We start from the raw sequence: 57,671 nt of genomic DNA, 5'->3' as shown, positions 1-57,671 counted from the left end.
TTTATCGGCCCTGATAATCAAGCACAGTATTTATCGACTCAGTGTGATTATGTCATTGATGCGATTGATAGCCTCAAAGCAAAAGCCTCATTACTTGCATATTGTAAAAGTAATAAAATCAAAGTGATCACAATTGGCGGTGCTGGTGGACAAACAGATCCAACTCAGATTCAAGTTGCTGATTTAACTAAAACGATTCAAGATCCATTGGCGAGAAAATTACGTGAAACCTTACGTCGCCAGCATAATTTTACTAAAAATCCAAAGCGTAAGTTTGGCATTGATTGCGTCTATTCCACGGAACATTTGAAATACCCGCAAGCCGATGGTTCAGCATGTGCGATCAAAGCCACAGCAGAAGGGCCTAAACGAATGGATTGTGCTAGTGGTTTTGGCGCAGCCACAGTGGTAACTGCCAGCTTTGGTTTTGTGGCTGTCGCTCATGTGATTAAAAAATTAATTGAAAAGTATCATCAATAAATTCATCACATTGTTCGATAAGCAATAGCAAAAAGCGGATGATTTAGCATCCGCTTTTTTGTGCGTGTTTGGCAGAGGAGTGGTGTTAGTTTGTTGCTATATTAGGCTGCAAATTGCTTTATTTGCTCAACAATCGCTTTTAAGCCATTCCCACGAGAAGGACTTAAATGCGCAATCAGCCCTAAGCTGTCAAAATAAGCATCGATATCAAAATGGTTAATTTCAGCTGCCGTTTTGCCATGATAAGCAGCAAGTACGAGGGTTATTAAGCCGCGCACAATACGTGCATCTGAATCGGCAATGAAGTAATAGCGGTCATCACTTATTTGATGATGTAGCCAAACCTGTGATTCACAGCCACTAATTTTAAGTTGATCCTGTTTGTAAGTGTCATCCAGTTGTGGCAGTTTTTTACCTAACTGAATCACGTTACGATAGCGATCTTCCCATCCTGTTGCTGCTTGCATTTGGGCGATGATATCGCTGGTGGTGATCTCAGTCCCAAAAGGGTGCAGAGGTAGCGTTATAGTGGTGGTCATCTTTTTTCCTTGGCTGCTATTACAATAAATCGCAGGCTTTATGTAACGCTGTAATAAAACGCGCGACATCTTGTTGATCATTATAAAGTGCTAATGATACCCGTAATGTTCCTGTTAATCCTAGCGCATCCAGCATCGGATGGGCGCAATGGTGGCCAGCTCGTAGTGCGATATGCTGTTGATCAAGCAAGGTCGCAATGTCTTGATGATGAACACCATCAACCACAAAAGAAAATAGGCTCGCATTTGGCTGCAGGCCGATAATACGCAATCCATCAATATCTTTAATGCCATCTAAGGCTTGTTGACGTAAATCAGCAATATGTTGTTCAGCGCCTTGACGGTCGATATTTTGTAACCATTCAATCGCTGCTGCAAGGGCTAAACTGCCCGCCACATTAGGTGTTCCAGCCTCAAATTTACTCGGTAAGCCAGCATAATCAGTGCCTGAAAAAGAGACTTTTTCTACCATCTTGCCGCCGCCGTGCCATGGTGGCATCGCTTCTAGCAGTGCTTGTTTGCCATAAAGCGCCCCAATACCTGCAGGTGCATAAATTTTATGGCCTGAAAAGACATAAAAATCAGCGTCAAGCGCTTGCACATCAACCTGTTCGTGGGCAATGCCTTGCGCGCCATCAACCACAACTACTGCGCCATAGTGGTGAGCTGCAGCTATCATTGACTCAATCGGATTGCGAGTACCTGTGACATTGGTGATATGAGCAACAGCTACGATTTTGGTTTTATTTGATAATAAACGTTGATAAGCATCGATATCCAAGCTGCAATCTTGATGCATCGGAATTTTAACGACTTTAGCGCCCGTTTGGTGTGCGACCATTTGCCAAGGCACAATATTGGCATGGTGTTCCATTTCACTGACTAAAATTTCATCACCAGCTTGTAGGTGACTACGAGCATAAGTTTGTGCGATCAAGTTTAATGCTTCAGTAGCACCACGAGTCCAAATGATTTCTTTGGGGCTCGCTGCCCCAATAAATTGTTGAACGGTTGTTCGAGCTTGTTCAAAAGCGAAGGTCGCGTTAGTCGTTAAACTATGGCTACCTCGATGCACATTGGCATTATAGCCGCTGTAATAGTGACGTAGGGTATCGATAACAATCGCAGGCTTTTGGGCTGTTGCTGCGCTGTCTAAATAAACCGCCCGTGGTGCATCATCTGAATGTTGCAGTGCAGGAAATTGGGTTTGAATTTGCTTGATATCGAATGGTATGGTCATAGCGGATCACATTACAGAAATTTGAATTATCGATGATGCTAATAAATGTCAGGAAGAGCAAGTGTTGCGATGATTTTTGAGTAATAAAAAAATAGCACTGCGTTGGGGCGCAGTGCTAACAATTACTTTGACACAGAAGTCAAAATACAGGAAGTAAAGAGGTAGATAACTACCTATCCGGCAGGATCCGGACAATATGCAAACACAACATCGCAATGCTGATTGAGCGGTTAGCCAGAGGGCAAAACACAAAATGTTAATCAACATTGCGGAACGAATAATAGGGTTTATATAGCACTTAAACAATGGACAATTTATAATGTTTGAGATGAAAAAAACTAATGCATTAGAGAGCATCGAAAAGTATGTCTAGACGTTTACCTCCGCTTAACTCATTAAAGGTGTTTGAAGCTGCTGCAAGGCATTTAAGTTTTACTCGAGCAGCTGAAGAATTGTTTGTTACTCAAGCCGCAGTTAGCCATCAAATTAAAGCCTTAGAGGAATTTTTGGGGTTAAAATTATTCCGTCGTCGTAATCGTTCGTTACTATTAACAGAGGAAGGACAAAGTTACTTTCTTGATATTAAAGATATCTTTTCATCGATTTCAGATGCGACAGATAAGGTACTAGAAAGGGGCTCAAAAGGTGCATTAACCATTAGTTTACCTCCTAGTTTCGCGATTCAGTGGTTAGTGCCAAGATTGACGGATTTTAATGAGCAACACCCTGAAATAGACGTGCGCATTAAAGCGGTTGATCTTGATGAAGGATCGCTGACAGATGATGTTGATGTTGCGATTTATTATGGTCGAGGTAATTGGTCGGGTTTACGTGCTGATAAGCTATATCAAGAATTTATGATGCCAGTGTGTTCGCCAATGTTATTAGTTGGCACTAAACCATTACGCACGATCGAAGATTTAAAACTACATACTTTATTGCATGATACTTCACGCAAAGAGTGGAAGAACTATGTTCGCCATTATGATGTAAAGGGGGTCAATGTTAATCAAGGGCCGATCTTTAGCCATTCAACCATGGTATTACAAGCCGCTGCTCACGGCCAAGGCATTGCATTAGGAAATAATGTTCTGGCGCAACCTGAATTAGAAGCGGGAAGATTAGTGTGTCCGTTTGATGAAATTCTGGTAAGTAAAAATGCGTTCTATTTTGTATGTCAGGAAAAACAAGCGGATACCGGACGCATTCAAATTTTCCGTGATTGGATTTTAAATAAAGCCCGTAAAGAGCAAGAGGATATGCCTGATGTCATTGAAGAAGTGTGAGTATTTGATTGATGGCCCTGATGCTAAAGATGCGATAGCGACGTTTTTATTTGCTCATGGTGCTGGTGCCGGAATGGATCATGCTTTTATGACCACGGTTGCTTGTGGTTTAGCGGCGCATAATATTCAGGTAGTACGGTTTAATTTCCCGTATATGATCAAACGTGCCGAAGATGGTAAAAAACGTCCGCCCGATCGCCAACCTAAATTATTACTCGATTTTCAAACCCATATCGAACAGTTTGATAATGGCAAGTTAGTCATTGGTGGTAAATCAATGGGTGGTCGAATGGCGAGTTTAATGGTGACTGATATTGCCGCCCAAACAGCGCTAGTGAATAACTGTGCGGCAAACGTTCGTGGTGTTGCTTGCCTTGGTTTTCCTTTTCATCCGCCAGCAAAGCCAGAAAATTATCGTGGCGATCATTTGGCAACTATTAGTGTACCAACGCTTATTTTGCAAGGTGAACGCGATACCTTTGGCGTGCGCAGTGAAGTTGAACAGTGGTCATTTTCAGCTCAGGTGGATTATCAGTTTTTAGCCGATGGTGATCATGGTTTTAAACCACGTAAAGCATCAGGTCATACTGAAGCTGAAAATATCGCTATCGCCATTGAGTCATTAGCGGCTTTTATTAAAAAGTGTGTTGCTAGTGAAGTAGCATAGAGGTGTATTTATAATGGTTGAATTAACCGCGAAACAACGTCAACAATCACGATTGATGCTGATGATTGCTGCATGCAGTGGCGTGGTGATGGTGGCATTAGGGGCATTTGCAGCGCATGGTTTAACGCATACGCTAGCCCCTTATTTACTCGATGTGTTTAAAGTCGGGGTTCAATATCAGGCATGGCATACATTAGCATTATTAGCTTGTGGAATATTGTCACGCTTTTTGCCATCAAAAGCGTTATCATACGCGGCGCTGTTTTTTGGCCTCGGTATAATTTGCTTTAGTGGCAGTTTATATGCGCTGGCTTTAACCGGCATTAAATGGTTTGGTCCTATCACACCGATGGGCGGAATATGTTTTATTATTGGCTGGGTAATGCTCGCAATAGCAGCCTGGCGTTCAGCTTGAGGGTTCCAACGTGAATCAAGTTTTATTGTACTGTCGTCCTGGCTTTGAAAAAGAATGTGCCGGAGAGGTTCAAGACAAAGCAAATACGCTGGAATTGTTTGGTTTCCCTCGGGTGAAAAACAATTCAGGCTATGTGTTATTTGAATTCTATCAAGCAGGTGATGCTGATAAATTCATTAAATTACAGCCATTTTCACAGTTGATTTTTGCACGCCAAATGTTTGCTACATCAGCAATGTTGAGCGGTTTACCTGCAGAAGATCGTATTTCACCTATTTTAGAAACCATTGGTGAAAAATTTCCTATTTGTGGTGATTTACGCATTGAAACACCAGATACCAATGAAGCGAAAGAGCTATTGAAGTTCTGCCGTAAATTTACAGTGCCATTACGCCAAGCAATGCGTAAACGTAATGTTTTATACGTTAAAGATAACCATAAAAAACCTGTATTACACGTGTGCTTTATTGCTCCTGGTTGTTGTTTTGTTGGTTATTCTTACCCGCAAAATAACTCCCAATTTTTTATGGGTATTCCACGTCTTAAATTCCCAGCAGATGCGCCAAGTCGTTCAACGCTGAAATTAGAAGAAGCATTTCACGTATTTATTCCTCGTGAAGAGTGGGATGAGCGTTTAGCTCCTGGTATGTGGAGTGTTGATTTAGGTGCGTGCCCTGGTGGTTGGACATATCAACTGGTGAAGCGTTCGATGTTCGTTCACGCGATTGATAATGGCACCATGGCACAAAGCTTAATGGATACCGGCCAAGTTAAATATCATGCAGTTGATGGTTTTAAATATGAACCAGCACGTAAAAATATTACTTGGATTGTATGTGACATGATTGAAAAGCCAGCACGTGTAGCGCACCTAATGGGTGAGTGGCTAATAAAAGCATGGGCAAAAGAGGCTATTTTCAACCTTAAGCTACCAATGAAAGGCCGTTATGATGAAGTACTGCAAGATATTGAAAATCTAAAAGTATTGCTGATTAAAAATGGGGTTAAGTTTAAGCTACAAGCAAAACACTTGTACCATGACCGTGAAGAAATTACGGTGCATATTCAACGCTTAGATAATCGTTCAGCGTATTAATTCGCTAGCCATTTAGTGAATTTCTCAACGCCACCTTTTGAGGGTGGCGTTTTTTTTGGGTGTAAATTGAGGCTAGATCAATCCTGATTTGACTCATGATAACGAATATCTTGCAAATTAAAGCCCAGTGTTAAATCGGTTTTTAAACTTGCGACAGCTTTGGATGCGCGAGCTGTTTCTTCATTGCCCGTGATTTTTTTTTGCCATTTAGGGGCAAGATCGGTAGCTGTAAGAATCGCTTCAAGGTTAGGGTAAAGACTTAATAACTCAACCGCAGCTTTAGGACCTATACCTGCAATACCGGGAATTTTACTGGAGCTGATGCCTGCTAATCCCCAGTAGTCGGTTAATAATTGCGGCTTTACGCCATATTCCTTTTCAATAAATGGGCTATCAAGCCAGCGCTGTTGAAAGTAATCCCGAATACGTAAGGTGGGTTGTAACAACTGACAATAGCCTTTATCGGTCGAAACAATAGTCACTTGTTCATTACGCGAGGCGACTTTTAAGGCTAAGGTTGCCACTAGATCATCGGCTTCATCACCCTCTGATAATAGTGAATCAATACCGATTGCCATAAATGCATCTTGAATCGTGTCCATGCCTGCTAATAACTCTGGCGGCATTGGTTTTCGGCCTTCTTTATAATGCGGCAGTAACTCTGCTCGCCAGCCGCGATCATCACTATTATGGTCAAATACCGCCACAATATGGCTGGGCTGGGTGCTACTAATGATTTTCTGTAATGCCTGACAACATACTCTGGCAGTGTTGTCGACATCGGGTTGCCCCGGTTGCGCCGCATGCACGCGACGAATAAGATTTAATGCATCAATAACAACGAGGTGAATAGCCATAAATAAATTCTGTTTAGATGAATAAAAGGAGCGCTTAGGCTCCTTATTGTACGCAAAACTGTTACCAAATAACGAACTTATTTCGGTTGCTGGTGCGAGTTGACGATTTCATAACAAGGCTCGTATTTACTTCCGGGTAATTTCATTCGTTGTTGGTCGACAAAGTTCTTCAACAGTTTATCCATGCGCTGCATCAGTATTTTATCACCATCGATTTTAAACCGACCATATTGCTCAATTTCATGAATACCTTCTTCTTTGACATTTCCTGCGACAATACCTGAAAATGCACGGCGTAGATTAGCTGCCAGTTTTTCTTTCGGCTGATCCATATGTAAATCTAAGCTCGCCATTGCTTTATGGGTCGGTGAGAAGGGCATTTGAAAATCTTCAGGGATCGTCAGTGACCAGTTAAAACAATAAGCATCACCTGTCGCTAAACGATGTTCTTTCACACGCGCCATCGATGCTTTCATCACTTGGGCAACTTCAGCAGGATCACCGATAATAATTTGATAATGCTGAGTTGCTGCTTCACCTAAAGTATCACGAATAAAATCATCTAAAGTGCGAAAGTAAGCTTCACTTTCTTTAGGGCCGGTGAGGATTAAGGGCAGCGGTTGTTCAGCGTTATCAGGATGCATTAAGATCCCTAAAATATACAGCAGCTCTTCCGCAGTACCTGCGCCACCAGGGAAAATAATGATCCCATGACCAACTCGAACAAAGGCTTCTAGGCGTTTTTCGATATCAGGTAAAATAACTAATTCATTGACGATAGGATTAGGTGGCTCTGCAGCAATAATTGATGGTTCAGTTAACCCAATAAAGCGGCTGCCAGAATAACGTTGTTTGGCATGACCAATGGCTGCTCCCTTCATTGGGCCTTCCATTGCGCCTGGGCCGCAGCCAGTACAAATATTAAGTTCACGCAAACCTAATTCATTGCCGACTTCGCGAGTATATTGATACTCAATCGGGTTAATGGAGTGGCCGCCCCAGCACACAATAATATTAGGATCTTCGCCAGCATGTAGCGTGCGGGCGTTACGTAATAGGCTAAACACAAAATCAGTAATATGGGGCGCGCTGGCAAGATCGATATCGTTACGACGGGCAATATGCATATCTACATAAATAATGTCGCGTAATACGGAAAACATGTGTTCTTGAATGCCGCGAATAATACGACCATCAACGAAAGCATGCTCAGGTGGGTTGACCAGCTCGATTTTAATCCCACGTTCACGACGCAATAAGTTAATTGCAAAATCGAGATGTTTTTCAAGTAACTCTTTGGAATTATCAGTGTGGCTACCTGAATTTAAAACCGCCAGTGAGCAGTTGCGATAAAGGCGATATAAATCACTGGATGCGGTTGCTTTTAAGCTGTCGGCTTCTATTTGTGATAATAGGTTCATAGCGCCGATAGGGCTGATATGCGTTATCATAATAACCTCCCTGGTAATGATGAAACAGCATGTTCATTTATTGATATAGGCAGTGGCGCAAGGCGTAGACACCAACGGACTGGTGTTAAAATCAAATAAAGAACAAGAAGTTGACGATAAGATAATTTGTTGCTCTGTAGTTACCATACACAGGGATTATATTTTTGACCAGTAAATGATAATAATAATATAACGCAGTCGATAAAGGAGGGTGTGGCTGTTGTTGACGTTTAAATTTGGTCAATAATAACATTACTGCATGGATGTTGAGCATGAAGTAATGTTGTTTCAAGCCGTTCGATAACTTGTTTGGGAGTGTCATTGGTAGCAAAAAAACTGCTGCAGATAGAGACCGACATTGCCACACTCTGACCTTTGAAGTGCAACGGTAATTGACTCACCGCCGCGCGAATATTTTGTAGCGTTTGATGACGTTGTTGGTCATTACAATCGGTAATGATTAACATAAAGGCATCATCACTAAATCGCGCAATAAAATCAGTAGGATTCAGTTGTTGGCTAATCGTTTTGGCAATGATTTTAAGTGCTTTATCGCCTGCATGATGACCATAATCTTTATTAAGCAGACTAAGATCATCGATATCAATTAGCATTAATAACAATGGGGTTTGGTAACGTAGCCAGCGCTGATATTCATGTTCAAGCCGATCATCAAACGCACTTCGGTTATAGGTTAAGGTTAACTTATCTCGAAAGATATTTTGTTCTTGTTGGCTTAAACGTTGATGGTAATTGTAGGTCTGTTGTTGTACTTGATTGACTTTATTATCATTGTGGTTTAATTGTTCTATTAATGCTTGTTCGCGCTGCTCTAGCTGGCTATTACGTTGGGCTAATTGTTGTAATTCATTGGCAATATTCACTAACAACGGCGTTGTATCTGGTGTTTTTTTAAGACTCAGTTGCTGATTAATTGTGGTTGCTATCGTTGCAATACTGGTATTGAAGTCACAACGATGTTGGTGCAAAACAGCAAAAGAACTGGCTGCTTTAGCGGTATTTTTTTGTAGTGAGGCTAAATCACTATTGAGTGTATTTAAAAACTGTTGTGAAGCATGGCGTTCAGCATGAGTGCCAGTAACAATAAGACGTAACACTTGCAATAATAGTGTTTGTAATCTTGTTTGATTTACCCCTTGAGTTAATTGCTCTCGAATCTCAAACAGTTGTTCACCTTGCTCATTAGTGAAATCTATCTCAGAGATAACAACGAGCAATTCTGCTGCTAACTCGACCTCAAAATTTGGCTGCTGGTCAGTGAGAGTGGTACTGTTATTGCTGGCTGAAATTAACTTTATACTGCGCTCATACAGTTCAAGTAAGCGTAATATACGTTGGTGATTGTCCAACAAGGTTACAGATGGCTGGTTGAAAATGCCGCGAAGATCACGTTGTAGTGATAGTGGTAAACCTTGATAATGTGAAAGGGTACGGCCGCGTTGACTAATATGGTGTTGTAAGCGTTTATTTTGGTGTTGAATCACATCGGCTTGTTGAATGACCAGACGTTCAACAATCGCCAGCCGTGGAATGAGACGACTGATCTCGAGTGGTTGTTCAAGATCAACGCTGATGGCTTGTAGCCTTGTATCGAGTTCATTATCAATGCCTCGACAAGCAACGACTAATCGAGTGATTAGCCGTTTTAAGATCACAATTTCACGCCGTGATTTCAGATTGGAATCACGGTAAGAAAGTTGAGCGAGGTCTAAGCGTTGTTTTAGAACGCCGACTTCGTTAACAATCGCGCTAATATCGGTCATTGGTTATGCATCTGCATTAGTACAGTTAAAATCCATTTAATTCATAATGTTACTGATATTAAAAGGTATGCTACCAAAAATAAAACTTGATAGTTAGTGCTATTTATCAGACTGTTGTAATCGTTGTATATTTAATTGATATCGTTGTTAATATTGTGATCATAGTTCCAGATTATTTCATTATTAGTTGAACTACGCACTTTAACTAATCCCTTATCAATCCCTTCAACACAAGCGCGACGAATATTATCACCGACAAAACTAGCGGCAGGTGCGGCATCAATAGCACAAATGTGAACCCAATGACTGCCAGGTTGCTTATCGTTGAGGCTAATACCTGCATCGACAGTCATGAGCAATATATCGATCAACTCTTGATCGTTAATCGCGGTATAGGCACGAGGTAAAAATGGGTACTCTGCCATACCTATTTGTAATGAATTATTGATATTGAGTGGCAAAGTATAATTATCAATTAAGAGTTGCATAGATTCTGCTAATTGTTTTGGATCACAACTTAAACGTGCATTAGGCTCAATATATAAGAACATCGCATCAGAAAAGTGATAAATACGCGCCGGTTCTAATACTTGCTGCTGCAAATAATTACCAAACTCTTTTTCTGCGGCCAGGCCTTGTTGGTAGCCTTTTTCGAGATAAATTCGCTTTAAGAATGACACTTCAAATAACGCAAATCGTAACCGATCGCTTAAAGGTTCATTTATTATTTCACCAAGATGCCATTGCTCAAAGTTAGCACTGCTCTGTTGGAGAGAGTTTGCCAGACGTGCATTTAGCATCCGTAGGTTACGTAACCCGCTACGAGGGTGAGTATAGTAATCGGTAGTGAGTTTCGTTAGTTGTTGTTTTAATTGTTTATTAATATGTTGGCGACGCCATAATAATAATAACAAAATCACTAACCCGCCAATGAGGGTTAAAGAAATTTTCTGTTGCTTATACAATGCATTTTGATTGATGAATTGCTCACGTTCCATATCTTCAAGTTTCAGTGAACGTTCCATCATTTTTTGCTGCTGTTTAAATACTTCAGTGTTGCTTTTGGTCGCATTTTTTTGTTTGCCAGCATACAGTTGTTCATAGCGGCGTTGACTCAATAATGCATTGTAATAGTCATTCTGTTTTTCAAATGCTTCAGATAAAATCGATTCGCCCATTAATTGTAAATTGGTGGCGCCAATACGACTTGCCGAAATTAAACCCGCTTGCAACGATGTTATCGCATCATCCAGTTCCCCTTTTTCGAGCTCTAATTGCCCTTGTAGGATTTGGCTTTCAGCGACAATATTTTCATTCCCACTTTGCAGAGCAAGATTACGCGCCTGAACAATGTATTGTTCTGTTTTAGAGTAATTACAAAGGTGTAAGTAAATTCGCGCAATATTAAGCCGTAGACTTGCAGAGCGAAGATCATGTTTGAGCTGATTCTCTTGATCAAGCGCATTAAAATAATGCACCAGAGCAAGGTTATAGCGCCCTTGTTGCTCATAAATAGAAGCAATGAGAGCTAAGGTTTTTGCTAATTCTTGAGTACGTTTATAACGCTCAAAAAACTCGCCAGCTTGTGTGGCATGTTCCAGCGCTTTATCAAGTACGTGTCGCTCTTCAAATAACTGCGCTAATTCATAGTTAGCGCGTGCAATTTGTGGTTGGTCATCATTTTCAACCGCTAACCAGTAACCACTTAATAAGCGATCAAGTGCCATATCATAATGATTGTGACGTAAATAATGTTGGCCGAGTGTGAGCTGATAATTAATGGTTTCGTCTTTATCGTCAAATGTGACTAAATAACCTTTCGCTTTAATAAACAATTTTTCGGCCGCGGCGTCTTTACCAATACTTGATTCAATCAGCGCGCGTAGCATTAATGCTTTATATTTTAATTCTTGCAGTTGGCGGCTTAAATTTATTGGTTGCGCCTGCTTCATGTCAATATCGAGGGTGTTGAGCATTTTTAGCGCAGTTGCACTATTACTTAAATTAACCCAGTAAAATTGAGCCAATAAAATACGACTTTCAAAGACACTGAACATTAAATTATTGTCAATTGCTGTTTTTTCCGCTTTTTTGATGACGGCAATGGCTTTCTCGGGCTGTTGTAGTAGCGATAAAGCTTGGGCTTGGATTTGCAACGCATTGACAGTATTGAGTGGGGTGCGGGTTGAATGATCAGCTTCACCATTAAGATGCACTCGTGATGGATCTTGTGGCTGGCTTAAGCGGCGCTGTTCGAGGTAGCTTTTAGTGATTGTGAGTGTTCTTTCTGGTTGGTTAACCAGTAAACTCTGTGCTTCGGTGAGGATCGGCGAGCTATAAATTTTTGCTTGAAGATCAAATGAGGTTGTTAGTAATACTAACCCAGAAATTAATAGGCCACGAAAAATCATATAGTCTCAAAACAGCACAATAACACACAAGATGGTGTTGATTTTACGGGGTTAATGCATCAAGTCCAGCAAAGTAAAGATTTTTACCGGACTTAATGTTGAATTCGTCGTTAGGATCTACTTACTGACGCGCAAGGCGGAAGTTATCACTTGGTGTTTTACCCATGTTGGTACGATATGGATTTATATCTAAACCACCACGACGGGTATAACGAGCATAAACAGTCAGTAATTCTGGCTGACAAAAACGCATAATATCATTAAATATGCGCTCAACACATTGCTCGTGGAATTCATTGTGATTACGGAATGACACGATATAACGCAGTAATTGTTCACGGTCGATACGATTACCTTTATAAGCAATACGTACGCTACCCCAATCAGGCTGGTTGGTAATTAAGCAATTTGATTTTAATAGGTGGCTATGAACAATTTCTTCAACGATATCGTTATTATCTGCAGCGCCTTCAAGGTATTCAGGCTTGAAACTGTAGTCATTAATTTCAATATCTTGATCGTCAATGCACTCGCCAAAGAAATTAACAATCGGTTGTTCATTAAAATCAGTCAGTGGCTGAATGGTAACGTCAACATCTTCACCTGCACAACGTGATAAATCAATTTGCAAAGTGTCAGCAATTGCTTGCCAGCCATCAAAGCGGGTTTGATTGAAGCTATTTAGGTACAGTTTAAAAGATTTTGATTCAATAAGATTAGGGCTTGATGCCGGTAAGCGCACTTCACCAATAGCGACTTGAGGTAAGCCTTTTTTATTGAGCCAAGATAATTCGTATAATGTCCAAATATCATAGCCAGTGAATGGCAGTGCATCATCGCTGATATTAATATCGGTACGGTTTAGGCTTCTTGGTACAGGTTGCAGTAGCGATGGATCGTACTGATCTTTATACTCTGTCTTTTGGCCAAGGGTTAAACCGGCTAATTCTTTAGCGTCTTTATATTTACTCATACTGTCTATGACACTCTTGGATTAGAATAAATGTCCGTCGAAACGGTTTAAACCTAAAGTTTACTGAATCTTTTATGAGGTTGCGAATGAATCATCCTGTTACCTGCGCTTTATCTGATTTTTCTGCGCGTTATTTACAAGCGTGGTGTGATGCAGATCGCGGTTTTCCTGTAAGTGAGCATTTAGTTGGGCTTATTTCACCGTGTGTAGTCAATGACAATGGCAGAAATGTGACTTGGAAACCGATTGAGCGTCAGCCAATGATTGCTTTAGAGGGGGTCGAGAAAGGCATGGATTTAGCCCTCCATAGTGATATCAATGCTTTTTATGGATCGCAATTTAGCGGTGATATGAGTGCGATGTTTGGTGAGTTATCACTTGATTTATTGCAAGCTTTTAATGATGACGATATCGAGCGTTTACAACAAAATATTTTAGGTCACCTAGTAACACAACGACGCATGAAGCTTAAACCAACGGTATTTATTGCTGTGGTTGATGATGAATCACAAGTTATTGCTATTTGTAATTTAACCGGTCAAGTGGTGTTAGAAACCTTAGGTAAAGATACTCGCCAAGTATTAGCCAATGATATTGTGACTTTTTTAGAGCAATTACAGCCAGTAGTGGCAGAGGACTAAGGCGTGTTTGTTGTTGAGCTACAATTTGAATGTTTTGATAATACGACTTTATCGCAGGTCGATAGTGCGATAAATGGCTTAATGGATGCATTACGTTATAACGGTCAAGTGCTGGGACGGGAGTTTCCGGTAGTGATTGACGAGGGGATCTTCCGCGTTCGAGTTGTATGCCCAGAGAAAGAGAGCCTTCATCCGCGTTATAATAGCCCTCAAGTGAACGTATGTTATGAGCAATTAACATTATCGTGCTTATTAACCCCTAAAATAAAATTATTAGGCGTTGATCTTAACTCTGATTCTGTCGCTGAAAGTTTTTCACCATCATGGCAAGTGCTTTATACCACCTATGTTCATAGCTGTTCACCATTGCGCAGTGGTGATACGTTACTGCCGATTCCATTGTATCAAACAGGGGCTGTCACTGACGGTGATTATAAAGCGATCATTAAATGGCAGACTGAGTGGCAAGCCTTTGATGAAATTCAAATGGCGATTAAAAGTCCAACTGCTGTGAGCATGGCACTGACTGAGATTGGTGATGTAGACAGTGAACTGTTTATACGTGGACGCAATTTATGTCGCCATATTGAAACCACTACCGAAGTTCCGACTTATTACTATCAATACCGTGTTGGTGGTGAAAATGAAGTAACTGAATTAGCACGAAAGTGCCCAAGTTGTGGTGGGGAATGGCATCAACCCGAAGCAATACATGGTTTATTCCACTTTAAGTGCGATCGTTGCCGTATCGTATCAAATATGTCGTGGAACTTTCAGTAAACATAAAAAAGCACCTATAAAACAGGTGCTTTTTTATCATTAGCGTTCAGCTTCTAAGCGCGCCAAACGAGTTGATAACGCTAGCACCTGTTGCTCTAGCTGCTCTATACGTTGCTCGGCGGTTAACACCCGTTGTTGTTGTTCTATATGTGGTATTTTGGCATTTTTTTGCCATGCTTGCAGTGCTTTAATGATCACCGGAATAGGCAATGATGTTGTTAACCGAGCTTTAATTAATGCTACTGATGGTTGTTTTTTCTCAATAATTAGTTGATTAATAACATTTTCTATTTCTTTGGTGATAGTTGACATTGTTATTCCTAATCTAGCGTAGTCACTATTTTCGAAGTAAGGTATCTAATTGATCGATGACCTCACACCAATCCGCGTCTTGCTGTTGTGATTCAATAATAAATTGTTGTTGGGCCGGAATGAAAAAAGCCGCTTCTGATAATTTTTGCTGCTGCTCTAGTTGATGAGTTTGTAAAAAATGTTCAATAGATTCTGCTGAATTATCTAATCCTAATTGGCTGAATAAATTAGCTAAGTCGTGATTGAAGGCTTCCATATTGACCCCTTACTTTGCACTATTTTCCTTTGACTGAGTATAGTGGATATCGACTTAAAGGGTTATTTTGGCCAAATAGCTAATCCCTTTGTAAGAGATCTCTTACAAGAGTGTAAGATATTAAGCTATTTATTAGTGAATATGACGATTTGTTTTTGTTTAATCTTTTGATTATTAATGTTTTTTGTTTTTTGTGTGGATGTGAAATGAAAAAAAATGTCAGAAAGTGTTTAAATCTATATTGTGGATAATAATCAAAAGCGTAATCTTAATGGTGTCGAAAGGATACGGCATAACGGAACAGGAAAGTGCCACGGATACAGGCAGTCTCAGGATGAGATACTGGTAAACTAGGATGGTTTATCGGATATGGAATGTGAAGGGAATATCGTAGGATGCGATAATAAGTAAACAGGATGTTTACTGGTCGGGAAGACACTAGGACAAACTTCAGGATGAAGTAAGGAACACCTCTAGGATTGAGGCATAAAGGAACACTTCAGGACGAAGTAAAGGACACCTCCAGGAAGGAGATGAGAGTCAGAACAGGATGTGATGACGGGTTAGGATGGCCACAGGAACAACTTCAGGATGAAGTACAAAGGATAATGCTGGCGGAACACAGCAGTCAAAGGATGGATGCAGGGAGCAACATAGTAGCGGGATAGCTGCAAGTAAGACCTCAGGGCGCGACGAAAGTCGCGCCCGCTCTTTTTTGTGGGAAAGAAAAATAATCTCATCAGTTATCGTAATAGATTTGTTTTGATTTTTTAAGGGCGACTTGTTTTTATCCGCACCTCGCACCTCGCACCTCGCACCTCGCACCTCGCACCTCGCACCTCGCACCTCGCACCTCGCACCTCGCACCTCGCACCTCACACCTCGTATCTATCTGTCTAATAACGATATTTTGCTGCGTGTGAATAAATGTGATAACTCGTGAATGGTCTTTGACTACTTGCTGTGTGCGAGATCTCTTACAAATCTGTGGGAGATAAGCATTACAATTGTGACTATATATCTATGATTTTTGCGTAACTATATGTTTAATAATGTTTTAGTTATATATCGACATAAATTTTCATAAAAACAAAAAAAACACATTTTGTAAGATATAGGATTTTGGCGATAATTCGCATAATATTAACAGTGTCGAAAGGATACGGCATAACGGAACAGGAAAGTGCCACGGATATAGGCAGTCTCAGGATGAGATACTGGTAAACTAGGATGGTTTATCGGATATGGAATGTGAAGGGAATATCGTAGGATGCGATAATAAGTAAACAGGATGTTTACTGGTCAGGAAGACACTAGGACACACTTCAGGATGAAGTTAAGGAACACCTCTAGGATTGAGGCATAAAGGAACACTTCAGGACGAAGTAAAGGATACCTCCAGGAAGGAGATGAGAGTCAGAACAGGATGTGATGACGGGTTAGGATGGCCATAGGAACAACTTCAGGATGAAGTAAAAAGGACAATGCTGACGGAACACAGCAGTCAAAGGATGGATGCAGGGAGCAACATAGTAGCGGGATAGCTGCAAGTAAGACCTCAGGGCGCGACGAAAGTCGCGCCCGCTCTTTTTTGTGTGAAAGAAAATAATCTCATCAGTTGTCGTGATAGATTTGTTTTGACTCTTTAAGGGCGACTTGTTTTTATCCGCATCTCGCATCTCGCATCTCGCATCTCGCATCTCGCATCTCGCATCTCGCATCTCGCATCTCGCATCTCGCACCTCGAATATTGTTACAACCAGTGGCGTTATTCTACTTACCGTGTAAGAGATCTCTTACAAAAATGTGGGATTATTTCTCTATTAATAACTATTTATCGTGATGTGGAAATGGTTATTTTATATTTATCATATAGTTATTGGTGGATCTCTCAATGTTAATACTTGTTAAAAGTATTTAATGGGATATTTCACATTGCGTCATTTTTGCCGTGGGGTAATATATTGTCATCAGCTGGAGCTGACAAGGATTAAGGAATAGCCATGGAACTGGCCGCTTAGGAAGAGCACATTGATGATGAGGACTATCATCTCGCAGGATGCAAGGATCTTCTGGGATAGAAGGCCATAGATGGGATATCTATTAGTCAGGATGACAGTATTCTAGGATGGAATAGCAATACTTCAAAACGAAGTCAGGAACAACTTCTAATGAAGTAAAGGACACCTCCTTCGTGGAGAGAGAGTCAGTGTTGGATATGCTGATGGGTCAGGGATTACCGAAGAATGACTTCTAGGATGAAGTTAAGATTTACCAGGGGATTTACGTATATCAAGGATTGATGGCAAGGAGCACAATAGTAGCGGGATAGCTGCAAGTAATATCTAAGGGCGTGGCAATAATTATTGTCACGCCCATTCTTTTTTAAGAGCGCGACTAATCAGTACTCACTGCTTTCCGGAATCCGGTGTGGCGGTAAATAAAAATAGCTTGCTCGAAGACGCTTCATTTCAAGATAGCCTTGATACACATCGACACCATCAGCAGAAAACTCAAAGACGAATACCGTTCGCCAGCCCCATTCATCATGATGATCTTTAAGTTTTTGCTCACCACGAGCAAAGCTGATCATTTGCAGGCCCATATTTTTACAGCGTTGTTCAATATAATATTGTGCCAGTTCAGTTTGACGCCGTTGCTGCCAAAATAAAAAGCCGATAGTCGCAATAATTAAAATGCCGAACAGATTATCCATATAAAAAAGCCCTTATAGACTATAAATGCAATCAGTGATTTTTAGCATGTTGCTGTAATTTTTGAATTGCAGTGATCAGGGCGGGATCTGCTTGTCCATGCAATATTTGTAACATGATTCCACGTAATAATGGCTGCATAACAAGATCAGTAAATAATTGGTTAAACAATGTTTGATCTTCAGTTTCAGCTAAACGTAATAAAAACAGTGAAGCAATATTTGCATCGCTAAAACCGCTCCAACAACGGCCTGCAATCGCAATTAATACCTCGCGATGGCACAGTGCTGGCTGATTTAATAATGTGACTAATGTTTGTTGTAATTGTTGTGGGGCACTGCCAGCCAGCGCGCGGACTAAGGCGGCAATTAAAAATAAATCGGGTTGAGATTGCTGGCACTCAAGGGCTAAACGTTCGCTAATACGTTGCGTGAGAGGCTCTGGTATCGTGCAATGCTCAAGGCAACCTAATAACGCATACAAGGGTGTCATTGGCAGATGATTGAGAGCCTTGCGTAATAATGTCGCATTATTGTGTTGTGAAATGCGGGCACAGATATCAGCTAACCCTTGCAGTCCAATATGTTGCCATTGCTGCCAATCTTGTTGACCTGATAAATACGCTTGTGCATCAGTATAATATTGACTGGGTGGTAACGACAGTAATACTCGAAGTTGCGCATTAAAAATCGCCATCTTGTCGTCATTAGGCTTAAATGTGTAAGGATTATTAGCCAGTTTCTGTTGCTCATCTTCTGTCGGCGTACTATTGAGACTTGCTCCCATTGCCTCAATCACATATTTAATAAAGTCACCGACAGCGGCTTGTTTTAATAGCCCACGTTCATCAAGGGGTAAGCGTAAAAACCACACCCAAGGCGGTTGCTGGTGTTGCCAAAATGAAATTGCAATGTGTGCATGTTGCTGTAGTGGCCATGGATAAGGCTGGCGATTTTCTTCAACCGCTTTAAATTGGCTGATTTCAATTTCATTAACACGCCGACCTAAATCGAAAATATTATAACGACAACCCGCGTTATCAAGTAGTTGGGTTAAAGTATGAAACGTTTCCATGGACATGATAAATAAAGCTCCTTTAATCAGCTTGTCAGTATAATTACTAGCGTTGACTCAGCATACCTGCGAATAGGCTGCTAATCACCATAATATAGTTGGGGCGTGACTACTGAAATGCTATCCTGCGCCGTTTTTATTATCAATCAAGAGGGGTTGGGGTGGATAAATATCATCAAAGTCAGCAATTACTTGCTCAGTTAGAAAATAGATTACAACACCATCAATACTGGGAAACGATCGCCCCTGAACCTCAATCTTTAGCGAGTATTGAGCCATTTGCGATTGATACTTTGGCTTGTCATCAATGGTTGCAATGGATTTTTATTCCTAAACTACGTTATTTAATCGCGCATAATTTACCATTACCAACCCAGTTTGCGATTGCTCCTTATGTTGAAGAAGCAATGAAAAATCAACCAGGAATGGGCGATATTGTGGTGACTGTGCGTGAAATTGATCAATTGTTTAAAGACTAAGTGAGCATAATGGAACTGGAAATTTTATACCGCGATGATGCATTAATTGCGGTCAATAAACCTGCTGGTATGTTAGTACATCGTTCTTGGCTAGATAGCCATGAAACGGTATTTGTGATGCAAACTTTACGAGATCAAATTGGTCAGCATGTGTTTCCATTACACCGTTTAGATAGACCGACATCTGGAGTACTGCTATTTGCACTTTCAAGTGAAATTGCAGCCATGATGATGCCGTTATTTGCGGGGCGAGATATACATAAAACGTACCACGCCATTGTCAGAGGCTGGGTTAAAGAAGCAGCGGTGCTAGATTATCCATTGAAAGTGATGTTAGATAAAATTGCCGATAAAAAAGCCTCTGAAGACAAAGAGCCTCAAGAAGCAATTACTGCTTATGCTCCATTAGCAACGGTTGAAACAAATATTGCAGTAGGCCCTTACACGACTAGTCGTTATAGTTTAGTTGAGATGAAACCTGAGACCGGTCGTAAACATCAACTGCGCCGTCATATGCACCATTTAAATCATCATATGATTGGTGATGTTAATTATGGCGACGGTAAACATAATCGTATGTTCCGCGAACATCTTGATTGTCATCGATTGATGTTACATGCGTCACGATTACAGTTTACGCATCCATTAACTGGGGCAGCGGTGGATATTCGAGCCAATGTAGATGACGTCTGGCAACAGGTAATGACAACATTTAGCTGGTCGCCAACATTGTTGTTAGGTACACCAGATACAATAACAGCAACAATAATGAATGCGTTGTAGTGCAAACTTCTTAGGTTAAATTTACATCAATACTTGCTTTTCTTTGGTGTTGTAGCCAGATTGGTAAGAGTCCCTTATTGAGGACATCTTACAGCAAAGGAGAGCGAATGAATAAGTTAGGCATATTTGTAGGCTCTGTATATGGTGGAGCAGAAGAGTTAGCAGAAACATTAGCGGCTAAATTAACATCAGTACCGGTTGAGATTTTCTTTGATTCAACCTTAGATGATTTTATGGCCTATGATGCTGATACCGTGTTAGTGATAACATCGACCACAGGTCAAGGTGAGATTCCAGAAAATCTTCTACCGCTATATGTGGCGCTAAAAGATCAATTTCCACTATTGCCTAAGCAACGTTATGGTGTGATTGCTTTAGGTGATTCTAGCTATGGTGAAGATCGTTTTTGTGGGGCTGGGCGTCAATTTGATGCGTTATTAAGTGAGCTTAATTCACAATCAGTTCAACCACGATTAGATATTGACGCTGGCGTTCATTTTGAACCGTTAGAGGTTGCTGAGGGGTGGTTTTCTCAATTTATAACGACTGCCGAGCAAGCAGCTGCATAATTAAATAGCCGTCGCACGATGAAATGAATGGTTACCCTGTCGTTATTCATGGGGTAACCATTATTGGATATAAATTATTTGTTGATTAAACAAGGGGATGATTAAACAGCAGCTCCTAATGAGACTAGTAACCCTGCAATTGTTCCGCTCATTAAATTGGCCAGAATAGCAGCAATCAGTGTTCGACCACCAATTTGTGATAATTCTTTTCCTCTTGTAGGTGCCATAGCACGTAGGCCACCAATGACCAACGCTAACGAACCAATATTGGCAAACCCACATAGTGCAAATACTACAATTGCTTGCGTTTTTTCAGACAGTTGATCGGCAACTTCAATAAAACTCACGTAAGCAATAAATTCATTAACAATGATTTTCTGACCAATGAAAGAAGCAGCAAGTGGTGCTTCAGACCACGGTACACCGAGTAAGAAAGCCAGTGGCGCTAATAGGTAACCAAGCAGCAATTGAATCGTTACACCATCAAAACCTAGCATGGCAGCGATACCACCAATAATGCCATTAACCATCGCCATTAAAGCCACGATTGCAATTAATAGTGCGGTTACACAACCGACTTGATGTAAGCCAACCATCGCACCTTGCGTGATGGCGTCTAATAGTGTTTCTGGTTTGTCTTCAGTTTGTTCAATAATTTGATCAAGATCTTGACGCGGAGTTTCTGTTTCCGGGCACATAAGTTTGGCAAACAAAAGTCCTGCAGGAGCGGTCATGAAACAAGCGGTCAGAATGTACTTTACGTCGATGCCAAGATTGATGTAACCAATCATAGTACCGCCCGCCACAGAGGCTAAACCACCGGTCATAATGGCAAATAATTCAGAGCGAGTCATGGTGGCAATAAAAGGGCGTAAGGTTGTTGGTGCTTCGATTGGACCGACAAAGATATTTGCCGTCGCTGACATCGATTCAGAATAACTGATCCCTAAAGGGCGTTTAAGCCCCTTACCTAATAAACCGACAATTTTTTGCATGATTTTAAGGTAATACAGTACTGAAATAAGGGCTGAAATAAAGATCACGACACACAGCACATTAATTAAAAAGATAAATCCGAGTTTATATTGAGCTAAATCACCAAAAGCAAAGCTCAAGCCATCATTGGCATAGCTGATGACATTATTAACACCAGTCGCAATCCCTTGCAGTAACATTTGTCCAGCAGGGACATACATTACAAATGCACCAAAACCGATTTGAATCATAAGCGCACCAAACACGGTTCTAAAACGAATTTTTTTACGGTTTTCTGATAATAATACTGCAATAGCGATCAAAACAATCATGCCAATAATACTGGTGATAATGCTCATAACGGTAATGTCTCAATAGATTCAAAGGGGCTGTTTAGCGTCAGTGTTAACAGCGACCGATGCGTTTTATCTATTGTGGAATCAAAAAAAAAGGACATAAGTCCCTTTTTACGAAAACGTTTGCGTAATGAGTCAATAAAGCAGCATTTTGCTACTTTTGAATAAGATTGAGCTCTTGAACTAAGCTGTCAGCGGCTAATAGACGATAATGCTTATGCTGTTTTTCTAATGTGGCAGCTGTTAACAAATCTTTAATTACTCGTCGTAAAGCCCGTGGGGTTGCACCGAGCTCACCAGCATGTTGTTCAATATTAAATTCAAACCAACCTTGAGCGCTTAAGTGTGATTTTTTAATTAATAATCGAATGGTATTAAAGCGTAAACTATGCAAAATATTATCGAGCGTATGACCAATTGACTCTTCATAACGATGAGAAATTAATTGCAAAAAAGCTAACCCTAACTCGGCGTTATTAAGTACCGCTTCTATGAGTTTATGACGTGGAATTTGATGACCAATACCATCGCTTAATGCTGCGACACTGAACACACTTGTACCTTGCTCTCGAAATATTTCCATTTCACCTAAAATGCCAGAAAACCCTTGTTGAGCATTAACAATATAACGTTTGCCGACAGGGCTTAGGTAAGACACTAAAAAAGCACAATCTTGCACTAAATAGAGGCTATCACTTGGTTCACCTTGAGCTATAAATATTTGGTTGGCTGTTAATTTAACCGGACGGCAGCAGGGTAATTGTAATAAACGTTGATACAGCGATAAATGCAGTTGCTGAGGCATAAGTAAATTTCATTATAATCGAGTAAGTGACTAAAATTGATACTGAAGATGGACAAGTGTCCTTTTCAAGCGCGGAGCTTAGCTTTACAGTGCGGGTATCTCAACCTCTTTTTTATTTGGAATTGATACTTCGATGGCGACTCCACACATTAATGCTCAAGCGGGTGACTTTGCTGATACTATTTTAATGCCAGGCGATCCGCTACGGGCTAAATATATTGCAGAAAATTTCTTAGAAAACGCACAAGAAGTAACCAATGTTCGCGGTATGCTTGGCTTTACTGGATTCTATAAAGGTCAGCGATTATCTGTGATGGGGCATGGTATGGGCGCACCTTCTGCGTCGATTTATGTTCAAGAGTTAATTACTCACTATAACGTCAAAAACTTTATTCGCATTGGTAGCTGTGGTGCGATCCATGATGATGTCCAACTGATGGATTTGATCGTTGCGATGGGAGCAAGTACGGATTCTAAAATGAACCGTACTCGACTGCGTGATCATGATTTCGCAGCGTTAGCTAACTACGATATGCTACGAACTGCGGTTGATCTTGCAAAAGAAAAACAGTTATCAGTAAAAGTCGGTAATGTATTTTCATCTGATCTATTCTACCGCCCAGACGAAGACTTTTATCAGCAACTGGCACAATACGGTATTTATGGTGTTGAAATGGAAGTGTCAGCATTTTATACCCTTGCTGCTCAGTTTGGCGTCAAAGCATTAGCTATTTGTACCGTAACCGATCATATTTTACGCCATGAAGGCTTAAATGCAGAAGATCGTGTGACGACATTAAATGACATGATTAATTTAGCGCTAGAGACTGCAATTACATTGTAATCTCAAGATAGATAACAACACCGTAGTTAAATACGGTGTTGTTATGGTTGTTATTTAGGCATGTTTATTAATCGTTAGGATCAGCGTTTGGCGTAATAATTGTTGCTGCTCGGTGGTTAAACGGCCACCAGATTCATTAACAATAATAAAAAAGTCTTCTGCACGCTCACCTATAGTGGTGATCTTTGCCGCTTGTAAACTAATATTCAGTTCTGCAAATACTGATCCTATCTTTGCCAATAACCCTGGCATATCAAGCGCAACCAATTCCATCATGGTTTTACGTCCGGTTTTGGTTGATAAAAACTCAACCTTAGTCGGTACATTGAAATGAAGTAATTTGCGTGGTGCGCGACGAATTTTACGCTCAGATTTCATTGCTGTTAGTGCTTTGGTTAAATTTCGAATAATCCCCACATGACGATTTTCATTAATGGCTTTACCGTTAGGGTCGAGCACCATAAAAGTATCGAGCGTATAACCATCTTTACTGTTCATGATCTGAGCATCATGAATACTAAGATTTTTCTTATCCAGCTCCGAGACCACAATAGCAAATAGCTTGGCTTTATCTTTGCTGTAGATAAACACTTCAGTGCCGCCACGGGTCGCTTTCTTACTCATTAATATAATCGGTTTATCGCCGCTGTGTTTTAGCAATGCTTGTGCGTGCCATGCCAATTGTTTATGAGTATGGCGTAGGAAATAATCGGCTTTAAAGCGACGCCATAACACTTCAATATCACGTGGTATAAAGCCTTTACTGCGTAAGATCGCTGATGCTAGCTGTTGATTGTGACGAATACGACCACGCATATCTGGGGTTTTTTCCAGTCCGCGGCGTAATGTCTTTTGGGTTGAGTAGTAAAGCTCAGCCAGTAATGTACGCTTCCAGCTATTCCATAAGTCTTGGTTAGTGGCACAAATATCGGCAACGGTTAAACAGACTAAATAATCTAAATGTTCTTCATCACCCACTTGTTTGGCAAATTCAGCCACCACTTCAGGATCGTAAATATCACGTCGCTGTGCAGTAACCGACATTAATAAATGTTTTTGCACTAACCATGCGACTGTTTCTGCATCAGGGTGGGACAGTCCGTGTTCGATACAAAAATCATAAGCATCCACCGCACCTAATTCGGAGTGATCACCACCGCGTCCTTTAGCAATATCATGAAATATCGCCGCAAGAATCAAGATTTCTTTTTTGATTAACCGTGGGTAAACTTCACAACAAATAGGGTGCTGTGAGTGATGTTCAGGATCGTTGAATTTATGGAGATTTTTAATCACTCGAATACTGTGTTCATCGACGGTATAAACATGAAATAAATCAAATTGCATTTGACCGACAATATGACTCCATTGCGGCAGGTAAGCAGCTATAACGCCATGACGATGCATCAGCCGAAATGCTTTTTGAAGTGCATTAGGTTGGCGAACCAATTCCATGAATTTTTCACGCGCGGCTGGAATTTCAATTAAAAAACGGTTTAAGCGACGACGAGCGGTACGTAATTGGCGCAGAGTAGGCGCTGCAATGCCTTCGATATCAGAATTTTGAGCAATATGAAGAAACATATCGAGGATGGTTTCAGGTCGCGCTTGAAATAACGCGGGTTTAGTCGCTTCAATCAAATTGCCACGTAATTGAAAATCATCATTGAGTATAATCGGAGCTAAACGTGCATCAGGCTTAATGATGGCTTCATCAAACAGCTGTAACAGCATTTTATTAAGCTCAGCCACACGACGCAGAATACGGTAAAACGCCTTCATCATCATTTCAACGGCTTGGTTGCCTTCACCATGATAATCAAGGAGTGCTGCGACTGAGGGTTGATGATCAAAGGTAAGACGATTGTCATAGCGACGCAGCTCAATGTGGAGCGCAAATCGAATTCGCCATAACGCGTTTTGGCATTCAACCAATTCACGGTATTCAGCATCAGTTAAAAAGCCATGATGACTCATTTCTAATAAGCTGGTGGCACCAAAATGACGCCGTGCAACCCAGCTAAGGGTGTGAATATCACGTAAGCCACCAGGGCTAGATTTAATATCTGGCTCAAGATTATAGGTGGTATCGTGGTAGCGAGCATGGCGGACTCGCTGCTCTTCAAGTTTTGCTTGAAAAAATGTCTCGCTGGGCCAAAATTGTGGCGAATTAATGGCAACAGTTAATTGGTGAAAAGTTTGTTGATTACCACATAAAAAACGTGACTCAGTTAAATTGGTCGCGACTGTCAGATCATCTTTGCCAACCGCAATACATTCATCGACGGTACGCACACTTTGGCCAACCTCTAATCGTAAATCCCATAAAAGAGTAATAAGCGCGCTAACATTATTCGCCACATCTTCTGCTAATGGATGTTGGCTTAATATTAATAAATCGACATCTGATAATGGGTGTAATTCTCCGCGGCCATAGCCACCAACGGCAATTAATGCCAGATCCGGTTGTTGTTCAAAGCCATAAAAACGCCATAGTCGAATCAAAAGCTGATCGATAAATTGGCTGCGCTCAGTGACTAAATCAATAATGGATTTTTGCTGCTTAAATTGATGCTTTTGCTCTTCAGAAAAATGGTTAAGGGCACTGCGTAGGCTGTCGAGCGTAATGGCATCATCGAGGTAATCAGAAAGTTGCGTCGCTGAAATGTCAGTCATTGCTATCCGTGCGGTAAAGGTATCTTAAGATTACTATAACCATTTCAAGCGTTGAACTGTATCGCTAGATATAAAAAAACCGACACAGCAGGTCGGTTTTTTTGATTTCAGTATGTACTGCAATAGCAGACGCCGAATTATGCGTTATGCATTAGGCGTGGCAATGTTTCTTCTTTACGCAAGGTTAAGATTTCACAGCCATCTTTAGTGACGAGTAAGGTATGTTCCCACTGTGCCGACTTTTTCCCATCGACAGTGTATACAGTCCAACCATCTTGCTCATCAGATTCACAGCTGAATTTACCAGCATTAATCATTGGCTCAATAGTAAAACACATGCCTTCTTTCATGACAGTACGGTCGCTATTTTTATAGTGAACAACTTGTGGTTCTTCATGGAATTCATTACCAATACCATGACCACAGTAATCTTTCACGATAGAAAAACGGCTGCTGCCTGCTTTAATGAACTTCTGAATAGCGGTACCCAGATCGCCAATTTTAGCGCCAGGTTTTACTTTTTTGATTGCCAGATAAAGGCTTTCTTGAGCAACGCGGCAAAGGCGTTTGTCTTCAAGAGATACTTCACCTACTTCAAACATCTTTGAAGTATCACCATGGTAACCGTCTTTAATCACTGTCACGTCAATATTAATGATGTCGCCATCTTTTAATACTGCTGGCTTGTTATATTTACCATCGGCTTCTACAACAATTTCATCTTGAGCTGCAGGAATGCCGTGGCAAACAACGTGGTTAATTGAGGTACACACAGATTTAGGAAAGCCGTGGTAGTTCAACGGTGCTGGAATCGCTTGTTGAACTTGTGTGATGTAGTCATGACAAATTTTGTCTAACTCTTCAGTGGTCACACCCGCCTTTACATGCGGTTCGATCATTTCTAATACGTCTGCTGCCAAACGGCCAGCAACACGCATTTTTTCAATTTCTTCAGCCGTTTTGATCTTAATGCTCATAAAATCGTCTCAATCTGTATGTTTCTGTGTGATTGTTATATTACCAGTCGCAAGGGGTTAAAGGGAAGATAAGATTAGTTCTCATATCCAATTTTGACTGGATTTTATTGGCTGTTCTATGGTATAAAGCGCGCCGTAAACAGTGATTTTGTTTCTGTTATAAGCGAAAATTTAACCCTTAGCTGGCTAAGTTGACGTCTAGTAATGGTACAACTTGATTGGATTACACATACTTTTATTTATTATTCACACATATCGACACATCTGCCGGGGTGCTCAGTTACTTATTTTAAGTAACAATGGCGATTACGCTGTTATCGGGTCGGTTTTAAGATGGGATATGTGGACGCCTAACCCCATAGAGGATTATTCAATGGCAACTGTATCAATGCGCGACATGCTTCAGGCTGGTGTACACTTTGGTCACCAAACTCGTTACTGGAACCCAAAAATGAAGCCATTCATTTTCGGCGCTCGTAACCGTGTACACATCATCAACCTAGAAAAAACTGTACCAATGTTCAATGCAGCTCTAGCTGAAATTGAAAAAATTGCTGCTCGTAAGGGTAAAGTTCTTTTTGTTGGTACTAAGCGCGCAGCTAGCGAATCAATCAAAGAAGCAGCAATCAGCTGTGACCAGTACTACGTAAACAACCGTTGGTTGGGTGGTATGTTGACTAACTGGAAAACTGTTCGTCAATCAATCAAGCGTCTTAAAGAACTTGAAGCTCAATCTATTGATGGTACTTTCGAAAAGCTAACCAAGAAAGAAGCGCTTATGCGTACTCGTGAAATGGAAAAGCTTGAGAAATCACTAGGTGGTATTAAGAACATGGGCGGCCTACCAGACGCAATGTTCGTAATCGGCGCTGACTGTGAGCACATCGCAATCAAAGAAGCTAACAACCTAGGTATCCCAGTATTTGCTGTTGTTGATACTAACTCTGATCCAGACGGCGTTGATTTCGTTATCCCAGGTAACGATGACGCAATCCGCGCGATTCAGCTTTACACTGGTTCTGTAGCTCAAACTGTTAAAGAAGCTCGTAACCAAGATATCGCTGTTCAAGCAGAAGAAGACGGTTTCGTAGCTGAAGCTTAATAGCCTGCTGCTTTACATAAGCATCTTAAGTTACCTTGCGTAAACTAAGAATGGTTACCAGGGGCCGATAATGGCCCCTGATTTTTACTCAACGAATTCAAATCTGAGGATTATCACATGGCAACAGTTACAGCTGCCCTAGTTAAAGAACTGCGTGAACGTACTGGCGCAGGTATGATGGATTGTAAGAAAGCACTAGTAGAAGCTAACGCTGATATCGAGCTAGCAATCGAAAACATGCGTAAGAGCGGTGCTGCTAAGGCTGCTAAAAAAGCAGGTAACGTAGCAGCTGAAGGTACTATCATCATCAAAGATGCTGACGGTAAAGCAGCACTTGTTGAAGTAAACTGCCAGACTGACTTCGTTGCTAAAGACGGTAGCTTCCTTGCATTCGCTAACGCTGTTGCTGATGCAGCACTTGCTAGCCACGCTACAGTTGAAGAACTTCAAGCACAATTTGAAGAAGCACGTATCGAGCTAGTAGCTAAGATCGGTGAGAACATCTCTATCCGTCGCGTAGCTTACATTGCTGGTGACAAAGTTTCTGCTTACACTCACGGTGCTCGCATCGCAGTAGTTGTTGCTGGTAACGGCGACGAAGAAACTCTTAAGCACGTTGCAATGCACGTTGCAGCATCTAAGCCTGAATACGTTAACCCATCTGACGTACCTGCTGAAGTTGTTGCTAAAGAGCGTGAAGTTCAAGTTGAAATCGCTATGAACGAAGGCAAGCCACAAGCTATCGCTGAGAAGATGGTTGAAGGCCGCATGAAGAAGTTCACTGGCGAAGTTTCTCTAACTGGTCAAGCTTTCATCATGGAACCAAAGAAAACTGTTGGTGACGTACTGAAAGAAACAGGCGCTACAGTAACTAACTTCGTACGTCTAGAAGTTGGCGAAGGTATCGAGAAAGCTCAAGAAATGAGCTTTGCTGAAGAAGTAGCAGCTGTTCAAAAAGGTTAATCCTTTTTAATCAGAATACCAAAGACCGCAACCGACGTTGCGGTCTTTTTACAACTCCATATCTCAAAATCAGCTTGGAAGGTAAAAAAACATGACCACAAACCCTAAACCAACTTATCAACGTATTCTTCTAAAACTAAGTGGTGAAGCACTACAAGGTAAAGAAGGATTTGGTATTGACGCTCAAGTTCTTGACCGTATGGCACAAGAAGTAAAAGAACTCGTTGAATTAGGTGTTCAAGTCGGCCTTGTTATCGGTGGCGGTAACTTATTCCGTGGTGCTGGTCTGGCTGAAGCGGGTATGAACCGAGTTGTGGGCGACCACATGGGTATGCTAGCAACGGTAATGAACGGCTTAGCAATGCGTGATGCGCTGCACCGTGCCTATGTGAACGCGCGTGTAATGTCTGCTATTCCTTTAAATGGTGTATGTGATAACTATAACTGGGCTGATGCGATCAGTCAGTTACGCCAAGGCCGCGTTGTTATTTTCTCTGCAGGTACAGGCAATCCGTTCTTCACAACAGATTCTGCTGCATGTCTTCGTGGTATCGAAATCGAAGCTGATGTAGTATTAAAAGCAACAAAAGTTGAAGGCGTGTTCACGGATGATCCAGTTAAAAATCCAGATGCTACGCTTTGTGAAAAGCTGAGCTACCAAGATGTACTTGAAAAAGAACTTAAGGTAATGGATTTGGCTGCATTTACTCTTGCTCGTGACCACAATATGCCAATTCGTGTATTTAACATGAATAAGCCAGGTGCATTGCGCCGTGTTGTGATGGGTGAGCAAGAAGGTACGCTGATCACTAACGCTTAAGCCTTGTGAATTTAATGTAGTGCTGAAATCAGCGCTATGATGACAGCATAATTTAAGGTATTTATCGTGATTAACGAAATTAAACAAGATGCGCAAACGCGCATGGAAAAAAGCGTAGAAGCGCTTCGTAACCAACTAGTAAAGATCCGTACAGGTCGTGCACATCCAAGCCTACTTGATACGATTCATGTTGAGTACTACGGTGCAAATACACCGCTAAACCAAGTTGCTAACGTAGTTGCCGAAGACTCTCGTACTCTTGCGATTACTGTTTTTGACCGTGAGCTTGCGCCTAAAGTTGAAAAAGCGATTATGATGTCTGATTTGGGTCTGAACCCAATGTCTGCGGGTACGGTAATTCGTGTACCATTACCACCGCTAACAGAAGAGCGTCGTCGTGATCTGGTTAAGATTGTACGTGCTGAAGCAGAGCAAAGCCGTGTAGCAGTGCGCAATATTCGTCGTGATGCGAATGCAACAGTTAAATCTTTACTAAAAGATAAAGATATTTCTGAAGATGATGATCGCCGCGCACAAGATGAAGTTCAGAAACTAACAGATGAAGCTATCAAGAATATTGAAGCTGTTCTTGAAGTAAAAGAAAAAGAGCTAATGGAAGTTTAAGACATTATTGTCTTAGTTTAGCTGACAAAGTTAAGGCGCTGTGCGGCAGCACGGCGCTTTTTTTTTGAGGGATAAATATGGCACAACCTTCAATAGACGCTGTTCCTTCAGCCGACTATCTTCCACAACACATCGCAGTGATTATGGATGGTAATGGCCGTTGGGCTAAAGCCAAAGGTAAAGCGCGAGTATTTGGCCATAAAGCAGGTGTAGAAGCAGTACGTAAGACCGTTTCTACTGCAAATCGACTTGGTATTAAAGTTGTTACACTGTTTGCTTTCAGTAGTGAAAATTGGCGTCGTCCTGAGGATGAAGTCTCATTACTAATGGAATTATTCATGACCGTTTTAGGTCGTGAAGTTAAAAGACTACATAAAAATAATATTCGATTATGTATTATCGGAGACAAAAGTCGCTTCAGTGCTCGGTTGCAGAAAAAAATCGCTGCAGCAGAGTTACTAACTGAAGGTAACACTGGGCTAGTGTTAAATGTGGCTGCTAACTACGGCGGTCAATGGGATATTCTTCAAGCCACGAAGCAAATGATGCAGCGTGTTATTGATCAACAACTTGATATTGAATCTCTGACTGAACAAGATTTAGCGCAGGGATTAGTGACTCAAGGCTTACCTGATGTTGATCTGTTAATTCGTACCAGTGGTGAATGTCGCATTAGTAATTTTATGCTGTGGCAAACCGCCTACGCTGAATTATATTTTACGGAACAACATTGGCCTGACTTTGATGAAAAAAGTTTAGTGGATGCTGTGGCATGGTTTGTTAATCGTGAACGTCGTTTTGGTTGTACTGGCGAGCAGATACAAGCTTTGTTAAAATAAAAGACATTATTTTCGCCAATGCGCAGGGTTGTGTGTTGGCGTTATTGTTTAAGTAACGGTTTTTTCCGATACTAAATATCATATCTCCTATATAAAAGAGGACGCAGTTTGCTCAAGCAACGAATTATTACCGCGCTAATCCTCGCGCCACTCGTCATTGCAGGAATATTTTTTCTGCCGTTGCCTGCTTTTATTATTGCGATGGCTGCAATAACCTTAGTTGGTTTCTGGGAGTGGACGCAGTTCGTTAACGCATCATCACGTATTAATGCGATGATTTTACCTACCATCATGCTGGGAGCAAGCATCGCGCTATTACCCACTGATCCTGCTTCTCTTTCTCACCCTGATGGTATCTATCGCGCTATATTACTTATTGGTGGTTTATGGTGGTTAGTCGCATCAGCATTAGCGATTAGTTATCCTAAAAGTGCTGATTTCTGGTCAAAAAAACCGTTTTTAAAGCAAATTTTTGGCTTGCTCACATTATTGCCTTTTTTTTGGAGTATTTTAATGCTCCGTGCCGTGAATTATGACAATAATCCGTATCATGGTGCTTGCTTAGTTTTACTAGTGTGCTTATTAGTGTGGGCTGCCGATACTGGCGCTTATTTCTCTGGCAAGCGTTTTGGTAAGCATAAGATGGCGCCTGCGGTAAGCCCAAATAAAACCATTGAAGGGCTAATTGGTGGAGCCTGTCTAGCTATTTTAGTGACTTGGTTAGGCTCACATTTATTATCGATCGAGTTTTCATCATTAGGCCAATTATTCTTTATTGCGATTGTCACGGTGATTATATCTGTCTTAGGCGACTTAGTTGAAAGTATGTTTAAGCGCGTGTCTGGCATTAAAGATAGCGGTAATATATTGCCTGGACATGGTGGTATTCTAGACCGAATTGATAGTTTAACTGCAGCGATCCCTGTATTTGCGTTGCTCTATCTGTGGCTAATATAATTAATTAATAGCCATCTTTTCTAAAGGCAGCTATTTCGCTGCCTTTTTTGTAACTGTAAGTGATTTTATGCGTAAGTTAACGATTCTTGGTGCGACGGGCTCAATTGGTAGTAGTACGTTAGCAGTAATTGCTCAAAACCCTGATTCATTTGACGTTACCGCTTTAGCTGCGGGTTCTAATGTTGAAAAGATGTTTGCACTGTGCCAGCAATGGCAACCAAAATATGCTGCAATGGCATCTGCAACCGCAGCAGCTCAGCTTAAGACATTGATTGAGCAAGCTAGTTTGAATATCACAGTGTTAAGTGGTGACGAAGGTATTTGTCGCGTTGCCGCATTAGATGATGTTGATACTGTGATGGCGGCAATTGTTGGTGCGGCAGGCTTATTACCGACCATGGCTGCGGTTAAAAAAGGTAAGCGAATCTTATTAGCTAATAAGGAAGCGCTGGTAATGACGGGCCAAATGTTCATTGATGCATGTGAACAATATGGTGCGGAATTATTACCCGTTGATAGTGAGCATAATGCAATTTTTCAGGCATTACCGGCTGATATACAGCGCCGCATGGGACGTTGTGATTTAGCAGCTTCTGGGGTGAGTAAAGTATTATTAACCGGCTCAGGTGGACCATTCCGCTATACTGATATCAGTGCCTTAGATGCCGTTACTCCAGCGATGGCGATTGCACATCCTAACTGGTCGATGGGGCCTAAAATCTCGGTTGACTCTGCAACCATGATGAATAAAGGCTTGGAATATATTGAAGCGCGCTGGCTATTTAACGCCAGTCGTGAGCAAATGGAAGTGATTATTCATCCGCAGTCAGTGATTCATTCAATGGTGCAATATAAAGATGGCTCGGTCATCGCACAAATGGGCTTGCCTGATATGTGTACCCCGATTGCGTGTGCAATGGCTTATCCTGAGCGTGTTGATGCGGGAGTGGCACCACTTGATTTTAGTAAGATCGGTGAGTTTACCTTTATGGAGCCTGACTTTGAGCGTTACCCATGCTTAAAATTAGCCATTGATGCTTGTTATCAAGGACAAGCAGCGACCACAACCTTAAATGCTGCTAATGAAATAGCAGTGGCTGCATTTTTAGCCACCGAGATCCGTTTCACTGATATTGCGAAAGTGAACCAGTTGGTGTTAGAAAGAGCAGTATTAACTGAACCTAATGATATTGATGCCGTAATGATGCTAGATAAACAAGCACGTGAGCTTGCGTTAGACATTATTGCGAAGGAATTTGCATGATTGAATTTATCCGTAATTTAAGCGCTTTTTTAGTTGCTCTTGGTATTCTTATCGCAGTGCATGAGTTTGGCCACTTTTGGGTTGCTCGTCGCTGTGGTGTCTATGTTGAACGTTTTTCTATTGGTTTTGGTAAAGCCTTGTTTAAGCGTGTGGGCAAAGATGGCACTGAATATACATTAGCCATGATACCACTTGGTGGTTACGTCAAAATGCTTGATGAGCGGGTAGCTGAAGTTCCGCCAGAGAAGCGTCATATGGCGTTTAATAATAAGAAAATTTGGCAGCGAAGTGCTATTGTTGCTGCAGGGCCGATGGCAAACTTTGTGTTTGCTATCTTTGCTTATTGGGTGGTTTATCTGATTGGGGTACCAGCATTAAAGCCTGTAATTGGCGAAGTTGCTCCTCAATCAATTGCAGCAAAAGCGGGAATTATTCCCGGAATGGAACTAAAATCAGTTTCTGGACTCGAAACATCTGATTGGGAATCAGCCAATATGGCATTAATTTCCCAAATCGGTGATAAACAAGTGGTCATAACAGCACAAGAGCCTGACAGTTCGATTGTTGTTTCACGTACACTTGATTTAACTCATTGGTCATTTGATCCTGAATCACAGCGAGTATTGACGACATTGGGGATCACTCCATTTACGCCGCCAATTACGCTAACTGTTTCACAACTTGTTGATAATAGTGCAGCAATTGATGCAGGATTTAAATTAAATGATAAGATTGTCGCAGTAGATAATAAATCAGTAACGCAGTGGCAGCAATTTGTTGATGCTGTGCGTACGCATCCTGGAACAACGCTACAAGTTGAAGTTTTACGTGATGAAGAACCGATGATGCTATCATTGACGCCTCGTGTAAAAGTAGAAGCTGATGGCAAAGAAGTTGGCTATGTAGGATTGGCACCAAGTATTGAACCTTGGCCAGCATCATACAAAGTTAATTTGCAGTTTGGTCCGATTGATGCGGCGATAAAAGCGACCGAAAAGACCGGTCAATTAGTGTCATTAACGTTTGATATGGTCACTAAGCTTGTTACTGGTGATGTTGCAATGAAAAACCTCAGTGGGCCGATTTCTATCGCCAAAGGGGCTGGAATGACTGCCGAGTTTGGCTTAGTGTATTTCCTTGGTTTCTTAGCGTTGATCAGTGTTAACTTAGGCATTGTAAACTTATTACCTTTACCTGTGCTTGATGGCGGACATTTAATGTTTTTTGCTGTTGAGGCGGTAACTCGTCGTCCTGTATCTGAACGAATTCAGGATATTGGCTATAGAGTGGGATCAGCCATCTTGGTTGCGTTAATGGCGGTTGCGCTATTCAATGATTTTACCCGACTTTAATAAATGCGTATTTAGCAAGGAATAATCAGTACAGTAATGGCGATTAAAAAACTGTTAGTCGCATCGCTGCTTTTGACAAGTAGCGTTGCGCATAGCGCGGAAAATAAATTTGTAGTTGATAACATTCGTTTTGAAGGTCTTCAACGAGTCACCATGGGCGCAGCATTGTTAAAAATGCCTGTTCGCGTTGGTGATACTGTTGATCCACAGGATATTTCAGCACTGATCAAATCTCTTTATTCTTCCGGCAATTTTGAAGATATTAAGGTATATCGAGACGGTAATACGTTACTGGTCGATGTAAAAGAGCGTCCAACTATTGCAGATATTACCTTTGCGGGTAATAAAGCCATCAAAGATGAGCAGCTAAAAGAGAACCTTGAAGCATCAGGTCTGCGTGTTGGTGAAGCGTTAGATAGAACAACCTTATCTAAGATCGATAAAGGTCTAGAAGATTTCTACTACAGTGTCGGTAAGTATAATGCCACTGTAGAAGCGGTTGTGACGCCTTTACCGCGTAATCGTGTTGATGTGAAATTTGTCTTTACTGAAGGCGTATCAGCTAAAATTAAGCAGATCAATATCCTCGGTAATCATGTTTTCAGTGATGCTGATTTGGTAGGTAAGTTCAAACTTAAGGACAGTGTGCCTTGGTGGGACTTTATGGCCAATGAAAAGTATCAAAAACAAGTATTGCAAGGCGATTTAGAAACATTACGCTCGCAATATTTAAATAATGGTTATTTAAAGTACCGTCTAGAATCAACGCATGTTGCTATTTCTCCTGATAAAAAAGGCGTGTACATTACCCTAAAAGTTCATGAAGGTGAGCAATACAAGGTTAAAAACGTTAAGTTCCAAGGTGACGTTGCTGGCCGTGTTGCTGCATTTGATAAACTGGTGACCTTTAAACCTGACACTGTTTACAATGGTGCAGAAGTTACTGCGTTAGAAGAAGCGGTTAAACGTGAATTGGGTAAAGCAGGTTATGCTTATCCAAAAGTTACCATCATGCCTGAATTTGACGATGCAGCACATCAAGTGACGTTGATCGTTAATGTTGAGCAAGGTAAGCGTGTGTATGTACGCAATATTGAATTTAGTGGTAATAACACCACCAAAGATGAAGTATTACGTCGTGAAATGCGTCAGATGGAAGGCTCATGGTTAAACGGTAAAGCGATTGAAACGGGTAAGCAACGTTTAAACCGCACCGGTTTCTTTGAAAATGTTGATGTACAAACTGTACGAGTACCAGGTTCTGACGATCAAGTTGATGTGAAGTACAAGGTTAAAGAAGCGAACTCAGGCAGTGTTAACTTTGGTGTCGGTTACGGTACTGAATCTGGTATTAGTTTTCAGGCAGGTCTAACCCAACAAAACTTCTTGGGTACAGGTAATCTGTTTGGCATTAATGCCATGACCAATGATTACTCTAAAAACATTAGTCTTGAATATAAAGATCCGTACTTTACGATCAATAACGTTAGCTTGGGTGGTAAAATTTACTACAACGAGTTTGAAGCATCTGATGCTAATATCTCGGATTATACTAACCAAAGTTATGGCGCAAGTTTAACTTGGGGCTTCCCATATAATGAATTGAACTACTTCGATTTTAGTCTTGGCTATGATCACAATAAGATCTCTAATATTCAAGATTACTATCAGATCCAGCAGTTCAAAAAGATTCATGGTTTTGATCAAGATAGTGATAACGCAATTTCACTTGATGACTACAGCTGGACTGTGGCATGGACGCGTAACCACTTAAACCGCGGTTATTTCCCGACTTCAGGTAATTACCAGAGTGCGTCATTTAAGATGACTATTCCAGGTTCTGATTCTCAGTACTTCAAAACCCAATATGATGTGCGTCAATATATTCCATTAACGGAAAAACAAGACTACACCTTATTGTTACGTGGTAAGTTAGGTTACGGTAACGGCTACGGTAAAACTGATAATGGTAGCGATCAATTGATGCCATTTTATGAGAACTACTATGCCGGTGGTTTTACCACTATTCGTGGTTTCCGCTCAAACACTGTTGGTCCAAAAGCTGTTTATGGTCAAGGCCAAGGCAATAACCAAAAAGGTGTGGTGAGCGACGAATCTACCGGTGGTAATGCTATTGCACTCGCAAGTATGGAACTAATTGTTCCAACCCCGTTTGCTTCACAAGAAATTAAAAATCAAGTACGTACTAGTTTCTTTGTTGATGCGGGTTCTGTGTGGGATACTGAATTCCACCCTGATTATACTAACGCAAGTTCATTACCTGATTACTCAGATCCAGGTATGATTCGAGCGTCTTACGGTGCTGCATTACAGTGGATGTCTCCAATGGGTCCACTTGTATTCTCGGTTGCTAAACCAATCAAGAAATATGAAGGGGATGATGAAGAGTTCTTCACATTCACCATTGGCCAGTCATTCTAATTTTTAAGGAGAGTCTTTTGAAACAGTGGATTAAAGCAGCAAGTTTAGGTTTAGTAATTTTATCTTCATCTATGTATGCCAATGCAGCTGAAGCTGCACAAAAAATTGGTTATGTGTCGACAGGTCAGGCAATGTCTGAATTAGCGGCGCGTTACAATGTACAAGAAAAATTACAAAAAGAATTCAGTGGCCGTGTGGCGGCATTGCGTGCGATTGAAGGTAAAATGAAAACCAAAATCGACAAGATGAAGCGTGACGGTGAATTAATGACACCTAAACAGCGTACTGATATTCAACGTGAACTTGCAGCTCTTGATTCTGATTACAAGCTAAAAGCAAAAGCACTAGCTGAAGATCAACGTCGTCGTGGTATGGAAGAAGAGCAAAAGTTAGTTAAGAAGATCCGTACAGCTATCGACACTGTAGCGAAGAAAAATGGCTACAATGTTGTACTAGACGCACAAGCGGTATTGTTTGCAAGCAAAAGCGATGACTTATCATCTAAAGTTATTGCAGCTGTAAAATAAAACAGTCGCCCTGTGGTAAACGTTGTAGCTGGCAGAGCCAGCTACAACTTTTGATCTAACAGCCACCTTATGTGGCTGTTGTTACAAGAGAGATAAAATAATATGGCTGCAATAACGCTTGCTGAATTAGCAAATAAATTAGGTGCCGAGCTACGTGGCGATGGTAGTGTTGAAATTCACTCGATTGCATCGATGGGTAAAGCTGCTAGCGGGCAAATAACGTTCCTTTCTGATAGCAAGTACCGCCAACAGCTTATTGAGTGTCAAGCGGATGCAGTAATGCTACGAGAAGCGGATGTCGAGTTTTTCAACGGCAACATGTTAGTCGTAAAAGATCCTTACCTTAGTTATGCATTAGTGGCTCAACTACTTGATACAACCCCTGTTGCTGCAACGGATATTGCATCATCAGCGTATGTTGATTCAACGGCGACCTTGGGTAGTAATGTCGCTATTGGTCACAATGCAGTGATTGAAGCTGGCGTACAATTAGGCGATAACGTGCAGATTGGTGCTGGCTGTTTTATTGGTAAAAATGCGATTATTGGTGACAACACCAAGCTGTGGGCAAATGTCACTATTTACCATGATGTGGTATTGGGTTCACAGTGTTTAGTACAATCAAGTACCGTTATTGGTGCTGATGGTTTTGGCTATGCCAATGATAAAGGCGAATGGGTTAAGATCCCACAACTTGGTTCAGTTCGTATTGGTGACCGAGTAGAAATTGGTGCGTGTACAACCATTGACCGTGGTGCGCTAGAAGATACCATTATTGCTGATAACGTCATTATTGATAATCAGATGCAAATCGCGCATAACGTGCAGATCGGATATGGTACAGCCATGGCGGGTGGTACTATTGTTGCTGGTAGTACAACAATTGGTAAATATTGTATTATTGGTGGCGCATCTGTGCTTAATGGTCACATTAAGATTGCTGATGGCGTAACAATTACCGGTATGGGAATGGTGATGCGTAGTATTGAAGATAAAGGTATGTATTCTTCAGGTATTCCACTACAACCCAACAAAGAATGGCGTCGAACAGCAACTCGGGTTCATCGAATTGATGAAATGAATAAACGCCTAAAAGCAGTTGAAAAACAACTAGCAGCAAAAGGCGAATAATTTTCATCAACATTGATTGGCCTACCTTTGTGTAGGCCATTTTGCATTTTCATAGCATTTTTTACATGTTTTTAGAACAGGAATTTAGTTTTGACGACCGAAAATAAGACGTTAAACATCACCGAAATTCAGGAACTTCTTCCTCATCGTTACCCATTTCTTATGATTGATCGTGTTACCAATTATGATGAAGGTAAAACCCTAACTGCGATTAAAAATGTTTCAGTTAACGAACCACAGTTTACGGGTCACTTCCCTAAAATGCCGGTATTTCCTGGCGTGTTAATTTTAGAAGCGATGGCACAAGCGACCGGTTTATTAGCTTTTAAAACCTTTGGTGCTCCTGCTGAAAATGAGCTGTACTACTTTGCAAGTATTGATAAAGCAAAGTTTCGTAAGCCAGTAGTACCTGGTGATCAAATGATTCTAGAAGTTGAATTTATTAAAGAGCGTCGTGGTATTGCGCTATTTAATGGTATCGCTAAAGTTGACGGCGAGACGGTATGTTCAGCAGAACTTAAGTGTGCAAGACGAGTATTCTCATGATCCATGAAAGTGCAAAAATTCATCCATCTGCAGTGATTGAAGATGGGGTAATCATTGGCGCTAACGTCACTGTTGGCCCATTTACTTATATTGCAACAGGGGTTGAAATTGGTGAAGGCACTGAGGTGATGTCTCATGTTGTCATCAAAGGACCTACTGTTATCGGCAAAGATAATCGTATATTCCCGTTTGCGATTGTTGGTGAAGAGTGCCAAGACAAGAAGTTTAGTGGTGAAGCGACACGCTTAGAAATCGGCGATCGTAACGTGATCCGTGAAAGCGTGCAGATCCACCGTGGTACTACCCAAGATAAAGGCGTGACGATTGTGGGTAATGACAACCTGTTATGTGTGAATGCTCACATTGCGCATGATGTTGTTGTTGGTAATCACACTCATATTGGTAATAACTCTATTTTAGGTGGTCATGTTACCGTTGGTGATTACGCTGGCGTAATGGCATTATCAGCTATTCACCCATTCTGTACTGTCGGTGCTTATAGTTATATTGGTGGTTGTTCAGCGGTAGTGCAAGATGTGCCACCTTATGTATTAGCACAAGGTAATCATGCTAAACCGTTTGGGCTTAATATCGTCGGTTTGCAGCGTAATGGTTTTGAAAAACCAGAATTACACGCTATTCGTCGTGCCTACAAAGAGATTTATCGTTCAGGGAAAACATTGGCTGAAGTGAAGCCAGTACTTGCTGAAATGGCGAAAGATTGGCCAGCAGTGGCACGTTTCTCTGAAGTGCTTGATAACTCAGAACGCGGTATTATTCGCTAATGACGAAGCCTCTTCGAATAGCAATTGTCGCCGGAGAAATCTCCGGCGATATTTTAGGTGCCGGTTTTATTCAAGCGGTAAAAGCGCGTTACCCTGATGCAGAGTTTGTCGGCGTCGCTGGGCCTCGCATGCAAGCACAAGGCTGTGAAGCACTGTTTGATATGGAAGAGCTTGCCGTTATGGGGATCGTTGAGGTCCTTGGACGTTTGCCGCGGTTATTTAAAGTTAAAGCCGAATTAGTACAGCATTTTAGCGATAACCCGCCGGATGTGTTTGTCGGTATTGATGCGCCAGATTTTAACTTACGCTTAGAAAAAGATTTAAAAGATCGCGGTATTAAAACTGTGCATTATGTCAGTCCGTCAGTATGGGCATGGCGTCAAAAGCGGATCTTTAAAATTGAAGCGGCAACTAACCTAGTGCTGGCTTTTCTGCCATTTGAAAAAGCCTTTTACGATAAGTTTAATGTGCCTTGTCAGTTTGTCGGCCATACCATGGCTGATGCTATTCCACTTCAAACCGATCAAGTTGCAGCGCGTGAATTGCTTGGGTTAGATCCCACTAAGCGCTGGTTGGCGGTACTGCCTGGCAGCCGTGGTAGTGAAATGGCAATGCTTGCTGAGCCGTTTATTCAAACCTGTCAGCAACTTAAAGCAAAACACCCGGAATTAGGATTTGTGGTGGCGTTAGTGAATGAAAAACGTCGCGCTCAATTTGAACAAGCATGGCAACAAACAGCCCCGGAATTAGATTTTGTGTTAGTCGATGACACGGCCCGGAATGTGATGATAGCTGCTGATGCGGTGCTATTAGCCTCAGGTACGGTGGCATTAGAGTGCATGTTAGTGAAGCGTCCAATGGTGGTAGGCTATAAAGTGAAACCACTAACCGCTTGGATTGCTAAGCGAATGCTAAAAACTAAGTATGTATCATTGCCCAATATTATGGCTGATCGTCAATTAGTTACTGAGTTGCTGCAGGAAGATTGTACCCCTGAAAAGTTATTCCATGAAGTGGATAAAATTCTTTATGGTGACACCACAGCCTTGATGACTCAGTTTGAACAAATGCATAAAACTATTCGTTGTAATGCAGACGAGCAAGCGGCACAAGCAGTATTAGCATTAATCAATAAGGCATAGTTGTGATGGCTGAAAAGAAAGAATATCCTCCTTTTGAATATCCGCAAGCTGAGTGTATTGCGGGTGTTGATGAAGTGGGGCGTGGTCCATTAGTGGGTGCGGTGGTGACAGCTGCGGTAATTTTAGATCCCAATAACCCAATAGAAGGGTTAACGGATTCTAAAAAACTGACGGAGAAAAAACGTAATCTGCTGTTTGATGAAATTAAACAAAAAGCACTTTCGTGGTCTCTTGGTCGTTGTGAAGCCGATGAAATTGATCAGCTAAATATTTTACAAGCGACGATGGTTGCGATGCAGCGTGCTGTCGCGGGACTTGATATTCAGCCTGATTTTGTATTGATTGATGGCAACAAAACTCCTGTATTACCGATGGCTGCACAAGCCGTGGTAAAAGGCGATTTACGAGTGGCTGAAATCAGTGCAGCATCCATTATTGCTAAAGTGACTCGCGATCGTGAGATGGAAATCCTTGATGCTGAATTTCCACAGTATGGTTTTGCCAAGCATAAAGGTTATCCAACCAAAGCCCATTTTGCTGCTTTAGAACAATACGGTGCGATTGACCAGCATCGAAAAAGTTTTAAACCCGTTAAACGCGTACTGGGTCTTGATTAAGCCGCGGTGATTGAGTGATAAAAAGGCGAACCATTTGGTATCGCCTTTTTTTATACGACGAATTACGTCCCGATCGGGTATAATTTTTGTTAATTAAGTAATGTAATGAATTAGGTTGTCATGGCAGAACCACGTTTTATCCACCTTCGAGTTCATAGTGATTATTCAATGATCGATGGCTTGGCGAAAGTGAAACCTATCGTTAAGCGCGCAGCTGAACTTGGCATGCCAGCATTGGCTCTCACCGATTTCACTAACCTATGTGGTTTGGTGAAGTTTTATTTTGCTGCTCATGATGAGGGCATCAAGCCGATTATTGGTGCTGATTTTAAAGTACAAAGCCAAGAAATGGGCGATGAATTATTTGAACTCACCATTCTTGCTGCCAATAATGAGGGTTATAAAAACCTGACATTATTAATTTCAGAAGCGTATCAGCGTGGTCATGTTCAGCATCAACCTGTGATAGATAAAGAGTGGCTGATCAAACACCGTGAAGGATTAATTGTTTTATCCGGCGGTAGAGCAGGTGATGTTGGCCGTGCATTGCTTAAAGGTAATCAGCAGCTAACAGAGGCTTGTGTCGCTTTTTATCAAACCTATTTTCCTGACAGTTATTATTTAGAGTTGGTGCGTACTGGTCGTGCTGATGAAGATGCTTACCTTCATTTTGCGATTGAACTTGCCGAAAAATATGATTTGCCCGTGGTTGCTACCAATGATGTGCGCTTGCTTCGTGCTGACCAATTTGATGCCCATGAGATTCGAGTCGCCATTCATGATGGCTATACTATGGTCGATCCTAATCGACCTAAGCTTTATAGTGATCAGCAGTATTTACGCAGTGAAGATGAAATGTGTGAGCTGTTTGCTGATATTCCTGAAGCTTTGCAAAACTCAGTAGAAATCGCTAAACGGTGTAATGTCACAGTGCGTTTAGGGGAATACTTCCTACCGAACTTCCCAACGGGTGACATGAGCATTGAAGACTTCTTGATTGTTAAATCTAAACAAGGACTAGAAGAGCGTTTAGAATTTTTATTCCCAGATCCAGCAGTGCGTGCTCAGCGACGCCCTGAATATGATGAACGTCTTGATATCGAATTAAAAGTAGTTAACCAAATGGGTTTCCCTGGTTACTTCTTGATCGTAATGGAATTTATTCAATGGTCAAAAGATAACGATGTGCCAGTAGGGCCCGGTCGAGGTTCAGGTGCTGGTTCATTAGTGGCCTACGCGCTTAAAATCACCGATCTTGATCCGTTAGAATTTGACTTACTTTTCGAACGATTCTTGAACCCTGAACGTGTATCAATGCCCGATTTTGATATCGACTTTTGTATGGATAAACGCGATTTAGTTATCGATCACGTGGCAGAAATGTATGGTCGTGATGCGGTATCGCAGATCATTACCTTTGGTACTATGGCCGCTAAAGCGGTTATTCGTGATGTCGGTCGTGTGCTTGGACATCCGTATGGTTTTGTTGATCGCATTTCTAAATTAATTCCAGCAGAACCTGGAATGACATTGGAGAAAGCTTTTGAAGTTGAGCCTCAATTGGGCCAATCGTATGAAGCAGACGAAGAAATTCGTGATCTGATTGATATGTGTCGCATTCTTGAAGGTGTAACGCGTAACGCAGGTAAACATGCTGGTGGTGTGGTAATTTCACCAACGACGATCACTGATTTTGCGCCATTATATTGTGATGCGGAAGGTAATAACCCCGTCACTCAATTTGATAAAAATGATGTAGAAACCGCAGGCTTAGTGAAGTTCGACTTCTTAGGTTTACGGACACTCACCATTATTGATTGGGCGTTAGCAATGATCAACCCTCGCCGTATTGAGCAAGGGTTAGAGCCGGTTAATATTGCTGCAATTCCAATGGCGGATAAAAAGTCATTTGATATGTTGCAACGTTCTGAATCAACCGCGGTATTCCAGCTCGAATCCCGTGGTATGAAGGATTTGATCAAACGTCTACAACCCGATTGCTTTGAAGATATGATTGCCTTGGTGGCATTGTTCCGCCCAGGTCCATTGCAATCAGGCATGGTAGATAACTTTATCGACCGTAAGCATGGCCGTGAAGCGGTATCTTACCCCGATGAAAAATGGCAACATGAATCGTTAAAAGAAATTCTTGATCCCACTTACGGTATTATTCTGTATCAAGAACAGGTAATGCAGATCGCACAGGTACTAGCTGGCTACACCCTAGGTGGGGCCGATATGTTACGTCGTGCGATGGGTAAGAAAAAGCCATCAGAAATGGCGAAACAGCGCGCCGTATTTGAGCAAGGTGCTATCGATAACGGCGTCGATGGCGAATTGTCGATGAAGATCTTTGACTTGGTAGAGAAATTTGCCGGTTATGGTTTTAACAAATCGCACTCGGCTGCTTATGCGTTAGTGTCGTACCAAACATTGTGGTTAAAAGCCCATTATCCGGCTGAGTTTATGGCGGCGGTAATGACGGCTGATATGGATAATACCGATAAGATCATTAGCTTGGTTGATGAATGTCACCGCATGAAGCTAAAGCTGTTACCGCCAGATGTAAACAAAGGTCTATATCGATTTAATGTCGATGAAGATGGCGCAGTTGTTTATGGTATTGGTGCGGTAAAAGGTGTCGGTGAAGGCCCGATTGAAAATATCATTAGTGCCCGTGAAAAGGACGGCCACTTTAAAGATTTATTTGATTTCTGTGCCCGTATTGATACTAAAAAAGTCAATAAGCGTGTACTTGAAAAGTTAATTAAATCTGGCGCATTAGATCGTTTAGGTCCTAATCGCGCCGCAATGTTAGCGACATTAGATGATGCGATTAAAGCGGCCAGTCAATATCATCAGGCTGAAGCATTTGGTCAGGCTGATATGTTTGGTGTATTAACCGCAGCCCCTGAAGAAGTTGAGCATGCTTATGCTAATATTCCAGAAGCACCTGAAAGCGTTTGGCTTGAAGGTGAACGTGAAACATTAGGGTTATACTTAACCGGTCATCCGATTAATGCTTATATTTCTGAATTAAAGCATTACACCACCTGGCGTTTAAAAGATGCGCAGCAAACTGGGCGCGATAAAGTTGCCTCTGTGGCAGGATTGGTGATTGCTGCTCGCGTGATGACCACCAAGCGTGGTAGTCGCATTGGTTTAATGACATTAGATGATCGTTCGGGTCGTATGGAAGTGATGTTATTCACCGATGCTCTCGATCGTTACATTGATTTGCTTGAAAAAGACAAAATAGTGGTCGTATCTGGACAGGTCAGCTTTGATGATTTCAATGGTGGCCTTAGAATGTCAGCACGTGAAGTGCTCGATATTTCAGAAGCACGAGAAAAACATCTTCGTGGTGTTGCTATTTCAGTTACTGAAGAGCAAATTGACGAACAATTTTTTTCCCGTTTCAGCCAAGTGTTGGAACCGCATAGAGCAGGAACGGTTCCTGTTCATATGTATTATCAGCGCTCGAATGCTCGGGCCAAGTTTACCCTAGGAACAGAGTGGCGCGTAACGCCTGCCGATAAATTATTGTCGGACTTGAAAATGCTCTTAGGTGATAAACAGGTCGAGCTTGAGTTTAATTAAGTTAGCTTGTTATTTGTGGTAGGGTATAACCAAACCCTATCATAAAAATAAGCAAAAGGATTTTAAGTGGTATGAGCCTGAACTTCCTCGAGTTTGAACAACCGATTGCAGAATTAGAAGCAAAGATTGAAGCACTACGTGATGTATCTCGTCGTGATGAGTCTAACTCGGTTGATCTTGAAAAAGAAATTGAGCAACTAGAAAAGAAAAGCCTCGAATTAACTAAGAAAATCTTTGGTGATCTTGGTGCCTGGCAGGTTGCGCAACTCGCACGCCACCCTCAGCGCCCATATACTTTTGATTATGTCGAGCACATGTTCGAAGAGTTTGATGAATTAGCCGGTGATCGTGCTTTTGCTGACGATAAAGCGCTAGTTGGTGGTATTGCACGTATTGATGGTCGTCCAATTATGGTTATTGGTCATCAAAAAGGTCGTGGTACTACTGAAAAAGTGAAACGTAACTTTGGTATGCCAAAACCTGAAGGTTATCGTAAAGCGCTGCGCCTAATGAAAATGGCAGAGCGTTTTAAAATGCCGATTGTGACTTTTATTGATACCGCGGGTGCATACCCTGGTGTTGGTGCAGAAGAGCGCGGTCAATCAGAAGCGATTGCAGCTAACTTAAAAGCAATGGCAGGTCTTACAGTACCGGTTATTTGTAATGTGGTTGGTGAAGGCGGTTCTGGTGGTGCATTAGCGATTGGTGTCGGTGATTGCGTTAACATGTTGCAATACTCAACTTATTCCGTCATTTCACCGGAAGGTTGTGCATCAATTTTATGGCGTGATGCTGATAAAGCCCCACAAGCTGCTGAAGCGATGGGACTGACGGCTCCGCGTTTAAAAGAGCTTGAGCTAATCGATAATATTATCGAAGAACCATTGGGTGGCGCACACCGTAATGTGCCGCTAATGGCTAATACGCTAAAAGCGCAAATTAAAGCGACCCTAGAAGAATTAGATCAGCTTGATACTGAAGCATTACTTGAGCGTCGTTACCAACGTTTAATGAGTTACGGTTACTGTTAATCGCGATTTATTCTACGTCTAACAAAGGTCAGCATAAGTGCTGGCCTTTTTTTATATGTTTATGTTAGTCAATGCCGTTTGTTGGTATTGGTTAATTCGACTCTGATATAGACTAGATAGTCTGTTTGTTAAAGATATAAGCCAATGTTGTATTCTCATTTTTGTCATCAAATACTTGCCAATCCACCTGCAACTAAACGATTAGTGTTGGCATTAAGTGGCGGGTTAGATTCACGGGTCATGCTAGATTTATTGGCGCGTTTTATTGATCAACACCGTGATTATCGAGCTCATGCGGTATATGTCCATCATGGATTGAGTACTAATGCTGATACATGGGCGCAGCAATGTGTTACTTGGTCAATAGCAAGTGGTATTGGTTGTGATATTGAGCGAGTACAGTGTGACTTAGGCGCTGGGGCGAGTGTCGAACAAGCCGCTCGTGATGCCCGTTATCACGCGCTATCGCAGCATATTCAATGTGGTGATACATTGCTGACTGCGCAACATGCTGATGATCAAATTGAAACCGTATTATTAGCCTTAAAACGCGGTAGTGGCCCGGCAGGGTTAGCGGCAATGCCGGTGTTAACAACCTTTGCCTGTGGGCAGCATTTACGGCCATTACTCTCTGTTAGCCGCGCCGACATAGAAGCTTATGGTGCTCAACACCAGTTACAGTGGGTTGAAGATGAAAGTAATCAAGATCAACGTTATGATCGTAATTTTATTCGTCATCAAATAACTCCGTTGCTTAACGAACGCTGGCCAGGTATACGTAAAGCCGTTACTCGTAGTGCGCATTTATGTGGTGAGCAAGAGGGCTTATTAGAAGAGTTGCTAAGCTGTCAGTTACAACAAGCACGACAAGCTGATGGTAGTTTGCGAATTGCTGAAAATATCAGTGCTCGTTTGGGGATGGCATTGATTCGACAGTGGTTAAAACAACAAGCTGTGATTATGCCTTCACTGGCTCAGCTTGAACAAATTTGGTTTAACCTTGTGCAAGCAAAGGCGGATGCTAATCCACAAGTGTGTTGGCAGCAATATCAAGTACGTCGTTATCAACAGCAGTTGTATTTATTACAGCAATGGCCTGACATCAGTGATTGGCAGCAACCATTATACCTTAATCAAGACTGTCATTTGCCTCAAGAGCTTGGCGTGGTAACGCTAAAACAGACCGCCTCTGCAACCTTAAGACCTCCTTACACTAACGAAACAGTATCAGTGCGATTTGATTACTTAGGGCCGGAAATCAAGCCTCAAGGACGTAGTGGTAAGCGTAAGTTTAAAAAATTGCTGCAAGAATATAAGGTACCGAGTTGGTTACGTCGTCGTACACCAATGCTATTTTATGGTGAGCAATTAGTCGCAGTAGCAGGGGTGTTTGTGGTGGCAGAGTTTGTTGCTACGACTTCGACAACAACCACAAAAGTCGAGTTTGAATGGTTACGGGCATAAACGTTGAGTTATTTGTCCTAAAACAATTATTAATTCGCATATGTTAAACTTATTAACATATGCGATTGTTTAATAAATATTTATTCAGATAGATATTCTTTTGTTGCTTAAATGGCCGATGCATATTATCGTACTAGTTCACTGATACGATGTAATGGCGAGAAAGGATAGATTATGAGTAAACCATCGACACTTGGAGGTGCATGCATTATTGCTAGTGTGTGCGTAGGCGCAGGAATGCTTGGGTTACCAAGTGCTGGTGCTGGCGCATGGACATTATGGACGGTACTTGCGATCTCAGTAACGATGGTGATGATGACGTTATCTGGATGGTTATTACTTGAAGCATTAAAGCATTATGAGTTTAAGGTATCGTTTAACACCATTACAAAAGATGTGCTTAAAGGCAAAGTCAATGCGATCAATAATTTATCGCTGTATTTTGTCGGTGGTATTTTACTTTATGCCTATATTTCGTCATCAGGTATGATTTTTGGCGGTTTACTTGATATTAACCCCAAACTCGCTTCGGTATTATTTGTCATTGCTTCTTCTGTGTTTGTGCTTCACTCAACCCGTGCTGTTGATCGGATCTCGATTTTACTGATTTTATTTATGATTATCAGTTTTGTGATTGGTATTTCAGGGCTTGCAGCTAATATCCAATTGCCGACTTTACTTGATAGTATTGATTCACAAGCAGATCTTTCTCCTTATGCACTTGCGATCCTGCCTGTGGCATTAACTTCTTTTGGTTATCATCATTCCGTAAGTACCATGCGTGATTATTACCGCGATGAAAACCGTGCTAAAAATGCTATTTTAGGTGGAACACTTATTGCTTTAACATTTTATGTGATTTGGGTGATATGTATTTTTGGTAATTTACCCCGCACGCAATTTGGACCGATTGTTGCAGCTGGTGGTAGTGTCGATGCGTTAATGACAGCATTGGGTGGAGTGGTGAACTCTAACAGCGTTAAACAGGCACTTAATATTTTCTCAATTGCCGCGGTAGTATCATCGTTTATCGGAGTAGGGCTCGGTGTATTTGATTACTTGGCTGATTTATTTGGCTTTGAAGATACCAACCAAGGCCGTTTTAAAGCTTGGGGAGTAACTTTTATTCCGCCATTAGTCTTTTCATTATTTGCCCCATTTGGTTTTGTGGCTGCAATTGGCTTAGCTGGTGCTGCCGCAACTATCTGGACCTGTATTATTCCCGCATTATTGGCTAAAAAATTACGCCAACGTCAGCCTGAACGACAAGGTTTTGTCGTACCCGGAGGCAATGTCACGGTGTATGCAGTAATAATCTTTGGAGTATTAACTGCGTGTTTCCATTTATTAGCGATGGCTGATGTATTGCCGATATTCAAAGGCTAATTGAGGCGTTACACCAAATAGATGTTATTTAATAAGTATAAAAAACGGCACTGATGAGTGCCGTTTTTTTTATTTGATGCTTATAAGTCAGTGTTAACGAAATTGCTGCACTTCTGGTAAGAAATCAAATCCGCCAGTGGCTAATTTTGCAATCAGTTGCTCACGGTTGATATCAAAAAATTTTACCAGATTATCAAGGCTATTAAATTCATCACGAATCTTCATATTGACAATACTCATCAACATTACAGTGTCCATGGTTTCAAATTTTGATAAATCCATCTATTAATCCTCGTGATCACTGATCAGTAAGTTGGCTGCCGCAAAAGCCGCTTGCTCTCGCACTGTGAGTGGTAACTCAGTATTAGCAGCAATATCATCCAAGGTTTTAATTGCGCACTTGATAGCGGTTGGAATATAGCCTTGATCACCACTGCCAATTTGAGAGTAAGTAACGCGAATTAACTCGCAACATTGATAAACTTGCATGGTCTTTCCTTTGCTAAAAATATTCACCTAACATCACAATAAAATGATCTTAGGTGAAGATATTTATGTTGTTACTGAGTTGAATATTATCATAGCAGCACAACAGATAAAAAATGTTTGTGATAATTTAGCCATAAAAAAAGCTGCCTAAAATTGGCAGCTTTTTAAAATCATATGGTTGTTAATTAAGCCATTTTTTGCTTAAGAAAGTCCATAACATCAGCAGCCATAACTGCTTCTTTAGTGCCAGTACGACGGTTCTTATATTCCATCTCACCGTTTTCAAGGCTTCGATCACCAATCACGATAGTGTGTGGAATACCGATCAGTTCCATATCAGAGAACATGACGCCTGGACGCTCTTTACGATCATCAAATAAGACTTCAACGCCCATTGCAGTAAGATCAGCATATAGCTTCTCAGCTGCTTCTTGAACGCGCTCTGATTTGTGCATGTTCATTGGTACGATAGCCACTTGGAAAGGCGCTAGTGCGTCAGGCCAGATGATGCCGTATTTGTCGTTGTTTTGCTCGATAGCTGATGCCACAACGCGTGATACACCGATACCGTAACAACCCATTTCTAGAATTGAATTCTTACCGTTTGAATCAAGGACGCTACAGTTCATCTTATCAGAGTAAGTGGTACCTAACTGGAAGATGTGACCGACTTCAATACCACGTTTTAGCATCAAGACACCTTGACCACATGGGCTTGGATCGCCTTCTACTACATTACGTAGATCATCAACACGGCCAAGTTCAACGTCACGACCCCAGTTGATACCGATGTTGTGTTTACCGTCGATGTTAGCACCGGCAGCAAAGTCACTCATAACCGCAACACTGTGATCAACGATAAATGGTAATGCAAGGCCAACAGGGCCTAGAGAACCCGCACCCGCGCCAACAAGTTCACGCATTTGTTCTTCAGTTGCCATTTCTAATGGAGACGCAACTTCAGCAAGGTTTTCTGCTTTGATTTCGTTAAGCTCGTGATCACCACGAATGATCAATGCCACGATAGGAGCATCGATGTCATCAGACGCTTTAACAAATAGTGTCTTAACTGTTTTCTCGATAGCAATACCGTGTTGTTCAACCAGTTCTGCAATAGTTTTCGCATTTGGTGTATCAATCACTGTCATTGCTTGTGTTGGCTGTGCGCGCTCAACAGCAGGTGCAATAGCTTCTGCTTTTTCGATGTTAGCAGCGTAATCAGATTCAGTAGAGAATGCGATTAAGTCTTCACCACTTTCTGCAAGTACGTGGAACTCTTGTGAGCCATTACCACCGATTGCGCCTGAGTCTGCCAATACTGGACGGTACTCAAGACCCATACGGTCAAAGGCTTTACAGTAAGCGGCATGCATTGTATCAAAAGACTTTTGTAAACCGTCTTTATCGATATCAAAGCTGTAAGCATCCATCATGCAGAATTCACGTGCACGCATTACGCCAAAGCGAGGGCGACGCTCATCACGGAATTTTGTTTGAATTTGGTAAAGGTTCAGCGGCAGTTGCTTATAAGAGCTTACTTCGTTACGTACAAGGCTAGTGATAACCTCTTCTGCCGTAGGGCTAAGTACAAACGGACGCATATGACGGTCAGTAAAGCGAAGTAGTTCAGGACCCATTTTTTCAGAGCGGCCTGTCTCTTCCCATAGTTCAAACGGCTGAACAACGGGCATCAAAGTTTCGATTGCGCCTGCATTATCGATTTCTTGGCGAACGATGTTTTCGACTTTACGCAGCACACGTAGACCGGTAGGTAGCCAGGTATATAAACCTGAAGCCAACTTACGGATCATACCTGCACGTAGCATTAGTTGATGACTAATGACTTCTGCGTCGTTTGGCGTCTCCTTCAGGGTAGAAAGAAGATATTTACTGGTACGCATTGATGGTATCCGTTATTGATAAAAGGAAAGAGAAGGAACTGATGTTCCACCCGTCAGTTTGATGACGATAGCCTGCTATATTACCAGCCTCGGCGCTATTCGCCAAAGATAACTGTGTTGAATCGATTATTGAACAAGGGTATCGATACTCACGACAGTAATGATCGGTTCTGCAACTGTAAACTGAACATTAAAATCAAATAAGTTTACCGCATAGAGCTTGCTGTCTGGTTTGCCTTTTTTATACGCAGGACGTGGATCTTGCGCGAGTACTTCAGTAATAACTGCTCGATGATAGTCAGCATGTTTACCAACTAATTGTTGCAATGCTGGTGGTGAAAAGTGCACTTCCAGTGTCGCAGGTTGGCTAGTCGCAAAGCCACCTAATGCTTTAGGTAAACTGTCGGAATAGGGAATATAAGGTTTAATATCAATAATTGGCGTGCCATCAACCAAATCGGCACCTGCAATATCAATAATGACTTGGCCATTACAATGACGAACGCCTTGTAATTTAACCGCCGACATACCAATGCCATTAGGACGAAAAGTCGCACGGCTAGCAAATACACCAATGCGCTCATTGCCTCCAAGTCGAGGAGGACGAACTGTCGGTCGCCAACCAGCCTCTAAGTTTTGGTCAAACAAAAATAATAGCCACACATGACTAAATTGTTCAATACCGCGTACTGCATCTAATGAGTTAGCCTGATCGTGTAAAATCACTTCACAGCGAGCACTAGGCACTAATCCTGGCTGGCGAGGAACGGCGAATTTTTCTTTATAAGGAGAGTGAACAATACCGATAGGTTCAATGCTATAAGCCATCAAATTAAGCCAATTATAAGCTGAAAGTAATTTGATAATATAACATAAAAAAAGAGCAGGCGATGAAGCCTGCTCTTGATGGAGATTGTATTAATTGGCGAGATTACCAGCCTTTAACCGCTCCGCCATTGAAGATGGTTTGGGCTGAATTATAGACATCGTCTGATTGGTAAGCTTGAATGAACTTTTGAACATTTTCAGCTTTGACGTTATCTTCACGCGCTACAATGATATTGACATAAGGTGATTGCTTATCTTCAACAAACACGCCATCTTTTTCTGGCGTAAGGTTTAGACTACTCGCATATGTGGTATTAATAATCGCTAAAGCAACATCATCTAATGAACGCGGTAGTTGCGCAGCTTCTAATTCAACGATTTTGAGGTTTTTAGGATTGCTAACAATATCCAATACCGTTGCAGTCAAACCCGTATCAGGTTTGAGAGTAATTAAACCTTGTTGCTGTAATAATAATAATGAACGGCCAAGGTTAGTCGGATCATTAGGAACCGAAATCTGATCGCCATCTTTTAATTCATCAACCGATGTAATCTTATTTGAGTAGCCAGCAATAGGGTAAACGAAAGTATTACCCGCGATCGCAAATTTATAACCACGATCTTTAATTTGCTGTTCTAGATAAGGTTTGTGCTGAAAGGCGTTAGCATCAATTGAACCTTCAGCTAAGGCTGCATTGGGTGATACGTAATCAGTAAAGGTGACTAATTCAACATCAAGTCCATATTTATCTTTGGCTTGTTTCGCTGCAACTTCTGCAACTTGCTCTTCTGCGCCAGCCATCACGCCAATTTTTACTTTATTGTTATCGACAACAGCTGTTTCTTGGTCACTACAACCTGCGAGTGTGACAGCAGCAGCAACGCCTGCAATGGCAAAAAGATGTTTAAGATTGAACGCCATAGTATTTCTCCTTAAATGGGCTTTCCCTAATTGTATAAATGATAAATAACAGCTTGAGTTATTAGCGGTGATCAACACGTTTTACTAAGTGATCACCAATAGATTGAATCAGTTGTACTAAAATAACTAACATAATAACGGTGATGGCCATAACCGTACCGTCAAAACGTTGGTAGCCATAACGAATACCGACATCGCCTAAACCGCCACCGCCAACAGTCCCCGCCATTGCCGAATAACTAATTAAAGTAACTAAGGTAATAGTGACAGCATTAATAATGCCCGGCAGCGCTTCAGGCAACAGCACTTTGATAATGATTTGAATTGGGGTTGCGCCCATTGCCTGTGCAGCCTCAATGAGTCCAGCCGGAATTTCCAGTAATGCACTTTCCACTAAACGAGCAATAAAAGGAATTGCGCCGACAGTAAGTGGCACAATCGCTGCAGCAGTACCAATTGAACTGCCAACCACAAATCGAGTAAAAGGAATAATCGCAACTAATAAAATAATAAAAGGGATTGAACGGCCGATATTAACCACAATACCAAGTATTTTATTTAAGACAGGGTTTTGCCATAAACCGTTTTTCTTGGTGAGGTGAAGGGCAACACCGAGTGGAATTCCAATAATAAAACCAATCAGACCCGCAACAAACACCATCGTCAATGTTTGTCCTAGTGCATCAATAAGTAATTCAGTTAGGCGCTGATTGCTCTGCCACCATGTTGTTATTGAATCAAGCGACATAACCTAGCACCTCAACCTGTAATTTATGATCACGTAAAAAAGAAATAGCATCATCAATAGCAGTTTGAGTGCCAAAGAACTCAGCCAGCATCAGACCAAATTTGACACCACCGGCATAATCCATATTTGAACTGAGAATGCTGATGTCGAGATTAAACTCACGTGCTACCTGACTAATTAAAGGTGCGTCAACAGAGTCTCCGGTAAATTCAAGTCGAATTAAGGGATAACTGCCTTTTACAGGGGTTGAAGTCATGCGTGATTGGTAATCTTCTGGGATCGACAAATCTAAGGTTGAGCGAATAAACGCTTTTGCTAGCGCGGTTTTAGGATGAGCAAAAATATCACCCACTAAACCTTGTTCAACTAGCTCACCATCACCGATGATCGCAACTTGATGACAAATACCTTTAACGACATCCATTTCATGAGTGATCAATAAAATGGTTAGATTAAGTTGCTGATTAATTTTACGTAACAAAGCTAATATTGATTGAGTTGTTGCAGGATCAAGCGCGCTGGTGGCTTCATCACACAATAAAACTTTAGGATCAGAGGCTAAAGCACGAGCAATGGCTACTCGCTGCTTTTGACCACCACTTAAATTTGAAGGGTAACTATTACGTTTATCTTCTAAACCTACTAGCGATAGTAATTCTGTTACTTTGGTATTAATTGCGTGAGCTGACACGCCCGCAAGTTCTAATGGCAAAGCAATATTGGCAAATACAGTCCGTGATGACAGTAAATTAAAATGCTGGAAAATCATGCCAATTTTGCGGCGAGCCAAAGTCAATTCATTTGATGATAGCTGTGTTAAATCAATACCATCGACAACGACATTACCTGAGGTCGGTTTTTCTAATAAATTCACACAGCGGATCAGGGTACTTTTTCCTGCGCCAGATGAACCAATCACCCCGAAAATCGTTCCTTGTTCAATCGTAAGGTTAATATCTTTTAGCGCATTAATCGCTTTCTCACCTTGATAGAACACCTTATTTACTTGTTTTATTTCTATCATTGAACTTCCTGATTCTTAGATGAAATGATTATATGACAGTGATGCTATATTGCATTAGTTGTTAATTATTGGTTATTGTAGTTAAATCATCTTAACTGCTGTTAACCTGATGCTATGGCTAATCGGTTTTTAAGTCAATAGCTATTTTTACGTCTAGACGTCTAAATGGTTGTTGGCATTTATAATAGTATTGGTAATATCGTGATCATCTCTGTGAATGTGATAACTAATACTTTTCGCTGCCAACTCGTGACATAATCACCACAATATCTACTTGTTGAGGGCTTTCTTGTGGCCAAACCTGCTGTCTTTATTGATCGTGATGGCGTAATAAATGTCGATCATGGCTATGTACATACTGTTGATGATTTTGAATACATTGATGGTGTTTTTGGTGCATGTAAAAAATTCAAAGAAATGGGTTATTTACTTGTTTTAGTTACCAATCAATCAGGTATTGCTCGTGGCATGTTCACCGAAGATGAGTTTATTAGCCTAACTGAGTGGATGGATTGGAATTTCGAAGATCAAGGTGTTGAATTGGATGGTATTTACTATTGCCCACACCATGCAACAGAGGGTAAAGGTGAATATCTACAAGATTGTGATTGTCGTAAACCAAATCCAGGTATGTTGATATCAGCGCAAAGCTATTTAGATATTGATATGTCAAAATCAGTGATGATTGGTGATAAAGCGGACGACATGAAAGCGGCAATCGCGGCTGATGTTGCTTTCAAAGTATTAGTACGTACAGGTAAAGCTATTACTGAAGAAGGTGAAGCTTTAGCAGATGTTGTTTTAGACAGTGTTAAAAATGTACCTACATGGTTAGCTGAAAACGCATAATCATAATCAGAAAGAGCAATCGTTTAGCGACTGCTCTTTCTGAGTATTGATTTATTATTGTTGTGATAGTTTTTATTTGTGATCGCATAATACCTTCTATACCTTCTATACCTTCTATACCTTCTATACCTTCTATACCTTCTATACCTTCTATACCTTCTATACCTTCTATTTATATATCTAAAACACAGATTTTAAATTGTGTAGCGACTAATAATGGCAATGTATAGACAGAACCCATATAGCAATAGCTTTATTGTGCTTAAAAAATAGATGAAAAATTGTAGGTAGATTAAAAAAAAAGCAGTTGATTGCTTGGGGGTAAAAAAACTATTGTCAGCCAATAAAATCTCCCTATAATGCGACCTCACTGACACGGACAACGGCGCAAGCGGTTACCGAAAGTCAGGATGTTCTTTAACAATTTGACCATGCAATCTGTGTGGGCACTCGTTGAATAGTTAAGTCGAAAGATTTATCAATGAACTGAGTGACCAATACAAATAACTACGGTTATTTGGCACAGTCAATTCATTATCGTTCTCTTCTCTATATGAAAAGAACAACGATAATAGCTTTAAAATTACTAAGGTAGTTTTGAAGTCAGTATTCATTGAGCCGTTTCGAAAGAAACAACAAAACTTTAATTGAAGAGTTTGATCATGGCTCAGATTGAACGCTGGCGGCAGGCCTAACACATGCAAGTCGAGCGGTAACAGATTGATAGCTTGCTATCAATGCTGACGAGCGGCGGACGGGTGAGTAATGCCTGGGAATATACCCTGATGTGGGGGATAACTATTGGAAACGATAGCTAATACCGCCTAATCTCCGATCTTTTACGAGATGGGAGCAAAGAGGGGGACCGTGCGGCCTCC

Annotated in this window: 53 protein-coding genes and 1 rRNA gene (1 of these 54 running past the window's edge); 32 read left to right on the top strand and 22 right to left on the bottom strand. The window is 41.3% G+C overall.

Going from position 1 to position 57,671, the window contains the following annotated elements; genetic code table 11:
* A protein-coding gene (tcdA, locus tag G6R09_RS18895) for a tRNA cyclic N6-threonylcarbamoyladenosine(37) synthase TcdA (protein ID WP_065167319.1) crosses the window boundary here: on the top strand, positions 1 to 480 show its 3' portion. It extends 330 nt beyond the left edge of the window; the window shows 480 of its 810 coding nt (coding positions 331–810); the start codon falls outside the window, past its left edge; its stop codon occupies positions 478 to 480.
* A 101-nt stretch (positions 481 to 581) separates the two neighbouring features.
* Here the strand turns inward: tcdA and csdE are convergent, their stop codons facing one another.
* Positions 582 to 1,019, bottom strand: coding sequence for a cysteine desulfurase sulfur acceptor subunit CsdE (csdE, locus tag G6R09_RS18890; RefSeq protein WP_163924021.1), 438 nt, complete (start codon positions 1,017 to 1,019; stop codon positions 582 to 584).
* 19 nt (positions 1,020 to 1,038) lie between these two features.
* Positions 1,039 to 2,259 (bottom strand): cysteine desulfurase CsdA, encoded by a 1,221-nt coding sequence (csdA, locus tag G6R09_RS18885; RefSeq protein ID WP_065167321.1) that lies wholly within the window; start codon positions 2,257 to 2,259, stop codon positions 1,039 to 1,041.
* Positions 2,260 to 2,624: 365 nt separating this feature from the next.
* On the opposite strand from csdA, the gene G6R09_RS18880 reads away from it, so the two are divergent.
* From G6R09_RS18880 to rlmM, 4 genes are read left to right on the top strand one after another with little or no spacing between them, the layout of a single operon-like run.
* The gene (locus tag G6R09_RS18880) at positions 2,625 to 3,545 is read left to right on the top strand and encodes a transcriptional regulator GcvA (RefSeq protein WP_087821801.1); all 921 of its coding nucleotides are present in this window, start codon (positions 2,625 to 2,627) and stop codon (positions 3,543 to 3,545) included.
* Positions 3,526 to 4,212, top strand: a complete 687-nt coding sequence (locus G6R09_RS18875; RefSeq protein ID WP_163924019.1) for an alpha/beta family hydrolase — start codon at positions 3,526 to 3,528, stop codon at positions 4,210 to 4,212. Before G6R09_RS18880 ends, G6R09_RS18875 begins: the two co-directional genes overlap by 20 nt.
* Positions 4,213 to 4,225: 13 nt before the next feature.
* Positions 4,226 to 4,627 (top strand): DUF423 domain-containing protein, encoded by a 402-nt coding sequence (locus G6R09_RS18870; protein WP_065167324.1) that lies wholly within the window; start codon positions 4,226 to 4,228, stop codon positions 4,625 to 4,627.
* Positions 4,628 to 4,637: 10 nt separating this feature from the next.
* The gene (gene rlmM, locus G6R09_RS18865; protein ID WP_065167325.1) at positions 4,638 to 5,723 is read left to right on the top strand and encodes a 23S rRNA (cytidine(2498)-2'-O)-methyltransferase RlmM; all 1,086 of its coding nucleotides are present in this window, start codon (positions 4,638 to 4,640) and stop codon (positions 5,721 to 5,723) included.
* Between the two features lie 77 nt (positions 5,724 to 5,800).
* Here rlmM and xni read toward each other — a convergent pair whose 3' ends face one another.
* From xni to queF, 5 genes are all read right to left on the bottom strand, one after another.
* Positions 5,801 to 6,580, bottom strand: coding sequence for a flap endonuclease Xni (gene xni / locus G6R09_RS18860; protein ID WP_065167326.1), 780 nt, complete (start codon positions 6,578 to 6,580; stop codon positions 5,801 to 5,803).
* 77 nt (positions 6,581 to 6,657) lie between these two features.
* Positions 6,658 to 8,031 carry a nucleotide 5'-monophosphate nucleosidase PpnN gene (ppnN, locus tag G6R09_RS18855; protein ID WP_065167327.1) on the bottom strand — a complete coding sequence of 458 codons (1,374 nt, stop codon included), beginning with the start codon at positions 8,029 to 8,031 and terminating at the stop codon, positions 6,658 to 6,660.
* A 230-nt stretch (positions 8,032 to 8,261) separates the two neighbouring features.
* Positions 8,262 to 9,815: a GGDEF domain-containing protein gene (locus G6R09_RS18850; RefSeq protein WP_163924017.1), complete on the bottom strand. Its 1,554-nt coding sequence runs from the start codon at positions 9,813 to 9,815 to the stop codon at positions 8,262 to 8,264.
* A 131-nt stretch (positions 9,816 to 9,946) separates the two neighbouring features.
* A complete protein-coding gene (locus tag G6R09_RS18845) occupies positions 9,947 to 12,226 on the bottom strand; it encodes a GGDEF domain-containing protein (protein ID WP_065167329.1) in 2,280 nt (759 codons plus the stop codon).
* 121 nt (positions 12,227 to 12,347) lie between these two features.
* Positions 12,348 to 13,199, bottom strand: a complete 852-nt coding sequence (queF, locus tag G6R09_RS18840) for an NADPH-dependent 7-cyano-7-deazaguanine reductase QueF (RefSeq protein ID WP_163924015.1) — start codon at positions 13,197 to 13,199, stop codon at positions 12,348 to 12,350.
* 86 nt (positions 13,200 to 13,285) lie between these two features.
* Here queF and syd point away from each other — a divergent pair, with 86 nt between their 5' ends.
* Together syd and G6R09_RS18830 are read left to right on the top strand one after the other, a co-directional pair.
* Positions 13,286 to 13,840 carry a SecY-interacting protein gene (gene syd / locus G6R09_RS18835; protein ID WP_065167331.1) on the top strand — a complete coding sequence of 185 codons (555 nt, stop codon included), beginning with the start codon at positions 13,286 to 13,288 and terminating at the stop codon, positions 13,838 to 13,840.
* A 3-nt stretch (positions 13,841 to 13,843) separates the two neighbouring features.
* Positions 13,844 to 14,620, top strand: coding sequence for a Zn-ribbon-containing protein (locus G6R09_RS18830; protein ID WP_163924013.1), 777 nt, complete (start codon positions 13,844 to 13,846; stop codon positions 14,618 to 14,620).
* Positions 14,621 to 14,659: 39 nt separating this feature from the next.
* On the opposite strand, the gene G6R09_RS18825 is transcribed toward G6R09_RS18830, so the two are convergent.
* The 4 genes from G6R09_RS18825 to G6R09_RS18810 all read right to left on the bottom strand — a co-directional run bounded on the left by G6R09_RS18825 (position 14,660) and on the right by G6R09_RS18810 (position 18,982).
* Positions 14,660 to 14,932, bottom strand: coding sequence for a hypothetical protein (locus G6R09_RS18825; RefSeq protein WP_163924012.1), 273 nt, complete (start codon positions 14,930 to 14,932; stop codon positions 14,660 to 14,662).
* Positions 14,933 to 14,957: 25 nt separating this feature from the next.
* Positions 14,958 to 15,188, bottom strand: a complete 231-nt coding sequence (locus tag G6R09_RS18820) for a DUF2789 family protein (protein ID WP_065167334.1) — start codon at positions 15,186 to 15,188, stop codon at positions 14,958 to 14,960.
* Positions 15,189 to 17,589: 2,401 nt separating this feature from the next.
* Complete coding sequence (locus G6R09_RS18815) at positions 17,590 to 17,904, bottom strand: DUF3301 domain-containing protein (RefSeq protein WP_065167335.1); 315 nt, start codon at positions 17,902 to 17,904, stop codon at positions 17,590 to 17,592.
* A 31-nt stretch (positions 17,905 to 17,935) separates the two neighbouring features.
* Complete coding sequence (locus G6R09_RS18810) at positions 17,936 to 18,982, bottom strand: DUF3549 family protein (protein ID WP_082967960.1); 1,047 nt, start codon at positions 18,980 to 18,982, stop codon at positions 17,936 to 17,938.
* A gap of 155 nt (positions 18,983 to 19,137) precedes the next feature.
* On the opposite strand from G6R09_RS18810, the gene G6R09_RS18805 reads away from it, so the two are divergent.
* The 3 genes from G6R09_RS18805 to G6R09_RS18795 all read left to right on the top strand — a co-directional run bounded on the left by G6R09_RS18805 (position 19,138) and on the right by G6R09_RS18795 (position 20,807).
* Positions 19,138 to 19,455, top strand: a complete 318-nt coding sequence (locus tag G6R09_RS18805) for a YqcC family protein (RefSeq protein WP_065176918.1) — start codon at positions 19,138 to 19,140, stop codon at positions 19,453 to 19,455.
* 9 nt (positions 19,456 to 19,464) lie between these two features.
* The gene (truC, locus tag G6R09_RS18800; protein ID WP_163924010.1) at positions 19,465 to 20,238 is read left to right on the top strand and encodes a tRNA pseudouridine(65) synthase TruC; all 774 of its coding nucleotides are present in this window, start codon (positions 19,465 to 19,467) and stop codon (positions 20,236 to 20,238) included.
* A gap of 107 nt (positions 20,239 to 20,345) precedes the next feature.
* Positions 20,346 to 20,807: a flavodoxin gene (locus tag G6R09_RS18795; RefSeq protein ID WP_163924008.1), complete on the top strand. Its 462-nt coding sequence runs from the start codon at positions 20,346 to 20,348 to the stop codon at positions 20,805 to 20,807.
* Positions 20,808 to 20,908: 101 nt separating this feature from the next.
* On the opposite strand, the gene G6R09_RS18790 is transcribed toward G6R09_RS18795, so the two are convergent.
* Together G6R09_RS18790 and G6R09_RS18785 are read right to left on the bottom strand one after the other, a co-directional pair.
* Positions 20,909 to 22,141, bottom strand: coding sequence for a NupC/NupG family nucleoside CNT transporter (locus tag G6R09_RS18790; protein ID WP_065167338.1), 1,233 nt, complete (start codon positions 22,139 to 22,141; stop codon positions 20,909 to 20,911).
* A 151-nt stretch (positions 22,142 to 22,292) separates the two neighbouring features.
* Entirely contained in the window at positions 22,293 to 22,943 is a 651-nt protein-coding gene (locus G6R09_RS18785; protein ID WP_065167339.1) for a Crp/Fnr family transcriptional regulator, read from the bottom strand.
* A gap of 133 nt (positions 22,944 to 23,076) precedes the next feature.
* On the opposite strand from G6R09_RS18785, the gene deoD reads away from it, so the two are divergent.
* Positions 23,077 to 23,787, top strand: a complete 711-nt coding sequence (gene deoD, locus G6R09_RS18780) for a purine-nucleoside phosphorylase (RefSeq protein WP_163924007.1) — start codon at positions 23,077 to 23,079, stop codon at positions 23,785 to 23,787.
* Between the two features lie 54 nt (positions 23,788 to 23,841).
* Here deoD and glnD read toward each other — a convergent pair whose 3' ends face one another.
* Together glnD and map are read right to left on the bottom strand one after the other, a co-directional pair.
* Positions 23,842 to 26,463, bottom strand: a complete 2,622-nt coding sequence (gene glnD, locus G6R09_RS18775; protein ID WP_163924005.1) for a bifunctional uridylyltransferase/uridylyl-removing protein GlnD — start codon at positions 26,461 to 26,463, stop codon at positions 23,842 to 23,844.
* Between the two features lie 137 nt (positions 26,464 to 26,600).
* Complete coding sequence (gene map / locus G6R09_RS18770) at positions 26,601 to 27,440, bottom strand: type I methionyl aminopeptidase (RefSeq protein ID WP_163924003.1); 840 nt, start codon at positions 27,438 to 27,440, stop codon at positions 26,601 to 26,603.
* Between the two features lie 373 nt (positions 27,441 to 27,813).
* Between map and rpsB the strand changes: the two genes are divergently transcribed.
* The 19 genes from rpsB (at position 27,814) to G6R09_RS18675 (ending at position 50,032) form a co-directional block, all read left to right on the top strand.
* Entirely contained in the window at positions 27,814 to 28,542 is a 729-nt protein-coding gene (gene rpsB, locus G6R09_RS18765) for a 30S ribosomal protein S2 (RefSeq protein ID WP_060998759.1), read from the top strand.
* Between the two features lie 117 nt (positions 28,543 to 28,659).
* Positions 28,660 to 29,505: a translation elongation factor Ts gene (gene tsf / locus G6R09_RS18760; protein ID WP_065167343.1), complete on the top strand. Its 846-nt coding sequence runs from the start codon at positions 28,660 to 28,662 to the stop codon at positions 29,503 to 29,505.
* Positions 29,506 to 29,596: 91 nt separating this feature from the next.
* Entirely contained in the window at positions 29,597 to 30,325 is a 729-nt protein-coding gene (pyrH, locus tag G6R09_RS18755) for a UMP kinase (RefSeq protein WP_060998757.1), read from the top strand.
* A gap of 66 nt (positions 30,326 to 30,391) precedes the next feature.
* Complete coding sequence (gene frr, locus G6R09_RS18750) at positions 30,392 to 30,949, top strand: ribosome recycling factor (protein WP_060998756.1); 558 nt, start codon at positions 30,392 to 30,394, stop codon at positions 30,947 to 30,949.
* A gap of 77 nt (positions 30,950 to 31,026) precedes the next feature.
* The gene (locus G6R09_RS18745; RefSeq protein ID WP_065167344.1) at positions 31,027 to 31,788 is read left to right on the top strand and encodes an isoprenyl transferase; all 762 of its coding nucleotides are present in this window, start codon (positions 31,027 to 31,029) and stop codon (positions 31,786 to 31,788) included.
* 108 nt (positions 31,789 to 31,896) lie between these two features.
* Complete coding sequence (locus tag G6R09_RS18740; protein WP_065167345.1) at positions 31,897 to 32,745, top strand: phosphatidate cytidylyltransferase; 849 nt, start codon at positions 31,897 to 31,899, stop codon at positions 32,743 to 32,745.
* Positions 32,746 to 32,812: 67 nt separating this feature from the next.
* The gene (gene ispC, locus G6R09_RS18735; protein WP_065167346.1) at positions 32,813 to 34,009 is read left to right on the top strand and encodes a 1-deoxy-D-xylulose-5-phosphate reductoisomerase; all 1,197 of its coding nucleotides are present in this window, start codon (positions 32,813 to 32,815) and stop codon (positions 34,007 to 34,009) included.
* Positions 34,006 to 35,361 carry a sigma E protease regulator RseP gene (gene rseP, locus G6R09_RS18730; protein ID WP_065167347.1) on the top strand — a complete coding sequence of 452 codons (1,356 nt, stop codon included), beginning with the start codon at positions 34,006 to 34,008 and terminating at the stop codon, positions 35,359 to 35,361. The genes ispC and rseP overlap by 4 nt, the downstream gene beginning before the upstream one ends.
* A 36-nt stretch (positions 35,362 to 35,397) precedes the next feature.
* Positions 35,398 to 37,803, top strand: coding sequence for an outer membrane protein assembly factor BamA (bamA, locus tag G6R09_RS18725; RefSeq protein WP_065167348.1), 2,406 nt, complete (start codon positions 35,398 to 35,400; stop codon positions 37,801 to 37,803).
* A 17-nt stretch (positions 37,804 to 37,820) separates the two neighbouring features.
* Entirely contained in the window at positions 37,821 to 38,330 is a 510-nt protein-coding gene (locus tag G6R09_RS18720; RefSeq protein ID WP_060998750.1) for an OmpH family outer membrane protein, read from the top strand.
* A gap of 102 nt (positions 38,331 to 38,432) precedes the next feature.
* A complete protein-coding gene (gene lpxD / locus G6R09_RS18715) occupies positions 38,433 to 39,461 on the top strand; it encodes a UDP-3-O-(3-hydroxymyristoyl)glucosamine N-acyltransferase (RefSeq protein ID WP_163924001.1) in 1,029 nt (342 codons plus the stop codon).
* Positions 39,462 to 39,551: 90 nt separating this feature from the next.
* Complete coding sequence (gene fabZ, locus G6R09_RS18710) at positions 39,552 to 40,007, top strand: 3-hydroxyacyl-ACP dehydratase FabZ (RefSeq protein WP_060998748.1); 456 nt, start codon at positions 39,552 to 39,554, stop codon at positions 40,005 to 40,007.
* The gene (lpxA, locus tag G6R09_RS18705) at positions 40,004 to 40,792 is read left to right on the top strand and encodes an acyl-ACP--UDP-N-acetylglucosamine O-acyltransferase (RefSeq protein ID WP_163923999.1); all 789 of its coding nucleotides are present in this window, start codon (positions 40,004 to 40,006) and stop codon (positions 40,790 to 40,792) included. The genes fabZ and lpxA overlap by 4 nt, the downstream gene beginning before the upstream one ends.
* Positions 40,792 to 41,934, top strand: coding sequence for a lipid-A-disaccharide synthase (gene lpxB, locus G6R09_RS18700; protein ID WP_163923997.1), 1,143 nt, complete (start codon positions 40,792 to 40,794; stop codon positions 41,932 to 41,934). Before lpxA ends, lpxB begins: the two co-directional genes overlap by 1 nt.
* A 5-nt stretch (positions 41,935 to 41,939) precedes the next feature.
* Positions 41,940 to 42,551 carry a ribonuclease HII gene (rnhB, locus tag G6R09_RS18695; protein ID WP_163923995.1) on the top strand — a complete coding sequence of 204 codons (612 nt, stop codon included), beginning with the start codon at positions 41,940 to 41,942 and terminating at the stop codon, positions 42,549 to 42,551.
* Positions 42,552 to 42,671: 120 nt separating this feature from the next.
* Positions 42,672 to 46,151: a DNA polymerase III subunit alpha gene (gene dnaE / locus G6R09_RS18690; RefSeq protein WP_163923993.1), complete on the top strand. Its 3,480-nt coding sequence runs from the start codon at positions 42,672 to 42,674 to the stop codon at positions 46,149 to 46,151.
* 71 nt (positions 46,152 to 46,222) lie between these two features.
* Positions 46,223 to 47,182: an acetyl-CoA carboxylase carboxyl transferase subunit alpha gene (gene accA, locus G6R09_RS18685; RefSeq protein ID WP_163923990.1), complete on the top strand. Its 960-nt coding sequence runs from the start codon at positions 46,223 to 46,225 to the stop codon at positions 47,180 to 47,182.
* 144 nt (positions 47,183 to 47,326) lie between these two features.
* Positions 47,327 to 48,646: a tRNA lysidine(34) synthetase TilS gene (gene tilS / locus G6R09_RS18680; protein ID WP_163923988.1), complete on the top strand. Its 1,320-nt coding sequence runs from the start codon at positions 47,327 to 47,329 to the stop codon at positions 48,644 to 48,646.
* A 174-nt stretch (positions 48,647 to 48,820) separates the two neighbouring features.
* Positions 48,821 to 50,032 (top strand): aromatic amino acid transport family protein, encoded by a 1,212-nt coding sequence (locus G6R09_RS18675; protein WP_065167356.1) that lies wholly within the window; start codon positions 48,821 to 48,823, stop codon positions 50,030 to 50,032.
* 93 nt (positions 50,033 to 50,125) lie between these two features.
* Here G6R09_RS18675 and G6R09_RS18670 read toward each other — a convergent pair whose 3' ends face one another.
* The 7 genes from G6R09_RS18670 to metN form a co-directional block, all read right to left on the bottom strand.
* A complete protein-coding gene (locus G6R09_RS18670) occupies positions 50,126 to 50,314 on the bottom strand; it encodes a DUF4250 domain-containing protein (RefSeq protein ID WP_065167357.1) in 189 nt (62 codons plus the stop codon).
* A 3-nt stretch (positions 50,315 to 50,317) separates the two neighbouring features.
* A complete protein-coding gene (locus G6R09_RS18665; protein WP_060998739.1) occupies positions 50,318 to 50,521 on the bottom strand; it encodes a YaeP family protein in 204 nt (67 codons plus the stop codon).
* A 185-nt stretch (positions 50,522 to 50,706) separates the two neighbouring features.
* Positions 50,707 to 52,422 carry a proline--tRNA ligase gene (locus G6R09_RS18660; RefSeq protein ID WP_163923986.1) on the bottom strand — a complete coding sequence of 572 codons (1,716 nt, stop codon included), beginning with the start codon at positions 52,420 to 52,422 and terminating at the stop codon, positions 50,707 to 50,709.
* Between the two features lie 126 nt (positions 52,423 to 52,548).
* On the bottom strand, positions 52,549 to 53,250 hold the full coding sequence (gene tsaA, locus G6R09_RS18655) for a tRNA (N6-threonylcarbamoyladenosine(37)-N6)-methyltransferase TrmO (protein ID WP_163923984.1): 702 nt from the start codon (positions 53,248 to 53,250) through the stop codon (positions 52,549 to 52,551).
* Between the two features lie 103 nt (positions 53,251 to 53,353).
* Positions 53,354 to 54,172, bottom strand: a complete 819-nt coding sequence (locus G6R09_RS18650; RefSeq protein ID WP_163923982.1) for a MetQ/NlpA family lipoprotein — start codon at positions 54,170 to 54,172, stop codon at positions 53,354 to 53,356.
* A 61-nt stretch (positions 54,173 to 54,233) separates the two neighbouring features.
* The gene (locus G6R09_RS18645) at positions 54,234 to 54,920 is read right to left on the bottom strand and encodes a methionine ABC transporter permease (RefSeq protein WP_163923980.1); all 687 of its coding nucleotides are present in this window, start codon (positions 54,918 to 54,920) and stop codon (positions 54,234 to 54,236) included.
* Positions 54,910 to 55,944: a methionine ABC transporter ATP-binding protein MetN gene (gene metN, locus G6R09_RS18640; RefSeq protein ID WP_065167361.1), complete on the bottom strand. Its 1,035-nt coding sequence runs from the start codon at positions 55,942 to 55,944 to the stop codon at positions 54,910 to 54,912. Before metN ends, G6R09_RS18645 begins: the two co-directional genes overlap by 11 nt.
* A gap of 291 nt (positions 55,945 to 56,235) precedes the next feature.
* On the opposite strand from metN, the gene gmhB reads away from it, so the two are divergent.
* Complete coding sequence (gene gmhB, locus G6R09_RS18635; protein WP_065167362.1) at positions 56,236 to 56,793, top strand: D-glycero-beta-D-manno-heptose 1,7-bisphosphate 7-phosphatase; 558 nt, start codon at positions 56,236 to 56,238, stop codon at positions 56,791 to 56,793.
* Between the two features lie 644 nt (positions 56,794 to 57,437).
* Positions 57,438 to 57,671: ribosomal RNA gene (locus tag G6R09_RS19875) — 16S ribosomal RNA — on the top strand; the annotation flags it as partial.

Source organism: Photobacterium sp. Alg240-V54, from assembly GCF_900537155.1.
In the GTDB taxonomy this organism is placed as follows: domain Bacteria; phylum Pseudomonadota; class Gammaproteobacteria; order Enterobacterales; family Vibrionaceae; genus Photobacterium.
Note: the sequence above shows the minus strand (reverse complement) of the source record. Positions and strands in the feature narration are given on the sequence as shown.

Coding starts and splice junctions, on each gene's coding strand:
- rseP (WP_065167347.1), top strand. CDS start 34,006: ATGATTGAATTTATCCGTAATTTAAGCGCTTTTTTAGTTGCTCTTGGT.
- G6R09_RS18810 (WP_082967960.1), bottom strand. CDS start 18,982: ATGTCCATGGAAACGTTTCATACTTTAACCCAACTACTTGATAACGCG.
- accA (WP_163923990.1), top strand. CDS start 46,223: ATGAGCCTGAACTTCCTCGAGTTTGAACAACCGATTGCAGAATTAGAA.
- G6R09_RS18815 (WP_065167335.1), bottom strand. CDS start 17,904: ATGGATAATCTGTTCGGCATTTTAATTATTGCGACTATCGGCTTTTTA.
- bamA (WP_065167348.1), top strand. CDS start 35,398: ATGGCGATTAAAAAACTGTTAGTCGCATCGCTGCTTTTGACAAGTAGC.
- G6R09_RS18650 (WP_163923982.1), bottom strand. CDS start 54,172: ATGGCGTTCAATCTTAAACATCTTTTTGCCATTGCAGGCGTTGCTGCT.
- syd (WP_065167331.1), top strand. CDS start 13,286: ATGAATCATCCTGTTACCTGCGCTTTATCTGATTTTTCTGCGCGTTAT.
- G6R09_RS18820 (WP_065167334.1), bottom strand. CDS start 15,188: ATGGAAGCCTTCAATCACGACTTAGCTAATTTATTCAGCCAATTAGGA.
- rpsB (WP_060998759.1), top strand. CDS start 27,814: ATGGCAACTGTATCAATGCGCGACATGCTTCAGGCTGGTGTACACTTT.
- queF (WP_163924015.1), bottom strand. CDS start 13,199: ATGAGTAAATATAAAGACGCTAAAGAATTAGCCGGTTTAACCCTTGGC.
- metN (WP_065167361.1), bottom strand. CDS start 55,944: ATGATAGAAATAAAACAAGTAAATAAGGTGTTCTATCAAGGTGAGAAA.
- G6R09_RS18875 (WP_163924019.1), top strand. CDS start 3,526: ATGTCATTGAAGAAGTGTGAGTATTTGATTGATGGCCCTGATGCTAAA.
- pyrH (WP_060998757.1), top strand. CDS start 29,597: ATGACCACAAACCCTAAACCAACTTATCAACGTATTCTTCTAAAACTA.
- G6R09_RS18870 (WP_065167324.1), top strand. CDS start 4,226: ATGGTTGAATTAACCGCGAAACAACGTCAACAATCACGATTGATGCTG.
- G6R09_RS18645 (WP_163923980.1), bottom strand. CDS start 54,920: ATGTCGCTTGATTCAATAACAACATGGTGGCAGAGCAATCAGCGCCTA.
- csdE (WP_163924021.1), bottom strand. CDS start 1,019: ATGACCACCACTATAACGCTACCTCTGCACCCTTTTGGGACTGAGATC.
- ispC (WP_065167346.1), top strand. CDS start 32,813: ATGCGTAAGTTAACGATTCTTGGTGCGACGGGCTCAATTGGTAGTAGT.
- G6R09_RS18825 (WP_163924012.1), bottom strand. CDS start 14,932: ATGTCAACTATCACCAAAGAAATAGAAAATGTTATTAATCAACTAATT.
- G6R09_RS18880 (WP_087821801.1), top strand. CDS start 2,625: ATGTCTAGACGTTTACCTCCGCTTAACTCATTAAAGGTGTTTGAAGCT.
- tilS (WP_163923988.1), top strand. CDS start 47,327: ATGTTGTATTCTCATTTTTGTCATCAAATACTTGCCAATCCACCTGCA.
- G6R09_RS18845 (WP_065167329.1), bottom strand. CDS start 12,226: ATGATTTTTCGTGGCCTATTAATTTCTGGGTTAGTATTACTAACAACC.
- G6R09_RS18670 (WP_065167357.1), bottom strand. CDS start 50,314: ATGGATTTATCAAAATTTGAAACCATGGACACTGTAATGTTGATGAGT.
- glnD (WP_163924005.1), bottom strand. CDS start 26,463: ATGACTGACATTTCAGCGACGCAACTTTCTGATTACCTCGATGATGCC.
- lpxD (WP_163924001.1), top strand. CDS start 38,433: ATGGCTGCAATAACGCTTGCTGAATTAGCAAATAAATTAGGTGCCGAG.
- ppnN (WP_065167327.1), bottom strand. CDS start 8,031: ATGATAACGCATATCAGCCCTATCGGCGCTATGAACCTATTATCACAA.
- G6R09_RS18660 (WP_163923986.1), bottom strand. CDS start 52,422: ATGCGTACCAGTAAATATCTTCTTTCTACCCTGAAGGAGACGCCAAAC.
- G6R09_RS18785 (WP_065167339.1), bottom strand. CDS start 22,943: ATGCCTCAGCAACTGCATTTATCGCTGTATCAACGTTTATTACAATTA.
- map (WP_163924003.1), bottom strand. CDS start 27,440: ATGAGCATTAAGATCAAAACGGCTGAAGAAATTGAAAAAATGCGTGTT.
- xni (WP_065167326.1), bottom strand. CDS start 6,580: ATGGCTATTCACCTCGTTGTTATTGATGCATTAAATCTTATTCGTCGC.
- lpxA (WP_163923999.1), top strand. CDS start 40,004: ATGATCCATGAAAGTGCAAAAATTCATCCATCTGCAGTGATTGAAGAT.
- tsf (WP_065167343.1), top strand. CDS start 28,660: ATGGCAACAGTTACAGCTGCCCTAGTTAAAGAACTGCGTGAACGTACT.
- G6R09_RS18790 (WP_065167338.1), bottom strand. CDS start 22,141: ATGAGCATTATCACCAGTATTATTGGCATGATTGTTTTGATCGCTATT.
- G6R09_RS18795 (WP_163924008.1), top strand. CDS start 20,346: ATGAATAAGTTAGGCATATTTGTAGGCTCTGTATATGGTGGAGCAGAA.
- tsaA (WP_163923984.1), bottom strand. CDS start 53,250: ATGGCTTATAGCATTGAACCTATCGGTATTGTTCACTCTCCTTATAAA.
- truC (WP_163924010.1), top strand. CDS start 19,465: ATGGAACTGGAAATTTTATACCGCGATGATGCATTAATTGCGGTCAAT.
- G6R09_RS18665 (WP_060998739.1), bottom strand. CDS start 50,521: ATGCAAGTTTATCAATGTTGCGAGTTAATTCGCGTTACTTACTCTCAA.
- deoD (WP_163924007.1), top strand. CDS start 23,077: ATGGCGACTCCACACATTAATGCTCAAGCGGGTGACTTTGCTGATACT.
- G6R09_RS18675 (WP_065167356.1), top strand. CDS start 48,821: ATGAGTAAACCATCGACACTTGGAGGTGCATGCATTATTGCTAGTGTG.
- lpxB (WP_163923997.1), top strand. CDS start 40,792: ATGACGAAGCCTCTTCGAATAGCAATTGTCGCCGGAGAAATCTCCGGC.
- rnhB (WP_163923995.1), top strand. CDS start 41,940: ATGGCTGAAAAGAAAGAATATCCTCCTTTTGAATATCCGCAAGCTGAG.
- dnaE (WP_163923993.1), top strand. CDS start 42,672: ATGGCAGAACCACGTTTTATCCACCTTCGAGTTCATAGTGATTATTCA.
- csdA (WP_065167321.1), bottom strand. CDS start 2,259: ATGACCATACCATTCGATATCAAGCAAATTCAAACCCAATTTCCTGCA.
- G6R09_RS18745 (WP_065167344.1), top strand. CDS start 31,027: ATGGCACAACCTTCAATAGACGCTGTTCCTTCAGCCGACTATCTTCCA.
- G6R09_RS18850 (WP_163924017.1), bottom strand. CDS start 9,815: ATGACCGATATTAGCGCGATTGTTAACGAAGTCGGCGTTCTAAAACAA.